This window comes from Streptomyces sp. NPDC043746 (genome assembly GCF_056436485.1).
The window spans coordinates 140,497-184,769 of record NZ_JBWKCM010000011.1 but is presented as its reverse complement, the minus strand read 5'-3'; the positions used below and the strand labels follow the sequence as shown (position 1 = coordinate 184,769).

The 44,273-nt window shown below is 74.0% G+C and carries 42 protein-coding genes (1 of these 42 running past the window's edge); 16 read left to right on the top strand and 26 right to left on the bottom strand.

What is annotated here, in order from left to right; genetic code table 11:
* Positions 1-265: 265 nt before the first annotated feature.
* Positions 266-538 (top strand): hypothetical protein, encoded by a 273-nt coding sequence (locus AC0682_RS15120; protein WP_254811742.1) that lies wholly within the window; start codon positions 266-268, stop codon positions 536-538.
* 10 nt (positions 539-548) lie between these two features.
* On the opposite strand, the gene AC0682_RS15115 is transcribed toward AC0682_RS15120, so the two are convergent.
* On the bottom strand, positions 549-1,295 hold the full coding sequence (locus AC0682_RS15115) for a ferritin-like fold-containing protein (RefSeq protein ID WP_478533200.1): 747 nt from the start codon (positions 1,293-1,295) through the stop codon (positions 549-551).
* A gap of 448 nt (positions 1,296-1,743) precedes the next feature.
* Here AC0682_RS15115 and AC0682_RS15110 point away from each other — a divergent pair, with 448 nt between their 5' ends.
* Positions 1,744-4,131, top strand: coding sequence for a DEAD/DEAH box helicase (locus AC0682_RS15110; RefSeq protein ID WP_478533199.1), 2,388 nt, complete (start codon positions 1,744-1,746; stop codon positions 4,129-4,131).
* 328 nt (positions 4,132-4,459) lie between these two features.
* Positions 4,460-5,317, top strand: coding sequence for an alpha/beta fold hydrolase (locus AC0682_RS15105; protein ID WP_478533198.1), 858 nt, complete (start codon positions 4,460-4,462; stop codon positions 5,315-5,317).
* 22 nt (positions 5,318-5,339) lie between these two features.
* Here AC0682_RS15105 and AC0682_RS15100 read toward each other — a convergent pair whose 3' ends face one another.
* Entirely contained in the window at positions 5,340-6,233 is an 894-nt protein-coding gene (locus tag AC0682_RS15100) for an NYN domain-containing protein (RefSeq protein WP_478533197.1), read from the bottom strand.
* 86 nt (positions 6,234-6,319) lie between these two features.
* On the opposite strand from AC0682_RS15100, the gene AC0682_RS15095 reads away from it, so the two are divergent.
* Positions 6,320-6,472: a hypothetical protein gene (locus tag AC0682_RS15095; RefSeq protein ID WP_478533196.1), complete on the top strand. Its 153-nt coding sequence runs from the start codon at positions 6,320-6,322 to the stop codon at positions 6,470-6,472.
* Positions 6,473-6,554: 82 nt separating this feature from the next.
* Here AC0682_RS15095 and AC0682_RS15090 read toward each other — a convergent pair whose 3' ends face one another.
* The 4 genes from AC0682_RS15090 to AC0682_RS15075 all read right to left on the bottom strand — a co-directional run bounded on the left by AC0682_RS15090 (position 6,555) and on the right by AC0682_RS15075 (position 9,782).
* Positions 6,555-7,160 (bottom strand): MarC family protein, encoded by a 606-nt coding sequence (locus AC0682_RS15090; protein ID WP_478533194.1) that lies wholly within the window; start codon positions 7,158-7,160, stop codon positions 6,555-6,557.
* A gap of 194 nt (positions 7,161-7,354) precedes the next feature.
* Positions 7,355-8,221 (bottom strand): PHP domain-containing protein, encoded by an 867-nt coding sequence (locus AC0682_RS15085; RefSeq protein ID WP_478533192.1) that lies wholly within the window; start codon positions 8,219-8,221, stop codon positions 7,355-7,357.
* 189 nt (positions 8,222-8,410) lie between these two features.
* A complete protein-coding gene (locus tag AC0682_RS15080) occupies positions 8,411-9,091 on the bottom strand; it encodes a DUF6758 family protein (RefSeq protein WP_478533191.1) in 681 nt (226 codons plus the stop codon).
* Positions 9,092-9,197: 106 nt separating this feature from the next.
* A complete protein-coding gene (locus tag AC0682_RS15075; RefSeq protein WP_478533190.1) occupies positions 9,198-9,782 on the bottom strand; it encodes a suppressor of fused domain protein in 585 nt (194 codons plus the stop codon).
* Between the two features lie 452 nt (positions 9,783-10,234).
* Between AC0682_RS15075 and AC0682_RS15070 the strand changes: the two genes are divergently transcribed.
* The gene (locus AC0682_RS15070; protein WP_478533188.1) at positions 10,235-11,362 is read left to right on the top strand and encodes a magnesium and cobalt transport protein CorA; all 1,128 of its coding nucleotides are present in this window, start codon (positions 10,235-10,237) and stop codon (positions 11,360-11,362) included.
* A gap of 35 nt (positions 11,363-11,397) precedes the next feature.
* The gene (locus tag AC0682_RS15065; protein WP_478533187.1) at positions 11,398-11,922 is read left to right on the top strand and encodes a hypothetical protein; all 525 of its coding nucleotides are present in this window, start codon (positions 11,398-11,400) and stop codon (positions 11,920-11,922) included.
* An 18-nt stretch (positions 11,923-11,940) separates the two neighbouring features.
* Here the strand turns inward: AC0682_RS15065 and AC0682_RS15060 are convergent, their stop codons facing one another.
* On the bottom strand, positions 11,941-12,702 hold the full coding sequence (locus AC0682_RS15060; RefSeq protein WP_478533186.1) for a hypothetical protein: 762 nt from the start codon (positions 12,700-12,702) through the stop codon (positions 11,941-11,943).
* A 257-nt stretch (positions 12,703-12,959) separates the two neighbouring features.
* Between AC0682_RS15060 and AC0682_RS15055 the strand changes: the two genes are divergently transcribed.
* Entirely contained in the window at positions 12,960-14,093 is a 1,134-nt protein-coding gene (locus AC0682_RS15055; RefSeq protein ID WP_254811745.1) for an Mrp/NBP35 family ATP-binding protein, read from the top strand.
* Between the two features lie 120 nt (positions 14,094-14,213).
* Here the strand turns inward: AC0682_RS15055 and AC0682_RS15050 are convergent, their stop codons facing one another.
* From AC0682_RS15050 to sigE, 5 genes are all read right to left on the bottom strand, one after another.
* Positions 14,214-14,879, bottom strand: coding sequence for a hypothetical protein (locus AC0682_RS15050; RefSeq protein WP_478533185.1), 666 nt, complete (start codon positions 14,877-14,879; stop codon positions 14,214-14,216).
* A 126-nt stretch (positions 14,880-15,005) separates the two neighbouring features.
* Positions 15,006-15,503 (bottom strand): sec-independent translocase, encoded by a 498-nt coding sequence (locus AC0682_RS15045; protein WP_254811747.1) that lies wholly within the window; start codon positions 15,501-15,503, stop codon positions 15,006-15,008.
* Between the two features lie 125 nt (positions 15,504-15,628).
* Complete coding sequence (locus AC0682_RS15040; RefSeq protein WP_254811748.1) at positions 15,629-17,344, bottom strand: trypsin-like peptidase domain-containing protein; 1,716 nt, start codon at positions 17,342-17,344, stop codon at positions 15,629-15,631.
* A gap of 121 nt (positions 17,345-17,465) precedes the next feature.
* Positions 17,466-18,530, bottom strand: coding sequence for an anti-sigma factor family protein (locus AC0682_RS15035; RefSeq protein WP_478533184.1), 1,065 nt, complete (start codon positions 18,528-18,530; stop codon positions 17,466-17,468).
* Positions 18,527-19,288, bottom strand: a complete 762-nt coding sequence (gene sigE, locus AC0682_RS15030) for an RNA polymerase sigma factor SigE (RefSeq protein WP_175512372.1) — start codon at positions 19,286-19,288, stop codon at positions 18,527-18,529. The genes AC0682_RS15035 and sigE overlap by 4 nt, the downstream gene beginning before the upstream one ends.
* 178 nt (positions 19,289-19,466) lie before the next feature.
* Here sigE and AC0682_RS15025 point away from each other — a divergent pair, with 178 nt between their 5' ends.
* Positions 19,467-20,132, top strand: a complete 666-nt coding sequence (locus AC0682_RS15025; protein WP_254811749.1) for an O-methyltransferase — start codon at positions 19,467-19,469, stop codon at positions 20,130-20,132.
* 87 nt (positions 20,133-20,219) lie between these two features.
* Here AC0682_RS15025 and AC0682_RS15020 read toward each other — a convergent pair whose 3' ends face one another.
* Positions 20,220-20,387, bottom strand: coding sequence for a DUF3117 domain-containing protein (locus AC0682_RS15020; protein ID WP_003966491.1), 168 nt, complete (start codon positions 20,385-20,387; stop codon positions 20,220-20,222).
* Positions 20,388-20,705: 318 nt separating this feature from the next.
* Between AC0682_RS15020 and chcB the strand changes: the two genes are divergently transcribed.
* Complete coding sequence (chcB, locus tag AC0682_RS15015; protein ID WP_254811750.1) at positions 20,706-21,518, top strand: 2-cyclohexenylcarbonyl CoA isomerase; 813 nt, start codon at positions 20,706-20,708, stop codon at positions 21,516-21,518.
* Between the two features lie 4 nt (positions 21,519-21,522).
* On the opposite strand, the gene AC0682_RS15010 is transcribed toward chcB, so the two are convergent.
* Together AC0682_RS15010 and AC0682_RS15005 are read right to left on the bottom strand one after the other, a co-directional pair.
* Positions 21,523-22,143 carry a DNA-3-methyladenine glycosylase I gene (locus AC0682_RS15010; protein WP_254811751.1) on the bottom strand — a complete coding sequence of 207 codons (621 nt, stop codon included), beginning with the start codon at positions 22,141-22,143 and terminating at the stop codon, positions 21,523-21,525.
* Positions 22,140-22,556, bottom strand: coding sequence for a cell division protein DivIVA (locus AC0682_RS15005; RefSeq protein ID WP_478533216.1), 417 nt, complete (start codon positions 22,554-22,556; stop codon positions 22,140-22,142). The genes AC0682_RS15010 and AC0682_RS15005 overlap by 4 nt, the downstream gene beginning before the upstream one ends.
* 148 nt (positions 22,557-22,704) lie before the next feature.
* Between AC0682_RS15005 and folP the strand changes: the two genes are divergently transcribed.
* A complete protein-coding gene (gene folP / locus AC0682_RS15000) occupies positions 22,705-23,577 on the top strand; it encodes a dihydropteroate synthase (RefSeq protein ID WP_254811752.1) in 873 nt (290 codons plus the stop codon).
* Positions 23,578-23,743: 166 nt separating this feature from the next.
* Here the strand turns inward: folP and AC0682_RS14995 are convergent, their stop codons facing one another.
* Together AC0682_RS14995 and dapE are read right to left on the bottom strand one after the other, a co-directional pair.
* On the bottom strand, positions 23,744-24,529 hold the full coding sequence (locus AC0682_RS14995) for an LOG family protein (protein ID WP_254811753.1): 786 nt from the start codon (positions 24,527-24,529) through the stop codon (positions 23,744-23,746).
* Between the two features lie 145 nt (positions 24,530-24,674).
* Complete coding sequence (dapE, locus tag AC0682_RS14990; protein ID WP_254811754.1) at positions 24,675-25,754, bottom strand: succinyl-diaminopimelate desuccinylase; 1,080 nt, start codon at positions 25,752-25,754, stop codon at positions 24,675-24,677.
* A 141-nt stretch (positions 25,755-25,895) separates the two neighbouring features.
* Between dapE and AC0682_RS14985 the strand changes: the two genes are divergently transcribed.
* Positions 25,896-26,828, top strand: coding sequence for a hypothetical protein (locus AC0682_RS14985; protein ID WP_478533182.1), 933 nt, complete (start codon positions 25,896-25,898; stop codon positions 26,826-26,828).
* Between the two features lie 306 nt (positions 26,829-27,134).
* A complete protein-coding gene (locus AC0682_RS14980) occupies positions 27,135-27,590 on the top strand; it encodes an ATP-binding protein (protein ID WP_478533181.1) in 456 nt (151 codons plus the stop codon).
* A 75-nt stretch (positions 27,591-27,665) separates the two neighbouring features.
* On the opposite strand, the gene AC0682_RS14975 is transcribed toward AC0682_RS14980, so the two are convergent.
* Together AC0682_RS14975 and fdxA are read right to left on the bottom strand one after the other, a co-directional pair.
* Positions 27,666-28,760 carry a bifunctional succinyldiaminopimelate transaminase/glutamate-prephenate aminotransferase gene (locus AC0682_RS14975; protein WP_478533180.1) on the bottom strand — a complete coding sequence of 365 codons (1,095 nt, stop codon included), beginning with the start codon at positions 28,758-28,760 and terminating at the stop codon, positions 27,666-27,668.
* A gap of 138 nt (positions 28,761-28,898) precedes the next feature.
* A complete protein-coding gene (gene fdxA, locus AC0682_RS14970) occupies positions 28,899-29,219 on the bottom strand; it encodes a ferredoxin (protein WP_018489192.1) in 321 nt (106 codons plus the stop codon).
* A gap of 117 nt (positions 29,220-29,336) precedes the next feature.
* Between fdxA and AC0682_RS14965 the strand changes: the two genes are divergently transcribed.
* From AC0682_RS14965 to AC0682_RS14955, 3 genes are all read left to right on the top strand, one after another.
* Entirely contained in the window at positions 29,337-30,362 is a 1,026-nt protein-coding gene (locus tag AC0682_RS14965) for a GNAT family N-acetyltransferase (RefSeq protein WP_478533178.1), read from the top strand.
* Positions 30,363-30,700: 338 nt separating this feature from the next.
* A complete protein-coding gene (locus AC0682_RS14960; RefSeq protein WP_478533176.1) occupies positions 30,701-31,582 on the top strand; it encodes a transglutaminase family protein in 882 nt (293 codons plus the stop codon).
* A 279-nt stretch (positions 31,583-31,861) separates the two neighbouring features.
* A complete protein-coding gene (locus AC0682_RS14955) occupies positions 31,862-32,473 on the top strand; it encodes a response regulator transcription factor (RefSeq protein ID WP_478533174.1) in 612 nt (203 codons plus the stop codon).
* Here AC0682_RS14955 and AC0682_RS14950 read toward each other — a convergent pair.
* From AC0682_RS14950 to AC0682_RS14930, 5 genes are all read right to left on the bottom strand, one after another.
* The gene (locus AC0682_RS14950; RefSeq protein ID WP_478533173.1) at positions 32,442-34,304 is read right to left on the bottom strand and encodes an ATP-binding cassette domain-containing protein; all 1,863 of its coding nucleotides are present in this window, start codon (positions 34,302-34,304) and stop codon (positions 32,442-32,444) included. The genes AC0682_RS14955 and AC0682_RS14950 overlap by 32 nt on opposite strands.
* Positions 34,301-36,202, bottom strand: coding sequence for an ABC transporter ATP-binding protein (locus AC0682_RS14945; RefSeq protein WP_478533172.1), 1,902 nt, complete (start codon positions 36,200-36,202; stop codon positions 34,301-34,303). The genes AC0682_RS14950 and AC0682_RS14945 overlap by 4 nt, the downstream gene beginning before the upstream one ends.
* 168 nt (positions 36,203-36,370) lie before the next feature.
* Positions 36,371-36,502: a SapB/AmfS family lanthipeptide gene (locus AC0682_RS14940; RefSeq protein WP_478533171.1), complete on the bottom strand. Its 132-nt coding sequence runs from the start codon at positions 36,500-36,502 to the stop codon at positions 36,371-36,373.
* Between the two features lie 69 nt (positions 36,503-36,571).
* Positions 36,572-39,313 (bottom strand): class III lanthionine synthetase LanKC, encoded by a 2,742-nt coding sequence (gene lanKC / locus AC0682_RS14935; RefSeq protein WP_478533170.1) that lies wholly within the window; start codon positions 39,311-39,313, stop codon positions 36,572-36,574.
* 165 nt (positions 39,314-39,478) lie between these two features.
* Positions 39,479-40,456 carry an ArsR/SmtB family transcription factor gene (locus tag AC0682_RS14930; RefSeq protein WP_478533168.1) on the bottom strand — a complete coding sequence of 326 codons (978 nt, stop codon included), beginning with the start codon at positions 40,454-40,456 and terminating at the stop codon, positions 39,479-39,481.
* A 156-nt stretch (positions 40,457-40,612) separates the two neighbouring features.
* On the opposite strand from AC0682_RS14930, the gene AC0682_RS14925 reads away from it, so the two are divergent.
* Complete coding sequence (locus tag AC0682_RS14925; protein ID WP_478533166.1) at positions 40,613-41,860, top strand: MFS transporter; 1,248 nt, start codon at positions 40,613-40,615, stop codon at positions 41,858-41,860.
* A gap of 129 nt (positions 41,861-41,989) precedes the next feature.
* On the opposite strand, the gene AC0682_RS14920 is transcribed toward AC0682_RS14925, so the two are convergent.
* Both AC0682_RS14920 and AC0682_RS14915 read right to left on the bottom strand, forming a co-directional pair.
* Positions 41,990-42,517, bottom strand: coding sequence for a DUF4265 domain-containing protein (locus tag AC0682_RS14920; RefSeq protein WP_478533164.1), 528 nt, complete (start codon positions 42,515-42,517; stop codon positions 41,990-41,992).
* Positions 42,518-42,710: 193 nt separating this feature from the next.
* Positions 42,711-44,273 carry the 3' portion of a hypothetical protein gene (locus tag AC0682_RS14915; RefSeq protein WP_478533215.1) on the bottom strand. It continues 366 nt past the right edge of the window, so only the last 1,563 of its 1,929 coding nucleotides appear in the window; its start codon lies off the right edge, out of view; the stop codon is at positions 42,711-42,713.

Sequence of the window (44,273 nt, the reverse complement as noted above, 5' to 3'; positions counted from 1 at the left end):
CCCCCCCCCCCCCCCCCCCCCCCCCCCCCCCCCCCCCCCCCCCCCCCCCCCCCCCCCCCCCCCCCCCCCCCCCCCCCCCCCCCCCCCCCCACCGCCGGGCCCCAGGCGCCCGCTACCCGGCTCGGGGCTGCCGCACGCCCTGGTGGGGCAAGCCCTACCCGTACGGGTTTCCCCAGCTCGGCGGAGGGTTGTGAGGCGTGGGCCACGGGTAGGACCGCCTACGACCGATTCGCCTGCCCCGCACACCCCCGCGAGGTGATCCTTCGTGCTCTGGGAATCCTTCGGCGCCACCATGCTGGGACTCGTCCTGTCCTGGGCGGCTCTCCGCTCCCTGTCCGGACGGCTTCCGTCCGCCCGTGCGGTCTACGCCACCGGCGCGCTGGGGGCGCTGTTCGGGGCGTTCCTCACCCACTCGGCGCTGGGCCCCGGCCACGGGGTGGCGACGCTGATCGGCGCCGTCTCTGTCGGGGCGGTGACGCTGTCGCTGCTGATCCGCCCGCGCGGCCGCCGCCTCACGAGGTCGGCGGCGGCCCAGTAGCCCCAGGGGGTTACGCGGCCAGCCCCAGCGCGGCCATGCGCTTGGTGTGGGCCTCGGTGATCCGGGAGAACATCCGGCCCACCTCCGCCAGGTCGAACCCGCCCGCGACGCCCCCCACCAGCATCGTCGAGAGCGCGTCGCGGTCCGCGACCACCCGCTGGGCCTGCGAGAGCGCCTCGCCCATCAGTCGGCGGGCCCAGAGCGCGAGCCGCCCGCCGACGCGCGGGTCGGCCTCGATGGCGGCGCGCACCTTCTCCACGGCGAAGTTGCCGTGGCCCGTGTCGTCGAGCACGGCGAGAACCAGGGCGCGGGTGTCGGAGTCGAGCCGGGCCGCGACCTCCCGGTAGAAGTCGCTGGCGATCGAGTCACCGACGTACGCCTTGACCAGCCCCTCCAGCCAGTCGGACGGGGCCGTCTGGCGGTGGAAGTCGTCGAGCGCCTTGGCGAAGGGCTCCATCGCGGTGGTGGGGTCCTCGTCGATGGCGCCGAGCCGCTCGGTCAGCCGCTCGAAGTGGTGGAACTCGGCGGCGGCCATCTTCGCCAGCTCCGCCTTGTCCCCGAGGGTCGGCGCGAGTTTCGCGTCCTCCGCGAGACGCTCGAAGGCGGCCAGCTCGCCGTAGGCGAGGGCGCCCAGCAGGTCCACGACGGCGGCGCGGTACTGCGGTTCCGCGGCGGCGGTGGCCCAGTCCTGGGCGGCGATTCCGGTCGCTCCAGGCGTTTCTTCGGGGTGTTCAGTGGCGTTGTCAGGCGTCTCCATGGACCGCACAATAGCCCGCCCGACGAGGGGCGGAAGGGCCCGGCCGACAGTGGACATCACACCGTTCCGATGAATTCGTCCAACACACATGCGCGAATCCGGGGTACAGTGGTATTGCGCTTACTGAGCATTTCCTGTGCCAGGGGCGCGTCCTTTGAATGAGGATGCCCGGTCGGTGGCCCGATCGGCTCCGACCCGACAGCCCTCCACGCGGTGCGTACGACACGTACGACTGCAATTGAGGGGCCCCCTCAGCGGCACGAGCGCTCGAGCGACGGCAGTGGTCCCGCGCCACCCGGCCTCCCACGGCCGGATGACCAACCCGGCACGGTACGACCCCCAGCGTTCGCCTCGGGCCGCGTCTCACAGAAGAGGCAGCACCCTGACTACGTTCCGCGACCTCGGCATTCTTCCCGAGACGGCCGAAGCCCTCGAGGCAGTCGGCATCATGTCCCCCTTCCCCATCCAGGAGCTGACGCTCCCCGTCGCGCTCTCCGGCTCCGACGTCATCGGCCAGGCCAAGACCGGCACCGGCAAGACGCTCGGCTTCGGACTCCCCCTCCTGGAGCGCGTCACCGTCCCCGCCGACGTCGAGGCGGGGCGCGCGAAGCCCGAAGAGCTGACCGACGCCCCCCAGGCGCTCGTCGTCGTCCCCACCCGCGAGCTGTGCACCCAGGTCACCAACGACCTGCTGACCGCCGGCAAGGTCCGTAACGTCCGCGTTCTCGCGATCTACGGCGGCCGGGCGTACGAGCCCCAGGTGGAGGCCCTCAAGAAGGGCGTCGACGTGATCGTCGGCACCCCGGGCCGACTGCTCGACCTGGCGGGCCAGCGCAAGCTGGACCTCTCCCACATCCGCGGGCTCGTCCTCGACGAGGCCGACGAGATGCTGGACCTGGGCTTCCTGCCCGACGTCGAGCGCATCATCACGATGCTGCCGGCCAAGCGCCAGACGATGCTGTTCTCGGCCACCATGCCCGGTGCCGTCATCAGCCTCGCCCGCCGCTACATGTCGCAGCCGACCCACATCAACGCCACCTCGCCGGACGACGAGGGCACGACCGTCAAGAACACGGTCCAGCACGTCTACCGCGCGCACTCGATGGACAAGCCCGAAATGGTCTCGCGGATCCTCCAGGCCGAGGGCCGCGGGCTGGCGATGATCTTCTGCCGGACGAAGCGGACGGCGGCCGACATCGCGGAGCAGCTGGAGAAGCGCGGCTTCGCCTCCGGCGCGGTCCACGGCGACCTCGGCCAGGGCGCCCGCGAGCAGGCGCTGCGCGCCTTCCGCAACGGCAAGGTCGACGTCCTCGTCTGCACTGATGTCGCCGCGCGCGGCATCGACGTCGAGGGTGTGACCCATGTCATCAACTACCAGTCGCCTGAGGACGAGAAGACCTACCTCCACCGCATCGGCCGCACCGGCCGGGCGGGCGCCAAGGGCACCGCGATCACGCTGGTCGACTGGGACGACATCCCGCGCTGGCAGCTGATCAACAAGGCGCTGGACCTGAAGTTCCCGGACCCCCCGGAGACGTACTCCACCTCGCCGCACCTCTTCGAGGAGCTGGGCATCCCGGCCGGCACCAAGGGCATCCTGCCGCGCGCCGAGCGGACCCGTGCCGGTCTGCGCGCCGAGGAGGTCGAGGACCTGGGCGAGACCGGTGGCCGCGGCCGCAGGTCCGCCGCCCCGGCGCCGGACCGCGAGGAGCGCGAGCCCCGTACGCGTACGCCGCGCCAGCGCCGCCGCACCCGTGGCGGGTCCACCGTGTCGGAGTCCGCGGCGACGGTCCCGGCCCCCGCCAAGGAGGCCGCGCCGGTCGCCCCGGCCGGTGACGAGCCGTCCGAGGCCCCGGCCCGCACCCCGCGCCGCCGCCGCCGTACGCGGGTGGGCGCGGCCGACCCCGTGACCGAGCCCCTGACCGAGGCGTCCGTGGCGGTCGCCGACGCCCCGGCGGCTCCCGCCCCGGCCGCCGAGGTCGCGGCCGAACCGGTGGCGACCGCCGTGGCCGAGCAGGTCGCGGAGCCGGTCGTGGAGGCCAAGCCGCGCCGCCGTCGCAGCCGCGCCGCCGCGAAGCCGGTGGCCGCCGAGCCGGTGGCGCAGATTCCCGCCGCCGCTGCCCCGGCCGAGGCCGGGTTCCAGACCGTGGCGGCCGCCGCGGGCATCGCGGAGCCGGTCGCCGAGCCGGTCGCGACCCGGCCGCGCCGCCGCGCCCGGATCGTGCGACCCGCCGACGAGGTGGACTTCCAGATCGCGCCGCCCTCCGAGCCGGAACCGGAGGCGAAGACCCGTCGCCGCCCGGCCCGCGCCACGAGCCGCCCGAAGGCCGAGGCCACCCCGAAGGCCGAGTCGAAGCCGAAGGCCGAAGTGGTCGCGGAGACCGAGTCGAAGCCGAAGCGGGCGTCCCGGGCGAAGGCCGCGGCCACCGCCGAGGCGGCCGCGCCTCAGGCCCCGGCCACCGACGAGACCGAGACGAAGCCCCGTCGCCGCCGCGCCACCCGCGCCGCGAGCGACGCCGAGGCCGAGACGGTCACGCCCCAGGCCCCGGCCACCGACGAGACCGAGGCCAAGCCCCGTCGCCGCCGGGCCACCCGGAGCGCGACCAACGCCGAGGCCCCGGCCGAGGCCGTCGCGCCGGAGGCTCCCGCCGCCGAGGTGGAGGCCAAGCCCCGTCGTCGCCGCGCGACCCGGAGCGTCACCTCGACCGCGACCCAGGAGGCCGCCGTGGTCTCCGAGGCCGAGGCCGTGGTGAGCGAGGCCGCCGCCGAGACGAAGCCGCGCCGCCGCCGCGCCACCCGCGCCGCCGGCAAGGCGACGGCCTCGACCGAGAGCTGACGCCCCGCCTGCTCCACCCACGGCCCCGGCCCCCGCACTCACCCGCGGGGGCCGGGGCCGTTCCGGCTGCCGGACGCGCTACGGGCCGCAGTCGACGGGCCGGCTGAGCACCGCAGGGGGCACCGGGCAGGCCCTGTGGCACCCGGGCGGCCACGGGCAGCCGTCGGATCCGGCGGTAGCCCCGGCGTCCCGGCCGGGCCCCGGCGCGCCGCACGGGCTGCCCGGGTCCCGGCGGCCCCCACGGCGGCCCGCCGCCCGCCCTCAGCGCCGCACCCCCTCCGGCTCCCCCGTCGTGCCCCCGGCCCGGTCGCGGCGATAGCCTCGCCCCATGAGCCGCCCGCCCACCTTCACACCGCCCTCCTGCGCCACCGCCCGCGTCCTGCGTACCGAGCGCGGGGACTTCGCCGTCCTGGACGCCGCACCGGACGCTCCCGCCCGCGCCACCGCCCTCCTGCTGCCCGGGTACACCGGGAGCAAGGAGGACTTCATCGCGCTGCTCGAACCGCTGTGCGCGGCCGGGTACCGGGTCGTCGCCGTGGACGGGCGCGGGCAGTACGAGTCGGAGGGGACGGGCCGCCAGGAGGATTACGCCCAGGACGAGTTGGCCCGCGATGTGCTCGCCCAGGCGGCGGCCCTGACCGGCGGGGGTGGGACGCTGCACCTGCTCGGGCACTCGCTCGGTGGCCAGATCTCCCGTGCGGCGGTCCTGCTGGACGCCACCCCGTTCCGCTCGCTGACCCTGATGTCCTCCGGGCCCGCCGCGGTCGTCCCCGCCCAGCAGCAGAAGGTGAAGATGCTCGGCGACGCGCTCGCCGTGCTCACCATGGACGAGGTGTGGGAGGCGATGCGGGCCCTGGACCCGCCGCAGGACGCGGACACCGGCGACGGCGAGGACATGCGCCGCCGCTGGCTGCGCCACAACCCGGCCCAGCTCATCGCCACAGGCGCCCAGCTCGCCGCCGAACCGGACCGGGTGGCCGAACTGGCCGCTCTCGGGCTGCCCGTCCACGTCCTGTCCGGCGAGCGTGACGACGTATGGCCGGTGGAGCAGTTCGACGCGATGGCCCGGCGGCTCACGGCACACCGCACCACGGTCGCCGGGGCCGAGCACTCCCCCAACACCGCCCGCCCGCACGAGACGGCGTCGGCGCTCGCCGCGTTCTGGGACACCGTTCCGGCGGCCTGAGGCCACCGGGCCCCACGGAGGGTCAGAACTGCGCCTGGAGGTGCTGCCAGAAGCCGTCGCGCAGCGCCCGGCGCAGGTGGGCGTGGCCGCGCAGGGAGTGCTGGAGCAGGCGTTCGGCCTCGACCAGCAGGTCCTGGTCGACGGAGCCCGGGAGGTAGGGGTGGCCGGGCAGCAGGTCGACGAGGGATTCGCGGCCGCGGGCGGCGAGCCAGGCGGCGGCGATCTGGGCGCCGACGAAGCGGACGTCCTCCCGGGAGGGGGCCGGGGTGTCGTCCTCGTACGTGGTGACCGGGCGCCGGGTGACGTACGGGCGGCAGAAGTCGAGGTCGAAGGTGCGCTGGCTGTCGACCTCCCAGAGGAGCGGTTCGGCCTGGTTGCGGCCTTCGGCCGCCTCGATGCCCCAGAGGTGGACGCGGGCCCCGTACCCCTGGGCGGCCTCGACCGCCGAGACCAGGTCCTCGTCGCCGCCGATGAGGGCCGCGTCGCTGATGGCGCGGTGCCGGGCGAGCGATTCGAGGTCGGTGCGGATGAGGGAGTCGACGCCCTTCTGCTGGTTGTTGGCGTTGAGGTTGCCCAGCCGCACCTTGACGTCCGGCAGTTCGGCGATGGCCTGCTGCTCGGTGGTGTGGATGCGGCGTCTGGCCCCGTCGTACCAGTAGACGCGCAGCAGCCGGCTGTCCGCGAAGATCGTGCGGGCCCGGTCGATGAGGGCGTCGATCAGCCCCTCCGCGTCCAGGTCGAAGGAGCGGCGGTCCTCGGTGCCGGTGACGAGCAACCCGGCCGCGGCGTACACATAGCCCGCGTCCACGAAGATGGCGTGCGTGGAGGGGGTCTTGGCGACCTCCACGAGCATGCGCTGAAGCAGCTCGTTGGTGCGGTCCAGGCGCTCCGCGATATCCGCCGGGTACTTAGACATCCAAAAAATTTCCTTAGCGTAGGGAATGTTTGCACCTGGTAAGCCGTTGTCACATGCAAGGAACGGACGAGACGAAGGGAAGCCCTGTGCGCTTCGAGATCATGCGACTCGACGACGTCGACGGTACCGCCGTGGACAGCACCGTCGTGGACGCCGCCTCCGTCAACGGGATCGTGCGGCAGGCCGCGGCGATGGGCCAGCGCATCTACATACGACCGGCCGAAAGCGCGGCTTCGTAACGCCCCCACGCACCACCGAAGGAAAGGCGCCCCCGCACGGAAGGACCGTGCGGGGGCGCAGTGGTGCGGTGAAGGCGCGGACTCAGGAGGTCTGGATGACCTGCGTGACGCCGTTGATGATCTGCTGTACGGCGATGGCCGAGAGCATCATCCCGGCGAGCCGGGTCACCAGGACCACCCCGCCGTCCTTGATGATCCGGATGATCACCAGCGAGTAGCGCATCGTCAGCCAGAGCACCACGTGCATGGCCGCGATCGCGGACCACACGGAGAGCTGGCCGCCGAAACCGTCGGCGTGCTGCACGGCCAGGATGACCGAGACGATGGCACCGGGGCCGGCCAGCAGCGGCATGCCCAGCGGTACGAGCGCCACGTTGACGTCCTTGGTCTGCGTCGGCTGCTCCGTCTTGCCGGTCAGCAGGTCCAGCGCGATGAGCAGCAGCAGAAGTCCGCCCGCGATCATCAGGGCGGGCACGGAGACATGCAGGTAGTCCAGGATCTGCTGGCCCAGCAGACCGAAGACGGCGATCACACCGAAGGCGACCGCCACGGCCTGGAGCGCCATCCTGCGTTGCACCTTGGCGGGGCGGCCCGCGGTGAGGGCCAGAAAGATCGGAGTGACTCCGGGCGGATCCATAATCACAAAAAGGGTGAGAAAAAGGGATCCGAAGACAGCGACGTCGAACACAGTGAGCCTTGCGAGAGATGAGCGGGTGGTACGGAGGTGTGCGGGCCTGTCCGGTCCGCCGTCGGCGCACGACGGCGGCGGGCAAGGGGGCGCGGGAGTGGAACGTGGTGCGGTAAGGGAGGGGGCGGGTCCGTGAGGCCCCGGGGGCTGCCGGGCACTTGTCCGCGGCGTCGCGGGCAGGTGTCGGACACCCTCTAGCGGCGGCCTGCTCCGCCCGCGCCCGGCACCGGGAAGGCTCCCGTGGCGCGCCGGGTGATCTCGCCGTAGATCTCCGGGTCGGTGGTGTACTCGCCGAGCCGGACGGTCTTTCGGCTGCCGTGGTAGTCGCTGGAGCCGGTGGTCAGGAGACCCAGCTCCCGGGCGAGACCGCGCAGCCGGGCCCGGGTGGGCCCGTCGTGGTCCATGTGGTCGACCTCGATGCCGTCGAGGCCCGCGTCGGCGAGCGCGGCCAGCTCGGCCTCGGGGACCACCTCACCGCGCTTGGCGGCCGCCGGGTGGGCGAAGACCGTGACCCCGCCCGCCGCCTTGACGAGCCGGACCGCCTCGAAGGGGTCCAGCTCGTGCTTCTCGGCATAGGCCCGGCCGCCGTTGCCCAGCCACTCGGGCGTGAAGGCGTCGGAGACGGTGTCCACGACGCCCAGCTCGACGAGGGCGGCGGCCACGTGCGGGCGGCCGACCGAGCCGTCCCCGGCGATCCGGGCGACCTGCTCCCAGGTGATGGGGACATCGAGGGCGCGGAGCTTGCGGACCATCTCCTGGGCGCGGGGCACCCGGTCGTCGCGTACCAGCTCGCGCTCGCGCTCCAGCTCGGGGTCGGTGGGGTCGAAGAGGTACGCCAGCATGTGCAGGCTCACCCCGTTGAGTCGGCAGGACAGCTCGGCGCCGGTGACCAGGGTGAGCCCCTCGGGCAGCGCGTCGATGGCCTGCTCGTGGCCGCCGACGGTGTCGTGGTCGGTGAGCGCGACGACGTCCAACCCCGCGGCGGCGGCGCCGGCGACCAGCTCGGCGGGGGTGTCCGTACCGTCCGAAGCGGTGGAGTGGGTGTGCAGGTCGATGCGCACGACGTATGACTCCAGGGCTCGCGGGCGGACGGGGGACCGCTCAAGGATAACCGCCGCACACCGGGCCCCCGGCCGCCCGCGGAGAGACGACCGCCACGCACGGGCCGCCGCGCATCACGCCCCGTCCGCGTACGCTCCCGGGGGCCGGCCACGGCTGCGTACACCCCGCGCGCACTCCGCCCCCGGGGCCTACCGCTCCCCGTTGTTCCCCTGCCGGGGCGGGGACTCCGGGACGGCGAGGAGGCGGGGGGTCAGCGCGCCGCAGGGGACGAGGTCGACCTCTCCCCCGGCGTCCCGCAGATCCGTCAGCACCAGCTCGTCGTAGAGCAGCAGCCCCGACTGCTCGGGCCACAGGATCGCCCAGAGCCAGAGACCGCGCGCCTCGCCCGCGAAGACCGCCCGGTCCTCGGGGGCGTTCCGGACGTGCCAGAGCGGGGTGGGGCGGCCGGCGGCGTGGACCTTGGCATCGGGGGCCCCGTCGACGTTCAGCCGGTTGCCGGGGTCGAGGCCGTCGATCCCGGCGTACCGGGCACCAAGCCCGACCCCCAGCTCCTCGGCGACGAGCAGCATCTCGCCCATGCCCCCCAGCGGTCCGGGGCCCGAGCAGGCGACGACGGTCGCACGGCCGCCGCTGCGGTCGTCACCCGCACTCGCCACACCGGTGAACAGCCAGCCCACGGGGAGCGGCCACGGCATCCAGACGGGCACCTGCGAGCGGTGCACCACCACGCCGAGCGCCTCGACGCTCGGCGGGACGACCGGCTGCATCGGGTGCACCTGGCCGTGCGCGGAGCACTGCCAGGCGTCGGCGAAGAGACCGGGCGCCCTGACCCGGCCACCGCACTTCGGGCAACTGGGTTCGCCCCTCATAAGGCCCCACGGTCCTCCCCGCCGGTCGCCGCGTCAAGGACGATCACCCTTCCGCAGCGTGGCTGCCGCCCCGAGGAGGCGGCTGCGGCCGGTATCCGTACGCCGGTCAGTCCAGCGGTACGGAGGTACGCAGCGGATCCCGCAGGTCCGTTCCGTGCGTGAGCCACCGCTCCTGGAGCTCCTGCGCCCCCCGAACCCGCTTCCAGGCGGCCTCGTTGGGGGTCATCGGCAGCAGCGGCAGGAAGCGGACCGGGTCCATCGGCCCGTCCAGCTCCAGGTCCTCCACCAGCCCTCCGGACTCCGCCACCAGCACCGAGGTGAACGGGGCGCCGGGCCAGAGCGGCTCGCCCAGGTCCAGCGATGCCCCCGGCGCCACCACCAGCCCCTCGACCTGGGGGGAGGCCGCCAGCACGGCGAGCGGGCGCAGCACCTGGTCGGTGGCGGCGAGCCCGGCCCGTACCGACAGGACCAGCTCGGCGCGCGGGCCCTTCACCGGGTCGGCCAGCGGCGAGGTGGGGTCGGCCATCGGCTGCCCGGACATGCCGAGCGTGGCGTAGCGCACCACATCTCCGTCGAGGAAGCGGAGCACCTCGATACGGTCCGTGCCGAGAAACGTCACATCGGCGCGGGCGTCCGGATCCCCGAGGGCCGAGCGGAGCCGGGCTTCGACCAGAGCGAGAATTTCTGCCATCCGGCGAGCATAGAGTGCGTGCACAGTGGGCAAGGTAGGGGACTGGCCCGGGACGGCTGATAGCCTGGCCGCCGGTCGGGACAGCACGCAGAAGCGTCGCTCTCCGTCCCGACGACACGTCGTCCCCCACGGGGGACCGGCCGGAGGAGGTGGGGACTGCTATGGATCCAAGTCGACCGTGCAGTATCGATCCCTCTTCCGCGCATCGCTCTTCCCGCTGAACCCCCGTTCAGTCATCCGTTGAACTGACGCGCCGTCCGGCTTCCCCGACGGCCCTTTTCAACGGTCGTTCGCCCGCCGCACGGAAGACGCCTCCGTTCTCTCTCCGCCTGTCTGTTGCGAACGCCGTCATCGCGCCCGCGCGGTGGAGCCCGCTTTGCGGACGTGAGCCCACGTCCCCATTCCGGGCTGTTCCACGCCCTCGCCGACGGCCCTCCGTGAAGGAGCCAGCCATGTCGATGATCCGTGACCTGCGCGCTGCCGTGCGCCCCTCCCTGCGTCCGGCCTCCCCCAAGAGCACCACGCCCTACAGCGCGTACGACACCACCCGCGACCCCTCCGCCTCCACCGCGGTCGTCGACTGCGCGGTCTACCGCGACGGCTACCGCCTGGAGGGGCCCGCGACCCCGACGCCGCATGAGGCGATGCTCGAAGTCCGGGAGAAGGGCGGCTTCGCCTGGATCGGGCTGCACGAGCCCACGGAGGAGGAATTCGCGGGCATCGCCCGGGAGTTCGGGCTCCACCCGCTCGCCGTGGAGGACGCCGTCCACGCCCACCAGCGGCCCAAGCTGGAGCGGTACGACGACACGCTCTTCACCGTCTTCAAGACCATCCACTACGTGGAACACGCCGAACTGACCGCGACCAGCGAGGTCGTGGAGACCGGTGAGGTGATGTGCTTCACCGGCCAGGACTTCGTCATAACCGTCCGGCACGGCGGCCAGGGCTCCCTGCGCGGTCTGCGCCACCGCCTCCAGGACGACCCGGAGCTGTTGGCCAAGGGCCCGTCGGCCGTGCTGCACGCCATGGCCGACCATGTCGTCGACGGCTACATCGCGGTGGCGGAGGCGGTGCAGGACGACATCGACGAGGTGGAGATCGACGTCTTCTCCTCCCCCGCCAAGGGCGGCCGACGCGGTTCGGACGCGGGGCGGATCTACCAGCTCAAGCGGGAGGTGCTGGAGTTCAAGCGGGCCGTGTCGCCGCTGCTGCGTCCGATGCAGCTGTTGAGCGAGCGGCCGATGCGGCTGATCGACCCGGACATCCAGAAGTACTTCCGGGACGTGGCCGACCACCTCGCCCGGGTCCAGGAGGAGGTCATCGGCTTCGACGAGCTGCTGAACTCGATCCTCCAGGCCAATCTGGCGCAGGCGACCGTCACCCAGAACGAGGACATGCGCAAGATCACCTCCTGGGCGGCGATCATCGCCGTCCCCACGGCGATCTGCGGGGTCTACGGCATGAACTTCGACTACATGCCGGAGCTGGAGTGGAAGTACGGCTATCCGCTGGTGCTGGGGCTCATCGGCGCGGTCTGCTTCTCCATCCACCGCATCCTGAAGCGCAACGGCTGGCTGTGAGCGCGGGGACGCACGCAGGGCCTAAGCTCCCCGCCATGAGCGATGCCGCCAAGACGCTGCTGGAGAGGGCCCTCGTCGAGGAGGCCACCAAGAAGTCGGGGCTCGTCTGGGTGCGTGCCGCCGGGCCCGCCCGGGCCGTGTGGCACGTCTGGCACGAGGGCGCGGCCCACCTCGTCGGGGGCGGCGCCGGTGAGCAGCCGCTGCCCTCCGGGCTGACCGACGGGGGGAGCGCCGAGGTGACCGTGCGCAGCAAGGACAAGGGCGGCCGGATCGTCGCCTGGACCGCGGTCGTACACGTTCTGGCGCCGCACTCCGAGGAGTGGGAGGCGGCCGTGGCCGAGCTGAGGGGCAAGCGGCTGAACGCCCCGGACGCCGAGGTGATGACGGAGCGCTGGGCCAGGGAGTGCACGGTCGTGCGCCTCACTCCCGCATCGGTCAGGACCGCGCTGCCGGACACCTCGCTGGCCGCCGCCCCGCTGCCGACCGGGGCGACCACCCGGCGGCCCGCACCGGCCGCGCTCCCCAGGCTGCTGCTGAAGCGACGCCGCGGGCAGGGCTGAGGCCGGCCCGGAAGGGAGTCAGCCGGAGGACTTGGGGAGCTGGCCGCCGTAGTCCACGGTGTCGTCGTCCTCGGGGGCCTCCAAGGTGAGGGCGCGCCCCCAGTCGGCCAGGGTGACGGTGCCCCCGCCGCCGCCGCGTGCCACCCGCACCGGGTACGGCTTCCCCTCCAGGGAGACGTCGAGCGCCCCGCCCTCGCCCTTGCCGCCCAGCAGCTGGATGGTGCGGTGGCCGGTGACGGTGTCCCGGGCCCCCTTGTTCAGGGTGCCGTGCAGCGTCAGCAGGCCGTCGAGCAGGACCTTCTTGTCGGTGAAGCCACGCAGCTGGCCGTAGCTGGGGTCGCCCTCGGGGACCTTGACGTACTTGCCGCCCAGCTTCTCGGCGGCCTCCTGGTCGGAGCGGCTCGCCTTGCCGCCCTCCTCGTGGATCCAGAAGTCGGCGTCGGCCTTGATGAAGAGTTCGTCCTCGACGCGCAGCAGCACGAAGCTCCGCTTCTTGGAGGAGACCGACCCCGTGCCGCCCTTGTCGCTGAGCTTCATGTTCAGCACGTAGGTGCCGCCCTTGGTGACCAGGGTGCCCGCCAGCCGTACACCGTCCGCGCTGTCGGCCGCCGCTCTGGCCTTCGCGTCGATCTGCTCCGCCGGGAGTCTGCCGATGCCGTTGGTCCCCTTGTCCGGGTCCTCGCCCGCGCAGGCGGTGAGAGTCGCGACGAGCCCACCGCAGAGCACGACGGCGAGCGCGGTCCGGCGATGATTCCGGACGGCCGGGGCGAAGGAGGTCACGGGCGTACTGCCTCTCAACGGCGATCGGGGGCAGAGCGCAGCGTACCCGGGCTCCGGACCCCGTCCGGCAGCCAGCCGTACGGATCTGCCTGCCGATGCCCCGGGTGACGGTGTCGCGAGGTGGCAACCCGGGCCCGGAGCCGCAGGACCTGGTGGGGGACGTGGAGGAGCGCCGGAGGGTGCGCACTCGGAGAGTGACGAAGGCGACCGTCGAGGGGCTACCCGGTCGTAGGGCCGGGCGCCGTAACATCGTCGGTATGGCTACGGAAGACGCGGTGCTTGAGGCACTGGCGACAGTGAACGACCCGGAGATCCACCGCCCGATCACCGAGCTGGGCATGGTGAAGTCGGTCGAGATCGATCCTGACGGTGCAGTCGCTGTCACGGTGTATCTCACGGTCTCCGGCTGCCCGATGCGCGAGACGATCACCAGGAACGTGGAGGAGGCCGTCTCGCGGGTGGAGGGCGTCTCCCGGGTGGCGGTCACCCTCGACGTGATGAGCGACGAGCAGCGCAAGGACCTGGCGAGCTCGCTGCGCGGCGGTACGGCCGAGCGCGAGGTGCCCTTCGCCAAGCCCGGCTCGCTGACCCGGGTGTACGCGGTCGCCTCCGGCAAGGGGGGCGTCGGCAAGTCCTCCGTGACGGTGAACCTGGCTGCGGCGATGGCGGCCGACGGGCTGAAGGTGGGCGTCGTGGACGCGGACATCTACGGGCACAGCGTGCCCCGGATGCTCGGCGCGGACGGCAAGCCCACCCAGGTCGAGAACATGATCATGCCGCCGTCGTCGCACGGCGTGAAGGTCATCTCCATCGGCATGTTCACGCCGGGCAACGCGCCCGTGGTGTGGCGCGGCCCGATGCTCCACCGGGCGCTCCAGCAGTTCCTGGCCGATGTGTACTGGGGCGACCTGGACGTCCTGCTGCTGGACCTGCCGCCGGGCACCGGTGACATCGCGATCTCCGTGGCACAGCTCGTGCCGAACGCGGAGATCCTGGTGGTCACGACCCCGCAGCAGGCGGCGGCCGAGGTGGCGGAGCGGGCCGGTTCCATCGCCGTACAGACCCACCAGAAGATCGTCGGCGTCGTGGAGAACATGTCGGGCATGCCGTGCCCGCACTGCGACGAGATGGTCGACGTCTTCGGCTCGGGCGGCGGCGCGCGGGTCGCGGAGGGGCTGACCCGGACGGTGGGCGCCGAGGTGCCGGTGCTGGGCGCGATCCCGATCGACGTACGGCTGCGCGAGGGCGGCGACGAGGGCAAGCCCGTGGTCCTGTCCGACCCGGACTCCCCGGCGGGCAGCGCGCTGCGGGCCATCGCGCGGAAGCTGGGCGGTCGTCAGCGGGGCCTGTCGGGCATGTCGCTGGGGATCACCCCGCGCAACAAGTTCTGACCCCGCCCGGCCCGTCCGGCTTCTGAGAGGGCGTCTTCCGTCCCCGGCGCCGGACGGGGCCCGGGCGTATCCGGCCCGTCCGGCGCCCGGGGACGGAGCGGCCCGCCGGCCGCCTCCGGCCTACGCGTAGCTCTGGATGTCCTTGATCACCGAGAAGCCCAGCCCGTACGCGCTCATCCCCCGCCCGTACGCCCCGATGTGCACGCGCTCGTGCGCCGACCCGGCGAGCACCCAGCCGAACTCGGACTCGCGGTAGTGGAACTCCACCGGGACCCCGTCCACCGGCAGGGAGAGCGTCGTCCAGGGCGCGGAGCCGAGGTCGTCGGCGAGGGTGAACGCGGTCTCGGTCTGCTGGTCCAGCCAGTCGTCGCGCAGGGTGTGGTCCATCTGGGGCGGCCAGGTGTACGCCAGCAGCCCCGAACCGGCCAGCCAGGCCGCCGAGGAGACCGTGGTGGCGTCCAGGACGCCCGTCCCGTCACCGCTGCGTCTGACGGGGCTCGCTGCGACCGTGATGACGGCCGCGAACCGTTCCCTCTCGGCGGCGGAGCCGTCCGTCTTCACCGAGGGCTCGTCACCGTGGCCGGTGGAGCCGTGCTGCACGGTGCCGTCCGCAGCCGTGCCGACCTGCATCAGCCAGCGGGGCCCGGTGAAGGCGTCGTCCAGGCCGTACCAGGGGAACGGCGCCTCCAGATAGCCGTCGACGGTACGCCGCCGGGCCGCCGGTACCTCCCCCGCCGCGACCGTGCCAGGGGCACCGTCCGTATCCACCCGACTCGTCGTCTCCATCTGAGCGGCCGCCTCCTCGATCAGTCCTGATCCGGAGCGGCCCGCCCCCCGCGGGCATGGGCGTCCTCGCAACCGGACAGATGGAGAATAGCCATACCGCCCGGGCGGGTCGGGATTGACCTGGCGTCAGGTGGCGTCCGCGTCGAACGGCGGACGCTCGGGCTGCGCCTGCTGCGGGGCCTTCCTCAGCAGGTCAGGGGTGGTGTCACCGGCCTTGGTGAGGCTGGGAGCGGTGGTGGTCGCCGGCGCACCCGCCGCTCCGTCGGCCGCACTGTTGGCGGAATCCGGTGCCGGGGTGCGTCCGTTGACCGCGTCCGTGACGTCGGACAGCTCCTTGCGCAGGTCGAAGCTCTCGCGGATCTCCTTCAGGCCCAGGTCGTCGTTGCCGTCCATCAGCTGCTTGCGGACGAACGTCTTGGGGTTGAGGTCCTCGAACTCGAAGTCCTTGAACTGCGGGCCCAGCTCCGTACGGATGTCTTCCTTGGCACTGTCCGAGAACTCACGGATCTTGCGGATGGTGCGCGTGACGTCCTGGATGAGCTTGGGCAGCTTGTCAGGGCCGAAGACCAGCACGGCCAGGACACCGATGGTCAGCAGCTCCAGTGCGCCTATGTCATTGAACACCTAGCTGCTCCTCGTGTGCTCCGCGTGTTCGCCGCCTGAAACCGACATTCCCGGCAGGCTGAGGGGTGCCCGGACCGCTCAACGGTACCTGGCCGACCTGTCCGGGCGGTACCTCGCCATGGCGCTCACGTGCCGCTCGACGAACCGAGCGTCAACGTGATGGTCAGCTCCTCGCCACCCCGGGTGAGCCGCAGCTCCAGCCGGTCGCCCGGCCGGTGGGCGCGGATCTTCACGATCAGCTCCTCCCCGCTGTGCACCCGCTGGCCCTGGACGGCGGTGATGACGTCGCCGGACCGGATGCCCGCCTTGGCCGCGGGGCCGTCCTTGGTGACCGCGGGGCCGTCGTCGGCGCCCTTCGCACCGACCTTGGCGCCGTCGCCGGTGAACTTCATGTCCAGCGTGACGCCGATCACGGGGTGGGTCGCCCTGCCGGTGTTGATCAGCTCCTCGGCGACGCGCTTGCCCTGGTTGATCGGTATCGCGAAGCCGAGGCCGATGGAGCCGGACTGCCCGCCGCGCTCGGGGCCCTTGCCGCTGTCGGCGGCGCGGATGGCGCTGTTGATGCCGATGACATGGGCCTGGGTGTCGACGAGCGGGCCGCCGGAGTTGCCGGGGTTGATCGGGGCGTCGGTCTGGAGGGCGTCGACGTAGCTGATGTCGCTGCCGTCGCCCTTCTCGCCGCCCGCGGTGATGGGGCGCTGCTTGGCGCTGATGATGCCCGAGGTGACCGTGTTGGAGAGGTCGAAGGGGGCGCCGATGGCCACCACGGGGTCGCCCACCTGGACGTTGTCGGAGTTGCCGAGCGGCAGGGGCTTGAGGCCCGAGACCCCGCGGACCCTGACGACCGCGAGGTCGTAGCCGCTGTCCTTGCCGACCAGCTCGGCGGCGGCCGTCTCGCCGCTGCTGAACGTCACGGTGATGGCGCCGGTGCTCCCGGCCGGGGCGACGACGTGGTTGTTGGTGAGGATGTGGCCCCGGTCGTCGAGGACGAAGCCGGTGCCGGTGCCGGACTCCGCGGTGCCGCTGACGTGCAGGGTGACCACGCTGGGCAGGGCGCTGGCGGCGATGCCCGCGACGCTCTCGGGGGCCCGGTCGGTGGTGGTGCGGCTCGCCTGGGGCAGCTCGACGGTGGTCAGGCCGCCGTTGCGCTCGATGTAGGCGCCGACCCCGCCGCCGATGCCGCTGGCGACCAGGGTGAGCAGCAGCATCCCGGCGAAGGCACCGCCCCGCCGGTTCTTCCGCCGCCCCGGCTCGCTCCCGGCCGGCGGCCCCGGCTGCGTCAACGGCTGCCCCGGCGCCGCCCAGGGGTCGTACTGCCCCCACTGCGCGGGCACGGGGGCGGGCTGAGCCGGTACGCCGGTGGGCTGCGGCGGCACCGGGGAGGGGGCCTGCGGCGAGGGGGCCGCGGCCTGCGGGGGTACGGGGGTGCCGTGGGCCGGGGTCGGCCGCTGGAACGGCGGCGCGGGCGCCCAGGGGCCGGGGTCCCCGTACGGCGGAGTGCTGTAGGCGTCGGGCTCGTGCAGCGGCGCCCCGGGCGGGAGGGGCGGGCCGGACGACTGCGGCACCTGGCCCGCGGTGGGTGCCGCTGCACCGGCCGGCGCAGGGGCGTCAGCGGGTACGGGGGCTTCGCCGGACGGGACGGCGTCAGCGGGCGCGGGGGCAGCGGCTGCCGGGTGGCCGGGGGCGGCCCCCGGTCCCGGTGCGGTGCCGCTCGCGGCGGGCGGGGCCGTGGGCGTGGCCCCGCCCGGACCCCGGCTCTCCGGCTCGGTGCGGCCGGGCCGCCCCGCCGTGGGGCGGCTCCACCACTTCGCCTGGGGCCCGGTGGGCTTCCCGTCGTCCATGCTCTCTCCGCAACTGGCCTCTGCACGCCCCACAGAGGCGTCCCTCCCCGGAATTCAACCAGGTTTGCGAATCTCCCCGCAGCGTCCCGTACGGGATCGGCCGGGGAACGGCCGATCCCGGTCAGCGGCTGGGCGGCAGCGGGCTCGCCAGGTCGTTGGCCGGTGCCTGACGGATCTCCGGGGCCGAGGAGGCCGGCGGGGCGCTCGCCTTGGCGGTCGATCCGCTGCCCAGCACCGCCGCGAGCAGCGGGGCGGAGCCGCCGGTCGGACGTATCAGCGGGGGGACGGACACGTTCAGCACGGGGAACGTGAAGGGGTGCCCGCCCGGCGGGGAGGAGAGGAGCGGCGGGGCCGTCGTCTGCGCCCGGGGGAACAGGGGCGGCTTCGCCGTGGGGGGGACGGACTCCGCAGACGGGGTGAGCACGGGCGCGGGCCGGTGCGAGCCGGTCGACGAGATGTCGGCCGCCGACCGGTTGACGGCGAGGCGGTCTCCGCCGACCGACTGGCTGCCGCCGCGACGGCTCACGGCCTCGTCCGAGGCCCCGGCACGGGTCTCCGCGTCGAGCGGGGTCACGCTGCTCCCGCTGCCCTCGGCGCGCAGGAGGGGGTCCTGGGCGGAGTCCAGCGGCAGGGTGCCGCCGAGCGCGATGGCGGCCAGGGAGACCGCGCCGGCCGCGGCGAAGGCGAAGCGCCGGCCGCGCCAGGGTGAACGCTCGGGGTCCCGGGCCATGTCGTGTATACGGAAGGCGGAACGGGAGCCGCCGGGCAGGACGGCGGTGGAGCCGTGGGCGGCGGGGAGATACCCGAAGTCGGCCGGCGCGGAGGGGCTCACGGCGTCGCGGCGGGTGGAGCCGGAGGGCCGCAGCGGGGGGAAGAACTCGTCGGCGAACGGACCGCCGGAGCCGAAGGGCCGGCCGGAGCCGGTGCCGTCGCCGCCAGGACCGCCGGGAAGGCCCTGGAGGCGGGCCAGGAACCCCTCGGAGGGCGGGGGGGCGGCGGACATGGCGAAGGCGCTCTTGAGGCGGCGCTGGGCGTCGGCCTCGACCTTGCACCGGGCGCAGGTCGCCAGATGGGCGAGGACCCGCTCCCGGGCGTCGTGGTTCAGCTCGCCGTCGACCAGCGCGGCGAGCCGGTCCCCCAGATGCGCTTCGGCAGGGGTGGGACCGGTCGGACCTGTGCCGCTCACGCCGTTCCGCCCTCCCCTGCCAGGACCGCGTCCGCCAGGGAGCGCTGCTCGGCGCGGGCTTCGGGCGAACGGTGCTTGAGCGCCTTGCGCAGGTGCGAGCGGCCGCGGTGGATACGGCTGCGCACCGTGCCGAGCTTCACGCCGAGGGTGGCGGCGATCTCCTCGTAGCTGAGGCCCTCGATGTCGCAGAGGACGACGGCGGCCCGGAACTCGGGCGCGAGGGTGTCCAGCGCCTGCTGCACGTCGGCGTCGAAGTGGGTGTCGTTGAAGACCTGCTGCGGTGACGGCTCCCTGCTGGGCAGCCGCTCGGCCGCGTCGTCGCCGAGCGAGTCGAAGCGGATGCGCTGCTTGCGCCGGACCATGTCCAGGAAGAGGTTGGTGGTGATGCGGTGCAGCCACCCCTCGAACGTGCCGGGGGTGTACGTCGACAGCGAGCGGAAGACGCGGACGAAGACCTCCTGGGTGAGGTCCTCGGCGTCGTGCTGGTTGCCCGTCAGCCGGTAGGCGAGGCGGTACACGCGACCGCTGTGCGTGCTGACGATCTCTTCCCATGAGGGCGGGGTCCACGCCTGAGCATCCGCATCGGAGGCGAAGGTCGCGGTCGGTGCGGAGACTTCGGAAGAACGGTCAGCGATGTTGGTCACGGATTTCGGCTCACCGGCCGACCTGAGAAGGCGCCGCAGCACCCCGCCCCGATCCACAGGCGCAGCCGCACCTCCCCTATCGGCTCTGGTGGTGTCCAGTGGAGCCCCTACCATAGCCACCTCGCCCGTTAGCTCCGGATAAGCCTTTTTCCCTGCTGGGGCCGGGCGTCGCCCGGAACATCCCCGCAGCTCACCGGTCCGATCCGCGGGCCGGGGCGCTGCGCTTTCCCCACTCCTTGCACAACGCCCGGTCCCATCTGCGGGTTCCCGGGTCCAGCGGATACAGTCACCGTTGCGCCAACTACGGGGACAGGAGAGGGTCATTACCGCCAACCGGCAGACGAGCTGGAGCCTCGCCGACGCCTTTGTCGCCGAGGACGAAGCTCTGCACCGGGCCCGGGAGCGGGCCCGTGAGCTGGGGATCCGCTCGGTGTCACCCGGCACCGGCGCCGCGCTGCGCCTGCTGGCCGGCGCCACGGACGCCAAGGCGGTGGCGGAGATCGGTACGGGCACGGGCGTGTCCGGCATCTATCTGCTGCACGGGATGCGGCCCGACGGCGTGCTGACCACGGTCGACCCGGAGCCCGAGCGCCAGCAGTTCGCCCGGGAGGCGTTCCGCGAGGCGGGCTTCGCCTCCAACCGGGCCCGCTTCATCCCCGGCCGGGCGCTGGACGTCCTGCCCCGGCTCGCTGACGGCGGTTACGACCTCGTCTTCTGCGACGGCGACCGGCTGGAGAGCCTCGACTGCCTGGCTGAATCGTTGCGCCTGCTGCGCCCCGGCGGCCTGGTCTGCTTCGAGGGCGTCTTCGCCGACGGCCGTACGGTCGACTCGGCCGCCCAGCCGACCGAGGTGCTGCGGCTGCGGGAGCTGCTGCGCGCGGTCCGCGACAGCCAGGAACTGATGCCGACGCTGCTGCCGGTGGGCGACGGACTGCTCTGCGCGGTCCGGCGCGGCTGACCGCCTGACACCGTCTGCCGCGAACGCACCGCTGCCCGGTACGGAAGACCGTACCGGGCAGCGGTGGAAGGTGATGGGCGTTGCGCGTCAGCCGACGACCTTCTTCAGTGCGTCGCCGAGGGCATCGGCCTCGTCCGGAGTCAGCTCGACAACAAGCCGACCGCCGCCTTCGAGCGGAACCCGCATGACGATGCCCCGCCCCTCCTTTGTCACCTCGAGCGGGCCGTCGCCCGTCCGCGGCTTCATGGCCGCCATGCTCGTTCCCCTTCCTGAAACCAGCTCATCGCAACCGGCGGCCCCATGACAGGCGCTGCCTCACCGGCATCGAACACATTGCTTCTCCGCCATTATCCCGCATCAACGACCCCGATGACCAACATCGCTCTGCATCGCTTGCGCAACGCGCTCTCTCAAAACCACCCAATTCGGGGATCCGGCTGCGATACTTCGCCGCCACGGCGCCTCGGGCGGGAGCCGATTGTTAGACGCAGGTCACATCCGTGGTCCGCGCCGCGTCGGCCATGCTTGCCTTGCAGGGGCAACGATGCCCGAGCAGCGAGGGGATGGACCGCAATGGCCGACGAGCAGGCGAACACCGTTCTGTACGACGTGAGCGAAGGGCTCGCGACGATCACGCTCAACCGACCCGACGCGATGAACGCGCTGAACACGGCGGCGAAGGTCGCGCTCCGGGACGCGCTGCTGGAGGCCTCGGCGGACCCGGAGGTTCGGGCGGTGCTGCTCACGGCCACCGGGCGCGCCTTCTGTGTCGGCCAGGACCTCAAGGAGCACGTCGCCACGCTGGCGGCGACCCGTGAGGCGGGCGACGGAAACGCGCTGAGCACGGTGCGGGAGCACTACAACCCGATCGTGCGGGCCATCACGGAGATGCCGAAGCCGGTCGTGGCCGGGGTGAACGGGGTCGCGGCCGGGGCCGGGTTCGGTTTCGCCCTGGCCGCCGACTACCGGGTGGTCGCCGACACCGCCTCCTTCAACACCTCGTTCGCGGGGGTCGCGCTCACCGCCGACTCGGGCGTGTCCTGGACCCTGCCGCGGCTGGTCGGGCAGACCCGCGCGGCGGACCTGCTGTTCTTCCCGCGGTCGATCTCCGCGCAGGACGCGCTGGAGCTGGGCATCGTCAACCGCGTGGTCCCCGCCGCCGAGCTGGCCGGGCAGGCGGCGGATGTCGCCCGCACCCTGGCCGCCGGGCCCACGGTGGCGTACGCGGGGCTGAAGGCGTCCATGGCCTACGGCGCCGGGCACACGCTGGCCGAGGCGCTGGAGAAGGAGGACGAACTCCAGACCCGGGCGGGGGCGTCGCAGGACCACACGATCGCGGTGGAGGCGTTCCTGAAGAAGGAGAAGCCGGTCTACCTGGGGAAGTAGCCGCTCACCCGGCCCGGGGCGCTTCTCGTCCGGCGGGTGCGCCGCCGCCCCGGGCCACGCACTCCGCGAGGTGGTCGTCGACCAGGCCGCAGGCCTGCATCAGGGCGTAGGCGGTGGTGGGGCCGACGAAGCGGATCGAGCGCTTCTTCAGCTCCTTGGCGAGCGCGGTGGACTCCGGGGTGAGGGCGGGGACGTCACCCAGCCCGCGTGGGGCGGGGCGGTCGGCCGGGTCGGGGGCGTACGACCAGATCAGCTCGTCCAGCTGTCCGGCCGGCCAGTCGGCCAGGACCTTCGCGTTGGCGAGGGTGGCGTCGACCTTGGCCCTGTTGCGGATGATGCCCGGGTCGGCGAGCAGCCGCTCCCGGTCGGTGCCGGTGAACGCGGCGACCTCGGCGATGCGGAATCCGGCGAAGGCCGTACGGAAGGTCTCGCGGCGGCGCAGGATCGTCAGCCAGGACAGGCCGGACTGGAACGCCTCCAGGCAGAGCCGTTCGAACAGGGCGTCGTCCCCGTGGACCGGGCGGCCCCACTCCGTGTCGTGGTAGACGAGGTAGTCGTCGGTGGCGAGGCCCCAGGGGCAGCGCAGCCCCCCGTCCGGGGCGGCCACGGCTTTGCCGTCGCTCATCGTCCGGCCTCCTCGCCGCGGTCCGCCGGTGCCGCGCCCCGGTCGCGCGGCTCGGCGGGCCGGTCCTCGCCCGGCTGCTTGAACAGATCGGTGCCGGTGCTCACGGCGGACGCCTGCGCCCCGGCCAGGGCGGACTCCAGCTCCGCGATCCGGGCGTCCCGCTCGGCCAGCTCGGCGCCGAGCCGGGAGAGCGCCTCGTCCACGTCGGCCATCCGGTAGCCCCGGGCGGCCATGGGCAGGCGCAGCGCCTCCACGTCCGCCCGGCCGACCGGGCGGCTCGCGGGCAGCGGGTCGGTGAACCGCTCGGGCTCCACATCCTGGAGCACGGCGCTCCCGCCGCCGCCGACCACCGCGAGGGTGACCGCCGTGACGACCACGACCATCGTGAGCAGCAAGAACCAGAACACGCGCATCTCCCCGGGGGCAAAGACCTCGTCCGGCTCCGATCGTGCCATGCGGGAGTGACAGATCGGGCCGACCACGGAAGGCCTTAGGGTCGCAGACGGGCCAACCGCGGGTCGGCGGAGGGCTGCCGCGGGCTATCTGAGGAGGAAATACGGGATGCGGAGCGGTGCACTCAGGCTGGGGCGGCGGGAGTTCGGGCCGCACGAGCCGGTGATCATGGCGATCGTGAACCGGACCCCGGACTCCTTCTACGACCAGGGCGCCACGTTCAGGGACGAGCCGGCGCTCGCCCGGGTCGAGCAGGCGGTGGCCGAGGGTGCGGCGATCATCGACATCGGCGGGGTGAAGGCCGGCCCCGGCGAGGAGGTGAGCGCCCAGGAGGAGGCGCGCCGGACGGTGGGTTTCGTGGCCGAGGTCCGCCGTCGCCACCCGGACGTGGTGATCAGCGTGGACACCTGGCGCCATGATGTGGGCGAGGCGGTCTGCGAGGCCGGGGCGGATGTGCTGAACGACGCGTGGGGCGGGGTCGACCCGAAGCTCGCGGAGGTGGCCGCGCGGTACGGGGCGGGTCTCGTCTGCACCCACGCGGGGGGTGCGGAGCCACGGACCCGGCCGCATCGGATCGCGTACGACGACGTCATGGCGGACATCCTGCGGGTGACGGTGGGGCTTGCGGAGCGGGCGGTCCGGCTCGGGGTGCGGCCGGACGGGGTCATGATCGATCCCGGGCACGACTTCGGGAAGAACACGCGGCACTCCCTGGAGGCGACGCGGCGCCTGGAGGAGATGGCCGAGACGGGGTGGCCGGTGCTGGTCTCCCTGTCCAACAAGGACTTCGTGGGCGAGACGCTGGACCGGCCGGTGAAGGAGCGGGTGATCGGCACCCTGGCGACGACCGCGGTGTCGGCGTGGCTGGGGGCGCGGGTGTACCGGGTGCACGAGGTGGCGGAGACGCGGCAGGTGCTGGACATGGTGGCGTCGATCGCGGGGCACAGGCCTCCGGCGGTGGCGCGGCGGGGGTTGGCGTAGCCGGAGCCTGCCGGACGGGGCGGCGGGGCGGGGCCGGGGGCGCTGCCCCCTGGGCCCCGCTCCTCAAGCGCCGGAGGGGCCGGAGAAGACGACCTCAAACGCCGGACGGGCTTGCGAGTGGCCGAGCCGACCGAAAAGCGTCCTCAAACGCCGGGCGGGGTTGGTTTCACCGTCCGACCTCCTTCGTGACCAGCGCCACCGCCTCCTCCACGTCGTCCGTCACGTGGAACAGCAGCAGGTCCTTGTCCGAGGCCTTGCCCTGGCCCACCACCGTGTCGCGGAGCCAGTCCACCAGGCCGCCCCAGTAGGCGGTGCCGAAGAGGACGATCGGGAAGCGGGTGACCTTGCCGGTCTGGACGAGGGTGAGGGCTTCGAAGAGTTCGTCCAGGGTGCCGAGGCCGCCGGGAAGCACTACGAAGCCCTGGGCGTACTTCACGAACATCGTCTTGCGGACGAAGAAGTAGCGGAAGTTGACGCCGATGTCGACGTGCGGGTTCAGCCCCGACTCGAAGGGCAGCTCGATGCCGAGGCCGACCGAGACGCCCCGCGCCTCCCGGGCTCCCTTGTTGGCGGCCTCCATGGCGCCGGGGCCGCCTCCGGTGATCACCGCGAAGCCCGCGTCGACCAGGGCCTTGCCGATCGCGACCCCGGCCTCGTACTCCGCCGATCCGGCCGGGGTACGGGCCGAGCCGAAGACGCTGATCGCGCTCGGCAGTTCGGCCAGCGCGCCGAAGCCCTCGACGAACTCCGACTGGATGCGCATCACCCGCCACGGGTCGGTGTGCACCCACTCGGAGTCGCCCTCGGAGTCCAGCAGCCGCTGATCGGTCGTGCCGGGCTGGACCTGCTCCCTGCGGCGCAGTACCGGACCCAGCCACTGTTCCTCGGGGGCCACCGCGCCCTCGGGGACCTCCGCACCTTCGGGAATCCGTGCGTCCTCGGCGTTGCCCATGTTCCGCTCCCTCCACCGACCTGCGTCGTCCTGGGTCGGGCTGTGTCGTGCTGCGTCCGGCCAGCGTAGATCGGCGGAGGTTACGTACGGGGGAATGCCGTACGTCGAGCGGTCAGCCGGCCGTCGGTCGGCGGGCCGGGGGCCGTCAGCCGGTCAGCCAGGCGCGGAGGCGGTCCTCGCAGTGGGTGATCCTCTCGACCACCACGTGCTCGTCGCGCTTGTGCGCGTACATCGGGTCGCCGGGGCCGTAGTTCACCGCGGGGACGCCGAGGCCGCCGAAGCGGGAGACGTCCGTCCAGCCGAACTTGGGCCGGGCGGTGCCACCGACCGCCGCCATGAAGGCCTGGGCGGCGGGGTGGGAGAGGCCGGGCATGGCCGCGCCCGAGTGGTCGTCGATGACGATCTCGGCCACTCCGCAGTCCGCGAAGACCTCCCGGACGTGGGCGATGGCCTCCTCCTCGGTGCGGTCGGGGGCGTACCGGTAGTTGACGACGACGGTGCAGGCGTCCGGGATGACGTTGGTGGCGACGCCGCCCTCGATGCCGACCGCGTTGAGCCCCTCGTGGTACTCCAGGCCGTCGATGACCGGGCGGCGGGGCTCGTACGCCGCCAGCTTCGCCAGGATCGGGGCGGCGGCGTGGATCGCGTTGGACCCCATCCAGCTGCGCGCCGAGTGCGCCCGCTCCCCCGTGGTCCGCAGGTGGACGCGGAGCGTGCCCTGGCAGCCGCCCTCGACCTCGCCGTTCGAGGGCTCCAGGAGGACGGCGAAGTCTCCGGCGAGCCAGTCGGGGTGGGCGGTGGCGATGTGGCCGAGGCCGTTGAGGTGGGCGGCGACCTCCTCGTTGTCGTAGAAGATGAAGGTCAGGTCGCGGTTGGGCTCGGGGACCGTCGCGGCGATCCGGAGCTGGACGGCGACGCCGGCCTTCATGTCGGTGGTCCCGCAGCCCCAGAGGATGCCGTTCCCGTCGAGGCGGGAGGGGACGTTGTCGGCGATCGGCACGGTGTCGATGTGCCCGGCGAGGACGACGCGCTCGGCGCGGCCGAGGTGCGTGCGGGCGACGACGTTGTTGCCGTGGCGGTCGACGGTCAGATGGGGCAGGCTGCGCAGCGCTGTCTCGATCGCGTCGGCGAGCGCCTTCTCCTCCCCGCTGACCGAGGGGAAGTCGACGAGCCGGGCGGTGAGCGCCGGGCCGTCCAGGGTCAGGTCAAGCGTGCTGTCGGACATGGCCCGACCCTAGAGGACCGTGCGCCGGGCCCGGCCGGGGCCCCGGAGGGCCGGGGTTCCCGCCCGTCCCGGAGGGCGGGGGTGTCCGTCCCGGAGGGCCGGAGTATCGGCCCCGGTCGAACCCTCCAGTACGGTGGGGCCGTGTCCCGGACAGCCAGGCCCGCCCGCCGTCGCCGCAGCCGCCTTCTCCGCTACGCGGCCGCCTTCGGCGTGCTCGCCGCCCTGGGTGGTTATCTGGCCGTTCAGTACGACTCCTCCACCACCGAGTCCGTGCCGCGCTGCGTGGTCCGGGCCCCCGACGGGGACCACACGTACGAGATGAGCCTGCACCAGGCGGCGAACGCGGCGACGATCTCCGCCGTGGGCACCACGCGCGGGATGCCGGAGCGGGCGGTGACGATCGCGATCGCCACCGCGATCCAGGAGTCCACGCTCCGCAACATCGACTACGGCGACCGGGACTCGGTGGGCCTGTTCCAGCAGCGGCCCTCACAGGGCTGGGGCACCGTGGAGCAGATCATGGACCCCGTCTACTCGGCCGGGGAGTTCTACGACCACCTCGCCAAGGTCCCCGGATACTCCCGCCTCCCGCTGACCGTGGCGGCCCAGCGCGTGCAGCGCAGCGGGTTCCCGCAGGCGTACGCGAAGCACGAGCCGGACGCCGCACTGCTGGCCGCCGCGCTGACCGGGCGCGAGCCCACCGCGCTGAACTGCACGCCGTCGAAGAAGACCGGCCAGGGCCCGGGCGACGCGGGACAGGTACGGGCCGAGCTGGTACGCACCTTCGGCAAGGACGTCCTGCCGGCGACGAAGGCCGCCGGCCCCTCGGCCGCCGCCACCGTCTCGGTGCCCGTACCCGCGACGACCGGAGCACAGGCCGGGGCGGAGGCGGACGGCGCGCCGCGGCGCGGCTGGGAGCTGGCGCACTGGGCGGTGGCGCACTCCCAGGAGCTGCGCATCGACCGTGTGAGCTACGCCGACCGGATCTGGGAGGCGGGTTCCGGCTGGCGGACAGAACACACGAAGGAGAAGGAACCGGGCACGGCGGCCGTCGCCATCCAGGTCGCCCAGTAGTTCGGACCCTCACCCGTTCGGACCCTTGGGCCGAACGCCCCGGTCCCCACCGGCCGCCCCTCCGAGGGCTCACCCGCAGCATGCCGATCCCCTTGCCGCTCAAGGGAAGTGACGGTTCGTCGAACGGCTTCGGAATGGTTCGTTTGCCCGGGTTCCTCCACTGCGGATTATCGGACGCATTACTCACTCTTTACCTTCGGTCGCCGCAACCTTCCCTCCCCTCGAACCGGTTGTCAGTGCGTCCGGCCGCTGGAACCCGTCCAGGTTCGCCGGAACGAATCGTTGACTTCCCGTCGAAGGAGCACCATGTCCCTCCCCCTGACCCGTCGGATCGCTCGTACCGCGCTGCTGATCGCCGCGGGTGCGGCCCCCGTGGTCGGTGCGGCCGGCGCCGCGAGTGCCGCAGAGCTCCCCCGGACCCCGGACCTCGGAGGCCTGACCGCCCTCGACGGCGCCGGCCTCGGCAACACCGTGGACAGCGCCGCCCGCCAGGGCACCCAGGCCGCCGGTGAGACGGGCGGCCGCCTCGTGGGTACCGCCCTGCCGGCCGCCGGTGCCACCGTCGGCAAGACCGCCAGGGTGGCCGCCCCGGCCGCCCAGGAGACCGCCGGCCAGACCGCGGGCAGTGCGGGCGAGGCCCTCGGCGGCGTGGCCGACGCCGCGGGCGGCGGCCTGCCGACCGACGCGCTCACCCAGGGCGGTCTGCCCACCGACGCCCTCACCAAGGGCGGCCTGCCGCTGGGCGGGCTGCCGATCGGCTGACCCGCCGCCGCGTGACCAGGTGACGTGAGAGGGCCCGGGGAGTGCGCACCCCCCGGGCCCTCTCACCTGCCAGGTTCAGGACAGGCGCTTGACCGCCGCCGCCACCCGCTCGTCGGTCGCCGTGAACGCCACCCGGACGAAGTTCTCGCCCGCCGGTCCGTAGAAGTCGCCGGGCGCCACCAGGATGCCCAGCTGGGCGAGGTGGGCCACGGTCTCCCAGCACGGCTCGTCGCGGGTCGCCCAGAGGTAGAGGCTCGCCTCGCTGTGCTCGATCCGGAAGCCGTGCGCCTCCAGGGCGGCGCGCAGGGCCAGGCGCCGGTCGGCGTACCGGGCGCGCTGCTCGGCCACATGCGCGTCGTCCCCGAGGGCGGCGACGGTGGCCGCCTGGACGGGGGCGGGCGTCATCATCCCGCCGTGCTTGCGGATCAGCAGCAGCTCACCGAGGACCGCCGCGTCGCCCGCGACGAACGCGGCCCGGTAACCGGCCAGGTTGGAGCGCTTGGACAGCGAGTGGACGGCGACGAGCCCCTCGTAGTGGCCGCCGCAGACGTCCGGGTGGAGCACCGAGACCGGCTCGGCCTCCCAGCCCAGCTCCAGGTAGCACTCGTCGCTGAGGACCAGCACCCCGTGCTCGCGCGCCCAGGCGACGATCCGGACCAGCTCGTCCTTGGCCAGCACCCGGCCGGTCGGGTTGGAGGGCGAGTTGAGCCAGAGCAGCTTCAGTCCGGCCGGGTCCAGCTCGGTCGGGTCGTCGTAGACGACGGGCTCGGCGCCGCAGAGCCGCGCGCCGACCTCGTACGTCGGGTAGGCGAGGCGCGGGTAGGCGACCTTGTCGCCCGGGCCGAGCCCGAGCTGCGTGGGCAGCCAGGCCACCAGCTCCTTGGAGCCGACGACCGGCAGCACATGGGCGTGCGTCACGCCGGTCGCGCCGAGCCGCCGCTCCACCCAGCCGGTGAGCGCGTCACGCAGGGCCTCGGTCCCCCACACCGTCGGATAGCCGGGGCTGTCGGCGGCGGCGACGAGCGCCTGCCGGATCACCTCGGGCACCGGGTCGACCGGCGTACCGACGGAGAGGTCCACGATGCCGTCCGGGTGGGCCTGGGCCGTGGTCTTGTACGGCGTGAGCCTGTCCCAGGGGAAGACCGGGAGGCGGGAGGAGACTGCGGACACGGGGCGGCTCTGCTTTCTGGGGCTGTTCGGGGACCGGCGGCCGGACGAGGGCGGACCCCGCGACCGTACGGGGATACGCCTCGGTCCCGCACGGTGACGAGCCGTACGGGACCGGGCTTGCGCTCGTGGTGCGGCCGCTTACTGGTTCTGCGGCGGCAGACCGGCGATGAAGGAGTGGTCGCGCTCGATGAGACCCAGCTTGGAGGCACCGCCCGGCGAGCCGAGGTCGTCGAAGAACTCGACGTTCGCCTTGTAGTAGTCCTTCCACTCCTCGGGGGTGTCGTCCTCGTAGAAGATGGCCTCGACCGGGCAGACCGGCTCACAGGCTCCGCAGTCGACGCATTCGTCCGGGTGGATGTACAAGGACCGCTGGCCCTCGTAGATGCAGTCGACGGGGCACTCCTCGATGCAGGCCTTGTCCTTCACGTCGACACAAGGCTGCGCGATGACGTAGGTCACGCTGTCGTTCCTCCTCGGTAGGGCGTTGGCTCTCGCGCGGGAGCGCGGCGTCGTCGATGCCCGCACCTAGTATCTCCGTTCTCGGGCACGATCCGAACAGGAGGGGCGGACAGAGCTGTGGAATTCACCATGGGCGGACGGCTGGAAGTCCGGATCACACCGGCTGACGTGGGCAAACGCGTCTCCGTCCGGCGGCGCTCCGCGGGGGGCGGCTCCGGCGCGGAGTTCACTGACACGGTCGGCGTTCTCACATCATGGGACGGCGGTGTGGTGGCGATCACACGCAAGAGTGGTGAATCGGTCCGCATCCTGGAATCGTCCCTGGTCGCGGGCAAGGTCGTGCCCGCCGCCCCGGCCCGCAGGCGGGGCCCGGCGGCCTCCTTCGCGGAGCTGGCCGCCGTCACCGCGCGCGCCTGGCAGCCGGTGGAGAGCGAGCCGCTGGGCGAATGGCGGCTGCGCGCCGCCGCCGGCTTCACCCGGCGCGCCAACTCCGTGCTGCCGCTCGGAGATCCGGGGCTGCCGCTCGGCGAGGCGTTCGGGCGGGTCGAGCAGTGGTACGGAGAGCGGGGCCTGCCCCCCTACATCCAGACGGCGACCGGGGCCGAGGGCGCGCAGGAGGCGCTCTGCGCGGAGCTGGAGCGGCACGGCTGGCGGCGCGAGGTCTCGGCACAGGTGCGGATCGCCGCGCTGGCACCGGTCGGTGATCTGGACGCGGATGTGTCCGCGGTGCGGCTGACCCGCGAGCCGGACGGGGCGTGGCTCTCCCGCTACCAGCGCTTCTCCACCCCCGGCCCCCATGTGCTGAGGGTGCTGGGCAGCGGCCCGTCGGTCTGGTTCGCCACGGTGGCGGGCGGGGCGGCGGGGGCCGGTGGGGGCGCGGGTGGCGGTGAGCCGCCCGCGGCGATCGGGCGGTGTGTCGTGGACGGGCGGTGGGCCGGGTTCATGGCCGTCGAGGTCGCCCCCGAGCACCGGCGGCGCGGGCTGGCCACGGCGGTGATGGCGGCGCTGGCCCGCCGGGCCCAGGACGAGGGCGCTTCGGCGGCCTGGCTCCAGGTGGAGGAGGACAATGAGGGAGCGCGGGCGCTGTACGACGGCATGGGCTTCGCCACGCACCACCGGTACCACCACTTCCGGCCCGTGTAGCGGAGCGCGGGGGCAGAGCGGCAACGCCGGGGGGCCCGGTGGGGCGCCCACGGGAGAGTGGTTCAGGCGGGGCGGTGGGCCCACAGGGCCCCGGCCATGCCGGAGGCGGCGGGGACGGTGGGGACGGCCGGGCAACGAGCGGCGGGACGGCCACGGAACGGCGGAGCAGCGGGTCCGCCGGGCCACGGGGACGCAGACACGGCGGAGGCGGCGGGACGGCTGAGGCAGCGGGCGGCAGGGCGGCCACGACAGGGGCTCCGCAGGACCGGTACGGGCGGCGGGTCCGCAGGGCGCCGCAGAGGTACGGCAGCAAGGACGAGCAGGGGCATGGGTCGCATATGAGCGCGCAGGATTCCGGTACGGCCGAGCGGCGGCGGCAGTTCGCCGAGGAGGCCCGGTCCGAGCGGCCGGATCTCGCCCTGCTGTGTCTGCTGCTGGGCGCGGAGGCGGGCCCGGTCGGACCGGAGGAGCCGCGCCCGGTCCGGCCGGGTGAGCACTCCCCCGACCCGTACGGGATCGACGCGGCCCAGATCGAACTGGACCGGCTCGCCGGGCTGCTGCCCCACGGTCTCCGCTCCCCGGCCGGCTGGGCCGCCGCCCTGGCCGAACTGCTCGGCGAGCGGCACGGTTTCGGCGGCTCCCCGGCGGACTACCAGCGGCTGGAGTCCTCGCTCCTCCAGCAGGTGCTGCGGCGGCGCCGAGGGCTGCCGATCCTGCTCTCGGTCGTCTGGATGGAGGTCGCCCGGCGGGCCGGTGCCCCGGTCTACGGGGTGGCTCTGCCCGGCCACTTCGTCGTGGGCTTCGGGGATCCGGAAGAGCCGGTGCTGGTCGACCCGTTCGCCGGGGGTGCGCCGCTGACCGGCGAGGACGCCGGGCTGTTCGTGGCCGGGGCGACGGGGGCCCGGCTGGAGCCGTCCATGCTGGCACCCGCCCGGCCGCTGGAGACCGTACTGCGCGTCCTGAACAACATCCGGGCCTGGGCCGCCGCCCGCCCCGAGCGCACGGACGTCTCCCTCTGGGCCGTGGACCTCTCGCTGCTGCTGCCCTCGCACCCGGCCCGGCTGCGGTACGAGCGGGCCCAGCTCCTGGTCCAGCGCGGGGAGTTCCAGCGCGGGGCGGCGGAGATGGAGGAGTACGCGGAGGTCCTCGACGCCATCGAGCCGACTACGGCCGAAACCGTCCGGCACAAGGCCCGGGCGGCTCGCGCGCTGCTGAACTGAGGGGGGACCGGCCGGATTTCGGCGTCTATTCCGACCGGAAAGGCACTCCCCGGCCTGCCCGTGTCAGCCGGATTCGGCCGTCCCACCACCCCGTGCGCTCCCGCTGTACATCCGAACGCCCCCATCCGCGCCCATCAGGCACGGGAATCCGCCAATTCGTCGGCGCACCCGAATGCTCATGCGCTCCACTGGAGACCCGTCACCCGACGCGCACACGCCATCGCATTCTGCGATACGCCTGTAGTGCGCGCGCCAGGAGAGAATGTCGAGGGCAGCTTGATGACAACCGTTCTGCTGGTCCACACCGTGCCTCTGTGGCGCGCTTCGCTGGCCTCCCTGCTCGGCTCGGGGCAGGGAATAAGGGTGGCGACCGCCGACCGGGAGGCGATACGCCCGGCGCTCGACGGTTCGGGACCGGCACCGGACGTGATCCTCACCGACCTCGACTGTCCGGACACGCTGGACCTGCTGGCGGAGATGCGGTCGCTGGCCCAACCACAAGGCCTGGGCTGCCCGTTGGCAGTCCTCACCCGCAGCGACCGGCCGCGGGGGCTGCGCCGGGCCTATGAGGCGGGCGCCCGCGGCTATATCGACAAGTACCGGCCGGTGGACGATCTCTCCGAGGTCATGCACAAACTGGCCGACGGCGGGCGGCATATCGACGAGTCACTTGCCTTCAGCCTGTTACAGGTGGCCGACATGCCCTTGTCCCCACGGGAATTGAGCGTGCTCTCCCTGGCCGAGAGCGGGGAAACCGTCACGGGTATCGCGGGGCGGCTGCATCTCACCCAGGGGACGGTCCGCAATTACCTCGCCGCCGCCATTCGGAAGTCCGGCGCGCGCAATCGGGTGGACGCCATCAGGCGGGCGAAGGAGGCGGGATGGATTTGATCCCGCTGCCTCGGGGCGCGTCGTTCGACGACGCGTTCGACCGGCCGTCGTCGTGGAGCGACTCGTCCGGTTCCCAGAGCCCGGCCAGGTCCCGGTAGAGCGCCGAGGTGCGCAGCAGCTCCGCCGAGGTGCCGCAGCGGGTGCGGGGTCCGTCCATGACCAGGATCCGGTCGGCGCGGTGGGCCGAGCTGAGCCGGTGGGCGACGACCACCAGGGCGCTGGGCAGCGCGGCGAAGGCCAGTTCGGCGCGGGCCTCGGCCGCCGGGTCGAGCCGACTGGTGGCCTCGTCGAGCACGATGAGCGGCGGCGCCGCCAGATGGGCCCTGCCGAGGGCCACGAGCTGGCGTTCCCCCTGGGAGAGCCGGTCCGGTTCAAGGAGGGCGTCCAGGGAGCCGAGGCGGGCCACCAGGGGGGCCAGGCCGAGCGCGTCGACCGTGGCGGCGACGGCCCGGTCGGTCGCGTCGGGGCGGAGATAGCGGAGGTTGTCACGCAGCGAACCGGTGAACACGTACGCGTGCTGGGGCAGCAGGACCCGTACAGAGGTGGCGTCGGCCGCCCGTACCGGCCGCCCGAGCCACCGCACGGAGCCCGCTTCGGGCGCCTCCACCCCGGCCAGGACGGCGGCGAGTGTCGACTTGCCGCTGCCGCTCGGCCCGACGACGGCCAGGTGCTCACCGACGGCGACGGTGAGCGAGAGCCGGTCCAGGACGGGGTGCGCGGCGGGCCCGTAGGCGAAGGTGACGGCGTCCAGTTCGGCGACGGGGGCGTCCTGGTGCGCGGGTACGCCTCGGTCGCGACCGTGGTCCTCGGCCTCGTCCTCGGCCGGGGGCGGCGGCGCGTCCGTGAAGCGGTCCAGGACCACCAGCAGTCGGCCGCCGACCGTGGAGAGCATGGTCATCAGCGTCTGGACCGCCGGGGCCAGCGCCTGGGTGAGGTAGGTGAGTGCGCCGACGAGCGCGCCCGGCGTGAGGCCGTCGCGGAGCAGCCAGGGGGCGCCGAGGAGCAGGAGAAGGGGCGGACAGCGTCCGCAGACCGCCAGGGCCACCACCCGTACACCGGACCAGCGGGCCAGTGAACGGGCCGCGCGGACCTGGGCGTCGGCCAGTTCCCGGGACTCCGTCACCGTGCGGTCGGCGGCCCCGGCGGCGGCGATGTCCCGCAGGTCCGCGGCGGTCCGGCCCGCGTGGGCGGCGTATGCCTCGTCGGCGGTGAGGTAGTCGCGCTGGCGGGCGGCCATCGGCACCAGGGTGGCCAGGAAGAGGGCGGCGCCCAGGACGAGCGGGGGCAGCACGAGCAGCACGAGCCTCGGTTCCAGGGCCAGCAGCCCCGCGACCGCGCCGGCCGCCGTGAACACGAACGACCTGAGCGTCAGGACGAGTCCGGCCCAGCCGTCCCGGGCGATCTCGCTCTGGTGGGTGACCTGGGAGAGGGAGTGGGCGGTGGTGTCGGCCGGGTGCGCGAGGGCGGCGACGAGCGCGCGGGAGACCGCGCGCCGGACGAGCCCGTCGCGCAGCGGCTCCACCAGGTCCGCGAGGCGTCCGAAGACCCCGCGGGTGGCGAGCTGGGCGGGGAGCACGGCGACGGCGGCGACGGCCAGCCAGAGGAGACCGGTGAGCGGGCGCCCGGCGAGGAAGCCGTGGTCCAGCGCCCTCGCCACGCCGTAGCCGCCCAGGAAGGTCTGGACGAACTCCAGCAGGGACCAGCCGGCCAGCCGGAGGACAACTCCCGTGCGGGCGCGGAGGAAGGGGCGGGCGTCACGGGTGACCCGGGTGAGGGGGCCGGAGGGGGGGCCGCTCGGTGCGGCCGGTCGCGGTGGCCGGGGCGGCTTCACTGGACCCCCGCTTCCGTACGGGGCCGCGGCAGCGCCTCGCCCGTCCCCGCCTCCTGTCCCGTCCCTTCCGCCTCGGCCCGCTCATCCGCCTCTTTCGCCTCGTCCGCCTCGTCCGCCTCCGTACGGAACACCGCCCGGTACTCCGGATCGGCCCACAGCTCCTCGTGCGGGCCCGTCGCCCGGACGCGGCCGTCCTCCAGCCAGAGGACCTGGTCGGCGCGGGCGGCCGAGGAGAGGCGGTGGGCCACGATCACCCGGGTGCAGCGCCCGGCCCGCTCGTCGAGGGCGCGGCGGACATGGTGCTCGGTGACGGTGTCGAGGCCGGAGAGCGCGTCGTCCAGGATCAGCAGTCGGCCGGGGTGGGCGAACGCCCGGGCCAGGCCGAGTCGTTGGCGTTCGCCGCCGGAGAGCGGGGCGTCGGTGAGCGGGGTGGCGTAGCCGTACGGGAGGAGCCCGACGAACCCGTCCGCGCGGGCGGCGCGGGCCCCCTCCCGTACCGCGGCGGGCCCGGCGGTCCACGGCCCGAAGGCGATCGTGTCCTCGACCGTGGTGCCGGGCAGGGCCGGGCGGGCGAAGGCGTAGGCGATCTCGGGGCGCAGGAGCGCGGGGTCCATGGCGGTCAGGGGGATGCCGTCGAGGAGGACGGTTCCGGTGTCCGGGTCGAGCAGCCGTCCGACGACCGCCGCGAGGACCGACTTGCCGGAGCCCGAGCGGCCGACGACGGCGAGGGACGTGCCGCCGGGGACGGTGAGACGCACACCGGTGAGCAGCGGCCTTCCGTCCTGCTTCTCGTCCTGTCCCGCGCTCCGCTCCCCGTCCTGGCCTCCGCCCCGCTCCCCGTCCTGCCGTCCGCCCTGTACGACGCCGACGTCCCGGAGTTCGAGGTGGCCGGGGCCGCCGGGGACCGGGCCCAGCCCCTCGTGCGGCAGCGGGTCCAGGGTGAGCAGCGGGTCCAGGGTGCGGGCGGCGGCGCGGCTGCGGGCGAGGGCGCCGAGCGCTCCCGTGAGGGCGCCGATGCCGACGGCGAGGGCCGCGTACCGGGAGGCGGCGACGAGGTCCCCGACGCCGATCGCGCCCGCGTGGAGCCGCAGTCCGCCGACCGCGAGGACCAGCAGCATGAGGAGGGGCAGCAGCAGGGCGCTCTGGCCGGCGGCCCGCCCGTACACGGTCCAGGTGCGTCGGCCGTGGACCGCCAGGGTGGCGAGCGGTTCGAGGATGCGGCGGTACTCGCGGGCTCCGGTGCGGGCGGCGCGGATGGTGTCGGCGCCGTCGAGTGCCTCGGTGAGGCGGTGGGCGATGACGGACTGGGCGCGCTGGTAGTCGGCCCCGGCGTCGGCGGTGCGGCGGGTGAAGGTGTGCAGGAGGGCGACGAGGAGGGGCGCGCCGAGAAGGAAGGCGGCGGCCGTCCAGGGGTCGATGAGGAAGAGGCCGACGACCGCGCCGAGCGGGAGCAGGACGCCCGCGACGGCCCCGGCGGCGGTGACGGGTGCGGTCGCCGCGTCGGCGGTGCGGGCGGTGAGCCGGGCCGTGAGGTCCCCGGTCGGTACGGCGAGGGCGCGGCGGGGTTCGGCGGCCAGGACCCGGGCGGTGGTGCGGGCGCGGAGACGGGCGGTGAGCCGGGCGCCGGTGCTGGTGCTGAGCACGGCGGCGCCCGCGTCGAACCCGGTCTCGGCGAGGGTCAGGACGGCGCAGAGCAACAGCCCGCCCCAGGGCACCGGCCCGCCGCCGACGAGCCGGCCGACGGTGTGGCCGAGGGCTGCGGGCAGGGCGAGGGCGGCGAGCGCCCCACCGGTGGAGCAGAGGAAGAGCGCGAGGAGGGCGCCCGGGTGGCGCCGGGCGAGCCGACGTACGCCGGAGGGCGCCGGAGGGCGGAGGCGGGGGCGGGGTTTCGGCCGCACCTGGTCTTCCCTTCCTTCCGTCTCGCGGTGGCTCGCGGCTTCGGGTGTCCGCACGTACGCGCACGCCCGTACGTACGCCGCCGGTCCCGGGCGGACGAACCGCTCGGGACCGGCGGACGGGCCGCCCGGTCCGCCGGTGGGATCACCGGCGGACCGGGCGGCGAGGCGTCACGGGGTGCAGAGGGTCACGCTGAGGGAGCTGTACTCGCAGACCAGCAGCGAGACCTGGCTGCCCGTGGCGAGCTCGTCGAAGGACTCCTCGGCCGGGGTCTCCATCGCCTGAAGGTCCAGAAGCGCCATGATGGTGTTTCCTTTCTGGGACGGTAACCGGAACCCGTTGCTCCGGCTGGGTGTTGAGCGGTGGTGCAGCTACGACCCCTGAAGGAGCCGGTCCGTGGGGCCGCTCACGCGGCCGGGATGCGCCACCGGTGGAGCGGTGGCGGCGAGGAAGGGAAGGGTGACGGCCGGGCCCTGCGATGTGCCGAGGGCGGCGCCCAGGGCGAGCAGGCAGCCGGCGGTCCCGGTGGCCAGGTCCATCGACAGCCGCATCAACTGCTCGCCGGGAAAGGCGAGTCCGCCTTCGTGGGTGAGGGCGTGACCGGCCAGCAGGCGGGTGTGGAGGCGGATGGCCCGCTCCCTGGTCTCCGCGGCGCACAGGGGCGTGGCCGCCAGGTGCATGAGGAGTCCGGCCGAGCCGCGCAGCAGTCCGGGCTGGATGTAGAAGGCGGAGAGCGCGGCCGGGAGCAGGGCCCGGCCCGCCGCCTCCAGCTCCGGGTCGGCGCGGTGGGCGAGGTAGGCGTCGATGACGGCCGCGATCCCGGCGCTGCCCGCTCCGAGGTAGGGCATCAGCCGCTTGCCCTCGACGACGAGGAGTTCGCCGTCGCCCCCGGCCCGGCACCGGTCCAGGTCGCGCCGGATGGCGGCGGCGGCCAGGTCGAGCAGGGCGGGGTCCCCGGTGGTCCCGTACCGGCGGATCAGCAGCAGGGCCACTCCGGTCGCGCCGTGCAGGAGCCCCGTGCGGGGGGACGGCGGGCCGTCCACCAAGGCCCGTACGGCCAGGGCGGTGCAGCGGTCGGCTGCCGCGGCGAGCGCGGGGGCCTCGGCGGCGGAGGCGGTCCGGGCCAGGTCGTCGAGGGCGAGGCCGATACCGGCGTACCCGCTGTGCAGTCCGGGTGCCAGACCCTCCAGCGGCTGGTCCAGGACGATCCGGGCGAGGTCGGCGGCCTCGGCGGTGCGGCCGATCCGGTTCAGTGTCCAGGCGATGCCGGTGAGCCCGTCGTAGAAGCCGAGCGGGGAGCCGGAGGCCGGGTCCTTGGCCTGCCGCAGCAGCCACTCCTCGGCCGGCTCGCAGCGCGGCGCGCCGGTCTCGTGCAGGGCGTAGAGCACGCCCGCGGCGCCGTACGCGAAGGACTGACCGCCGGTCGCGGTGGCGAACTGGGCGATGTCACCGGGGAAACACCGGTCGTCGCGGTCGGGCGTGCAGGAGGCGGCGATGGCCCGGGCCATCGCGGCCCGGCTCTCCGGCCAGTCTCCGGGATCGGGCGGGAGCGGCCGGGAGGCGCCGGCGCCCACGCCCGTACGGGAATCGCCCGCGCCCGTACGAGGCCGGGCACCCGCATCCGTACGGGAAGAAGCGCCCGGGTCGGTACAGGACGGAGCACCAGCATCCGTCCGGCCAGGAGCACCCGCACCCCGCTGGATCTCCTCCACCGCCGACCGCAGCCCCTCCTCCCCCACCGGGAAGACGCGCGTGATCTCCCGGGCGAGCCCCGCCGCCTTCGTCCGGTCGATACCGAAGAGCGTGGTGAGCGGCAGATACAGCGCGAGGCGGAGACAGGCGAGCGCGTACCGGTCGATGTCGGTGCCACGCCGGTCGGGCGGGGCGACGAAGGCCGGGTTGGCGACGATCTGGCGACGGCGGTCGGCGGCCGGGGAGGCGGCCTCGAAGTCGAGCAGGGCGATCCGGCCGGACTCCTCGTCGACCATGACGTTGCTCATGTGCAGATCGCTGATGACGATGCCCCGGGCATGCACGGCCTCGACGGCGTGCTCGACCTTCCCGTACACCTCCTCGGCCCACGCCGCGTGTTCGGCGAGCAGTTCGGGGGCCGGGTCGCGCCGGGCGAGCGGGAAGCGGCGGGCGAAGACGGTGTTGAGGGTGGTGCCCGGCAGGTACTGGAGGACCAGGAAGTGGTGGCCGCCGACCTCGAACGCGTCGTGCACGGCCGGTACGCACTCCAGCCCCGCCAGCCGCTCCAGCGCGGTCCGCTCCCGCTCCAGCCGGGCGACGGCGTCCGCCCCGTCGGCGGCGAGTCCGGCGTACGGGCGGGCCTCCTTGAGGACGACCTGCTCGCCCGTACGGGTGTCCCGGCCGAGGTAGACCCCGCCGCCGTTGGAGAAGTGGAGCGCCTTCTCGACCGTGTACGGGACGTCCCCGAGTCCCACGGCGGCGCGGGCCTCCAGGTGCGGGCGCAGGAAGTCGGGCGGGGTCACCCAGGCGGGCACCCGGAAGGCCGGGCCCCGGTCGTCGGGGACCAGCCGCCCCTGCGGATCGGCCACGGCGGGGACGGGCCGCCCGTCGGGGCCCGTGCAGAAGCGGGCGGCGAACGCCCCGTACCGCGTGTGCACAGGCCCGTTCCCGCACCGCAGGTCGCTGAGGATGTACGGGCCGTGCTCGCCCTCCAGCAGCTCCGTCAGCGCGGCGCACACCTCGGGGAACGCCTCCTCGGAGTGCGGGTACACGGTGATGAACTTGCCGCTGCCCGCCCGGTCCGCGTACTTGGAGTTCCGCAGGGCCAACAGGGCCGGAGAGGGCACGCACTTGAAGGGCAGCCGGTGGGCCAGGCAGTGGGCCGCGACCCGCTCCAGCACCGATTCCGCGTTGTCGGCGGCGGCCGATATGTGGAGCTTCCACCCCTGGGCCGGCAGCCGCAGCCCGTCCGGGCTGAAGGAGAGCCAGTCACCGCGCCGGGAGCGGGTCCACCCCTCGGGTGCTCCGCCGCGGACGGGGGCGTAGAACGCCCGCTCCTCGGCGCCGGCTTCGAGGGAACGGTGGGGCGCGTCGTAGAAGCGGCGGTCCGCCTGGCAGTACGCGGCGTACTCCGGGTTCACGACATTCCCCTCGCTCGGCGTTCCGTGGCGAGAGAGAAATTGTCATAACGATGAGCGTCGCCAACAGTCACCGATGTCACGACTCATACATGCGCTCGACCCGTGCGGAGCGCATCGCCCGCCGGTGACGTCCCAGCTGCGGACGGGGGCGCGCGCCGGGCGCGTTCAGCCCGCGGCGCGCACCAGCCCGTCCCCCGCCGCCGTACGGAAATAGAGCACGGACCGTCCGTCCCGGCGGCGGCGCACCAGCCCCGCGTCCAGCAGGACCCGCAGATGGCGGCCGACGGAGCCCAGCCCCTGCCCGGTCAGCGCGGTGAGCTGGGTGGTGGAGAGCGGTGAGGCGAGCAGCACCAGAACGCCCGCCCGGGCCGGGCCGATCAGCGCGCCGAGCGCCTGCGGTACGGGTGCGCGCCCGGGGTCGGCCAGCGCGCCCGCGCAGGGGTAGACCACGCCGTAGCGGTGCGGGATGTCCCAGCAGGCCCAGCCCGCGTCGGCGGTGACGGGGACGAACACCAGCTGGGCGCCGACGAGTTCGCGCGGCGGGTTGTCGTACGTGTTGATCTGGAGCCGGCTCTCCCCCAGCCACCGCATCCCCGGCCGCATCCCGTCGAGCGCCCGCGCCCAGCCGCCCCGGCCCAACTGGGCGGCCCGGGCGATCACATCGGCCTCCAGCACCCGGCGCCGGGCGGGCCACTCCGGCTCGACGGTCCGCGTCCACACCCACTCCAGGAGGTCGGCGCTCCGCTGCGCCAGGTCGTCCCGGTCCAGCGCGGCGGGCAGCGGCCCACCCAGGCTCACGGCGATATCGGCGCGGGCCACCTCCGGCGGCGTCGCCCGGACCCGCCTCAGCTCCCGCGCGAACGGGTCCGGCTCCTGCCCGGCGGGAGGGGGGACCGGGGCAGGGGTGAGGAAGTCGGCGCTCCAGCGGGGGGTGAGGGCGGCACGGACGATCCGGGCGGCGAGCGGGTCGTCGGCCTGGAGCCGCCGGTAGACGGGCAGCCACCGCTCCAGCCAGGCCCGCTCCCGCGGATGCGCGGCGGTGGCCCGCTCCAGGGTCCTCAGGCTCGCCACGGTCTCCGCGAGCGGGGAGACGACGAAGCGGCTGCTCGCGAGGGTGTCGGTGCTGATCTGCCACCAGCCCATGGGTGCTCCCGGGTGACTTGGGGGGAGGCGTGCGCGGGTGGCGTCCGCGCGCGGCTCCACCGCCGACCGCCGCCGCACGGGCACCCCCAGGCCTCGACGTTTCGCCTGTACGCGAAAGATTAACCAGCCCGCGGACCGCCCTCGCAGACTCCGCTGATGCGCACCTACCGCGAACTCTTCCGCACCCGGGAGTTCCTCCCTCTCTTCACGACCGCCTCCGTGCAGGTGGCGGCGCAGACCGCGACCGGTCTCGCCCTCGGCACCCTCGTCTACGCCTCGACCGGCTCCCCGCTGCTGTCGGCGCTGGCCATGTTCGGCCCGTCCCTGGCCCAGGTGGCCGGGGCCCTCACCCTGCTCTCGGCGGCGGACCGGCTGCCGCCGCGCGCCACACTGACGGGCCTGGCGCTGCTGTTCGCGCTCGGCACCGCCGTACAGGCGGTCCCCGGGCTGCCCCTCTGGGCCGCTTTCGCCGTCCTCCTGGCCCTCGGGGTGGCCTCCTCGCTGGGCGGCGGGGTGCGGTACGGGCTGCTCAACGAGATCCTGCCGCGGCAGGGCTTCCTGCTCGGCCGCTCGGTGCTCAACATGTCGGTCGGCACCATGCAGATCGCCGGATTCGCGGTGGGCGGGGTGCTGGTGGGGGTCCTCTCGGCGCGCGGCACGCTGCTGGTCGGGGCGGCGCTGTACGTCGTGGCCGCCGCCCTCGCCCGGTTCGGGCTCGCCGCCCGGCCGCCCCGCGCCACCGGCCGGGCCTCGGTCCGGGAGACCTGGCGGACCAACGCCGCGCTCTGGTCCCTGGCCCCCCGCCGCACGGTGTACCTCGCCCTGTGGGTGCCCAACGGGCTGGTCGTGGGGTGCGAGTCCCTGTACATCGCGTACGCGCCGGGGCACGCGGGGCTCCTCTTCGCCTGCGGGGCCCTGGGGATGCTCGTCGGGGACACGCTGGTGGGCCGGTTCGTTCCGGGGCGGTGGCGCGCCCGGCTCGGCAGTCCGCTGCGGTTGCTGCTGGCCGCCCCCTACCTGGTGTTCGCCCTGGAGCCGGGGCTGCCCGTCGCGGTGGTGGCGGTGGTGCTGGCGAGCGTCGGCTTCAGCGCGAGCCTGCTGCTCCAGGAACGGCTGATGGCCCTGACGCCCGGGGAGCTGAGCGGTCAGGCGTTGGGGCTCAGCTCCTCCGGGATGCTCGCGATGCAGGGCGTGGGCGCGGCCGTCGCGGGGTCCATCGCCCAGCTGACCTCGCCGGGGACCGGGATGGCGGCGGTCGCTGCGCTCTCGGTGGCGGTGACGCTGGCCCTGGCGCCGGGGCTGCGGGCGGGGAGACCCTCGGGACGCGGGGCGGACCCGGCGGGCGGACTGCCGGGGGACGGATCACCTCGTACCGGTAACACGAAGGAGACGACGACCTCGTGACCGGCCAGGACACCCCCGACTCCGTCGAGGACGCCGTGCACGGGGCGCCGCGCGGCCGGCGGGAGGCTCCCGGGCGCCCCCACCACCTGCCGTCGGCCCCCACTGCCCGGCTCCAGGCCCACCCCCTCCTCACGCCTCCCGCCAGGCCTCCGTGGCGCACGAGACCTCGAAGTGCCACCACCCCTCGTCCCTCCCCCGGACGAGCAGCGCCTTGATCGCCCGGAGGTCCGCACCCTCGGGCACGGTGAGCGCGACCAGCGGAAAGTCCGCGCTGAACACCTCGCCGCCCAGCCCGAACGGGGCGAACCGCTCGTGCACGGCGCGGGCGTCCCGCCCGAGAGGGCCGTCCGGCACGGGCAGCACGCGTACGGTGCAGTTGCCGGATTCGGCCACCCGCCCGGTGGCCCAGTGCACACCGTCCGCGTCGGTCGTGAACCGTACGGTCTCGCCCTCGGCCACCCCGTCCTGGAGGAAGGGCACGTTGGCGACCCGGGCGGTGTCGGCGCTCAGCCGGGTCGCCCACAGCCCCTCGGTGTCGTACGGCAGCCAGCCCTCACGCGGCACGAAACGGAACCAGACCTTGATGTGCCGACCGATACCGGAGGCCGGACGGTCGTCACGGGCCGGGCGCGGCGGACCGGCGTCGGGCGGGCTCATGGCCCCATGGTCCCCCGTACGCCCCCCACCCGCGCGTCCGGGTCCGGCCTGGCGGCGACCACCGGACGCGGGAGACGGGGTGTCGGTTCACCCGGTCGCGGGCGGGGACGGGGGTCCCTGCCCGGATGGCGGAAACGCGGACGGCCCTCGTCCGGGGGGTCCGGGCGGGGGCCGTCGAGCGTACGGGCGGGGCTCAGCCCTCGCCGGTGAGGTCGATGGTGACCGTGCGCTCGGCCGGGGTCTTGCCGGTGAGGGCGGTCTTCATCGCCTGGGCCACGTCGTCCGCGTCGACCGGGTGCTGCCGGCCGTCGGCCTTGACGGCGGTGATGCCGTCGAAGACGCCGTCCAGGAGGGTGGTGATCGCCTTCTTGTCGTAGACGTCGACCAGTCGGCCGTCGACGGCCTTCATGGAGAGGATCTGCGGCAGCGACCTCGCCGGGCCGAACTGGATCTGCTTCGGGCCCGCCTTGATGGTGATCAGGTCGGACATCGCGGGCTCCGCGAACTCCTTCATCGCCCGGGTCAGTTCGGCCTGGGTGATGGTGGGTTCCCGGGTGGTGACGGGGAGTTCGACCACCTTGGGCCGGCCGGTCTGGACCTGGGCGCGGTAGGCGTCGCGGACGGAGATCAGCGACTGGCCGACGTCCAGGGTCTTGCCGGGCTTGCCCGGGACCGCGATCGCCTTGTTCGGCTCGAACCGGATCGTGCCGTCCTGGGACGAACCGGCGGTGCCCGCCAGGTCGTTCAGCGCGACGCCGAGCTTCTCCTCGTCGACCGGGATCACCGCGTCCGCGGTGCGCGCCCCGCCGAACAGCGAGCCGATCACCGAGACCGGGTTGTAGTCGCTGCCCGCGGCTCCGCGCACGGTCTCCTGGCTGTCCAGGGTGAGACCGGCCTTCTCCGGGTCCAGCTGCTGTTCCTTGCCGTCCACGGAGAGCGTCAGCGGGGCCCGGGACCGCTCGCCGAGAGCGGCCTCCAGCCTGACGACCGCCTCCTCCTTCGTGCCGCCGCCGATGTCGACCCCGAGCACCGTGGTGCCCTTGGGGACCTCGGAGTGGTTCAGTAGGAGCCCGGCGCCGTAGGCGACGCCGAGCAGCACGGCCGCGGCCACACCGAGGAGGACCAGCTTGGAGCGGCCCTTCTTGGCGGGGGCCGCGGGCGTCGGCTGCGGGCGCGCGGCGGCGGGGCGGGGCGTCGTGGGCGCGCCCGGGCCGCCGGACCCGTCCGCGAACGGGTCACCGTCGCCGGGGGCTCCCGGGAAGGGGCTCCCGGAGCCGCCGGGGCTCCCTGCGAAGGGGCCGCCGCCCGAGCCCGGGCCGCCCGGGAAGACGCCACCGGGGCCGTTCGGTCCGCCCGGGAACGTCGAGCGCGGCTCGCCGGGCACCACGGGGATGCCGCTCGTCAGCGTGTCGCCCGAGACGTGGCCGCCGGGGCCCGCGTCGGGTGCCGGGGACTGCGGCGTCAGGATCGCGGTGTCGTCGGAGAGCCGGGGCGGCACGCCACCGGGGGTGCCGGGGCCCATGGGGCCGGGGCCGCCCAGCCCGGGGATGCTGTCGAGGTCGGGGGTCAGCGACGAGGTACCGGGGACCGGGCCCGTGGTGGGGCCGGAGGGGCCGGGCGCACCGGGGGGGGACGGGGGGGGGGGGGGGGGGGGGGGGGAGGGGGGGGGGGGAGGGGAGGGGGGGGGGGGGGGGGGGGGGGGGGGGGGGGGGGGGGGGGGGGGGGGGGGGGGGGGGGGGGGGGGGGGGGGGGTAGG

Bases quoted from the DNA above. Each gene is read 5' to 3' on its own strand.
- sigE (WP_175512372.1), bottom strand. From the start codon at position 19,288: ATGGTAGGGGCTCCACTGGACACCACCAGAGCCGATAGGGGAGGTGCG.
- AC0682_RS15050 (WP_478533185.1), bottom strand. From the start codon at position 14,879: ATGGAGACGACGAGTCGGGTGGATACGGACGGTGCCCCTGGCACGGTC.
- AC0682_RS15075 (WP_478533190.1), bottom strand. From the start codon at position 9,782: ATGGCAGAAATTCTCGCTCTGGTCGAAGCCCGGCTCCGCTCGGCCCTC.
- AC0682_RS15055 (WP_254811745.1), top strand. From the start codon at position 12,960: ATGGCTACGGAAGACGCGGTGCTTGAGGCACTGGCGACAGTGAACGAC.
- folP (WP_254811752.1), top strand. From the start codon at position 22,705: ATGCGGAGCGGTGCACTCAGGCTGGGGCGGCGGGAGTTCGGGCCGCAC.
- AC0682_RS15010 (WP_254811751.1), bottom strand. From the start codon at position 22,143: ATGAGCGACGGCAAAGCCGTGGCCGCCCCGGACGGGGGGCTGCGCTGC.
- AC0682_RS15070 (WP_478533188.1), top strand. From the start codon at position 10,235: ATGTCGATGATCCGTGACCTGCGCGCTGCCGTGCGCCCCTCCCTGCGT.
- AC0682_RS15115 (WP_478533200.1), bottom strand. From the start codon at position 1,295: ATGGAGACGCCTGACAACGCCACTGAACACCCCGAAGAAACGCCTGGA.
- dapE (WP_254811754.1), bottom strand. From the start codon at position 25,754: ATGTCCGACAGCACGCTTGACCTGACCCTGGACGGCCCGGCGCTCACC.
- AC0682_RS14925 (WP_478533166.1), top strand. From the start codon at position 40,613: ATGCGCACCTACCGCGAACTCTTCCGCACCCGGGAGTTCCTCCCTCTC.
- chcB (WP_254811750.1), top strand. From the start codon at position 20,706: ATGGCCGACGAGCAGGCGAACACCGTTCTGTACGACGTGAGCGAAGGG.
- AC0682_RS14940 (WP_478533171.1), bottom strand. From the start codon at position 36,502: ATGGCGCTTCTGGACCTTCAGGCGATGGAGACCCCGGCCGAGGAGTCC.
- AC0682_RS14980 (WP_478533181.1), top strand. From the start codon at position 27,135: ATGTCCCTCCCCCTGACCCGTCGGATCGCTCGTACCGCGCTGCTGATC.
- AC0682_RS15105 (WP_478533198.1), top strand. From the start codon at position 4,460: ATGAGCCGCCCGCCCACCTTCACACCGCCCTCCTGCGCCACCGCCCGC.
- AC0682_RS15110 (WP_478533199.1), top strand. From the start codon at position 1,744: ATGTCCCCCTTCCCCATCCAGGAGCTGACGCTCCCCGTCGCGCTCTCC.
- AC0682_RS14995 (WP_254811753.1), bottom strand. From the start codon at position 24,529: ATGGGCAACGCCGAGGACGCACGGATTCCCGAAGGTGCGGAGGTCCCC.
- AC0682_RS15100 (WP_478533197.1), bottom strand. From the start codon at position 6,233: ATGTCTAAGTACCCGGCGGATATCGCGGAGCGCCTGGACCGCACCAAC.
- AC0682_RS14960 (WP_478533176.1), top strand. From the start codon at position 30,701: ATGAGCGCGCAGGATTCCGGTACGGCCGAGCGGCGGCGGCAGTTCGCC.
- AC0682_RS15080 (WP_478533191.1), bottom strand. From the start codon at position 9,091: ATGAGGGGCGAACCCAGTTGCCCGAAGTGCGGTGGCCGGGTCAGGGCG.
- AC0682_RS14930 (WP_478533168.1), bottom strand. From the start codon at position 40,456: ATGGGCTGGTGGCAGATCAGCACCGACACCCTCGCGAGCAGCCGCTTC.
- AC0682_RS14955 (WP_478533174.1), top strand. From the start codon at position 31,862: ATGACAACCGTTCTGCTGGTCCACACCGTGCCTCTGTGGCGCGCTTCG.
- AC0682_RS15040 (WP_254811748.1), bottom strand. From the start codon at position 17,344: ATGGACGACGGGAAGCCCACCGGGCCCCAGGCGAAGTGGTGGAGCCGC.
- AC0682_RS15020 (WP_003966491.1), bottom strand. From the start codon at position 20,387: ATGGCGGCCATGAAGCCGCGGACGGGCGACGGCCCGCTCGAGGTGACA.
- AC0682_RS15065 (WP_478533187.1), top strand. From the start codon at position 11,398: ATGAGCGATGCCGCCAAGACGCTGCTGGAGAGGGCCCTCGTCGAGGAG.
- AC0682_RS14920 (WP_478533164.1), bottom strand. From the start codon at position 42,517: ATGAGCCCGCCCGACGCCGGTCCGCCGCGCCCGGCCCGTGACGACCGT.
- AC0682_RS15005 (WP_478533216.1), bottom strand. From the start codon at position 22,556: ATGCGCGTGTTCTGGTTCTTGCTGCTCACGATGGTCGTGGTCGTCACG.